The 57,671-nt window shown below is 51.7% G+C and carries 52 protein-coding genes, 9 pseudogenes and 2 CRISPR repeat arrays (1 of these 63 cut by a window edge); of the genes and pseudogenes, 23 read left to right on the top strand and 38 right to left on the bottom strand.

Annotated elements, in window-relative coordinates; translation table 11 throughout:
* The 6 genes from HQRW_RS06410 to HQRW_RS06385 form a co-directional block, all read right to left on the bottom strand.
* Positions 1-493, bottom strand: partial view of a metal ABC transporter substrate-binding protein gene (locus HQRW_RS06410; RefSeq protein WP_014555945.1) — the 5' portion only. 1,019 nt of this gene lie to the left of the window's left edge; 493 of the gene's 1,512 nt are visible here — the first part of the coding sequence; the start codon lies at positions 491-493; its stop codon lies beyond the left edge, outside the window.
* Between the two features lie 423 nt (positions 494-916).
* The gene (locus tag HQRW_RS16435) at positions 917-1,171 is read right to left on the bottom strand and encodes a hypothetical protein (protein WP_231852460.1); all 255 of its coding nucleotides are present in this window, start codon (positions 1,169-1,171) and stop codon (positions 917-919) included.
* A gap of 433 nt (positions 1,172-1,604) precedes the next feature.
* Positions 1,605-1,994 (bottom strand): iron-sulfur cluster assembly scaffold protein, encoded by a 390-nt coding sequence (locus tag HQRW_RS06400; RefSeq protein ID WP_014555942.1) that lies wholly within the window; start codon positions 1,992-1,994, stop codon positions 1,605-1,607.
* Positions 1,995-2,567, bottom strand: a complete 573-nt coding sequence (locus HQRW_RS06395; RefSeq protein ID WP_014555941.1) for a MogA/MoaB family molybdenum cofactor biosynthesis protein — start codon at positions 2,565-2,567, stop codon at positions 1,995-1,997. It abuts the gene before it with no gap.
* Positions 2,564-3,856 (bottom strand): GTP-binding protein, encoded by a 1,293-nt coding sequence (locus HQRW_RS06390; protein ID WP_014555940.1) that lies wholly within the window; start codon positions 3,854-3,856, stop codon positions 2,564-2,566. The genes HQRW_RS06395 and HQRW_RS06390 overlap by 4 nt, the downstream gene beginning before the upstream one ends.
* Positions 3,856-5,073: a GTP-binding protein gene (locus HQRW_RS06385; RefSeq protein ID WP_014555939.1), complete on the bottom strand. Its 1,218-nt coding sequence runs from the start codon at positions 5,071-5,073 to the stop codon at positions 3,856-3,858. Before HQRW_RS06385 ends, HQRW_RS06390 begins: the two co-directional genes overlap by 1 nt.
* Positions 5,074-5,171: 98 nt before the next feature.
* Here HQRW_RS06385 and HQRW_RS06380 point away from each other — a divergent pair, with 98 nt between their 5' ends.
* Positions 5,172-5,603, top strand: coding sequence for a CopG family ribbon-helix-helix protein (locus HQRW_RS06380; RefSeq protein WP_014555938.1), 432 nt, complete (start codon positions 5,172-5,174; stop codon positions 5,601-5,603).
* Between the two features lie 503 nt (positions 5,604-6,106).
* On the opposite strand, the pseudogene HQRW_RS14980 reads toward HQRW_RS06380, so the two are convergent.
* The 4 genes and pseudogenes from HQRW_RS14980 to HQRW_RS06365 all read right to left on the bottom strand — a co-directional run.
* A pseudogene (locus tag HQRW_RS14980) lies at positions 6,107-6,361 on the bottom strand (CopG family ribbon-helix-helix protein); the annotation flags it as partial.
* Between the two features lie 24 nt (positions 6,362-6,385).
* A pseudogene (locus HQRW_RS16225) lies at positions 6,386-6,634 on the bottom strand (type II toxin-antitoxin system PemK/MazF family toxin); the annotation flags it as partial.
* Entirely contained in the window at positions 6,631-7,002 is a 372-nt protein-coding gene (locus HQRW_RS06370; RefSeq protein ID WP_049892272.1) for a MarR family transcriptional regulator, read from the bottom strand. The gene HQRW_RS06370 and the pseudogene HQRW_RS16225, both read right to left, overlap by 4 nt.
* A 332-nt stretch (positions 7,003-7,334) precedes the next feature.
* A pseudogene (locus HQRW_RS06365) lies at positions 7,335-7,559 on the bottom strand (transposase); the annotation flags it as partial.
* A gap of 98 nt (positions 7,560-7,657) precedes the next feature.
* Between HQRW_RS06365 and HQRW_RS06360 the strand changes: the two are divergent.
* Both HQRW_RS06360 and HQRW_RS06355 read left to right on the top strand, forming a co-directional pair.
* Entirely contained in the window at positions 7,658-7,900 is a 243-nt protein-coding gene (locus HQRW_RS06360; protein ID WP_014555935.1) for a hypothetical protein, read from the top strand.
* Positions 7,897-8,250 carry a type II toxin-antitoxin system PemK/MazF family toxin gene (locus HQRW_RS06355; RefSeq protein WP_014555934.1) on the top strand — a complete coding sequence of 118 codons (354 nt, stop codon included), beginning with the start codon at positions 7,897-7,899 and terminating at the stop codon, positions 8,248-8,250. The genes HQRW_RS06360 and HQRW_RS06355 overlap by 4 nt, the downstream gene beginning before the upstream one ends.
* Before the next feature lie 314 nt (positions 8,251-8,564).
* Here the strand turns inward: HQRW_RS06355 and HQRW_RS16005 are convergent, their stop codons facing one another.
* Entirely contained in the window at positions 8,565-8,744 is a 180-nt protein-coding gene (locus HQRW_RS16005) for a hypothetical protein (protein WP_049891778.1), read from the bottom strand.
* Between the two features lie 89 nt (positions 8,745-8,833).
* Between HQRW_RS16005 and HQRW_RS06345 the strand changes: the two genes are divergently transcribed.
* Positions 8,834-10,228 carry a protein adenylyltransferase SelO gene (locus HQRW_RS06345; RefSeq protein ID WP_014555933.1) on the top strand — a complete coding sequence of 465 codons (1,395 nt, stop codon included), beginning with the start codon at positions 8,834-8,836 and terminating at the stop codon, positions 10,226-10,228.
* 412 nt (positions 10,229-10,640) lie between these two features.
* Here the strand turns inward: HQRW_RS06345 and HQRW_RS06340 are convergent, their stop codons facing one another.
* From HQRW_RS06340 to HQRW_RS06310, 7 genes are all read right to left on the bottom strand, one after another.
* Positions 10,641-11,030 carry a CopG family ribbon-helix-helix protein gene (locus tag HQRW_RS06340; RefSeq protein ID WP_014555932.1) on the bottom strand — a complete coding sequence of 130 codons (390 nt, stop codon included), beginning with the start codon at positions 11,028-11,030 and terminating at the stop codon, positions 10,641-10,643.
* A 203-nt stretch (positions 11,031-11,233) separates the two neighbouring features.
* Entirely contained in the window at positions 11,234-12,037 is an 804-nt protein-coding gene (locus HQRW_RS06335; RefSeq protein ID WP_077260065.1) for an ATP-binding cassette domain-containing protein, read from the bottom strand.
* 68 nt (positions 12,038-12,105) lie between these two features.
* The gene (gene cbiQ, locus HQRW_RS06330; RefSeq protein WP_014555930.1) at positions 12,106-12,918 is read right to left on the bottom strand and encodes a cobalt ECF transporter T component CbiQ; all 813 of its coding nucleotides are present in this window, start codon (positions 12,916-12,918) and stop codon (positions 12,106-12,108) included.
* A gap of 2 nt (positions 12,919-12,920) precedes the next feature.
* Complete coding sequence (locus tag HQRW_RS06325; protein ID WP_014555929.1) at positions 12,921-13,244, bottom strand: hypothetical protein; 324 nt, start codon at positions 13,242-13,244, stop codon at positions 12,921-12,923.
* Complete coding sequence (locus tag HQRW_RS06320; protein WP_014555928.1) at positions 13,244-13,924, bottom strand: energy-coupling factor ABC transporter permease; 681 nt, start codon at positions 13,922-13,924, stop codon at positions 13,244-13,246. The genes HQRW_RS06325 and HQRW_RS06320 overlap by 1 nt, the downstream gene beginning before the upstream one ends.
* Before the next feature lie 137 nt (positions 13,925-14,061).
* Positions 14,062-14,472, bottom strand: coding sequence for a nickel-responsive regulator (locus tag HQRW_RS06315; RefSeq protein WP_049891776.1), 411 nt, complete (start codon positions 14,470-14,472; stop codon positions 14,062-14,064).
* Positions 14,473-15,237: 765 nt separating this feature from the next.
* Positions 15,238-16,221 (bottom strand): hypothetical protein, encoded by a 984-nt coding sequence (locus HQRW_RS06310; RefSeq protein ID WP_014555926.1) that lies wholly within the window; start codon positions 16,219-16,221, stop codon positions 15,238-15,240.
* A 530-nt stretch (positions 16,222-16,751) separates the two neighbouring features.
* On the opposite strand from HQRW_RS06310, the gene HQRW_RS06305 reads away from it, so the two are divergent.
* The 3 genes from HQRW_RS06305 to HQRW_RS06295 all read left to right on the top strand — a co-directional run bounded on the left by HQRW_RS06305 (position 16,752) and on the right by HQRW_RS06295 (position 19,945).
* The gene (locus HQRW_RS06305; RefSeq protein WP_014555925.1) at positions 16,752-17,123 is read left to right on the top strand and encodes a hypothetical protein; all 372 of its coding nucleotides are present in this window, start codon (positions 16,752-16,754) and stop codon (positions 17,121-17,123) included.
* A gap of 64 nt (positions 17,124-17,187) precedes the next feature.
* On the top strand, positions 17,188-18,597 hold the full coding sequence (locus HQRW_RS06300; RefSeq protein WP_014555924.1) for a DEAD/DEAH box helicase family protein: 1,410 nt from the start codon (positions 17,188-17,190) through the stop codon (positions 18,595-18,597).
* Positions 18,584-19,945 carry a DUF790 family protein gene (locus HQRW_RS06295; protein WP_014555923.1) on the top strand — a complete coding sequence of 454 codons (1,362 nt, stop codon included), beginning with the start codon at positions 18,584-18,586 and terminating at the stop codon, positions 19,943-19,945. The genes HQRW_RS06300 and HQRW_RS06295 overlap by 14 nt, the downstream gene beginning before the upstream one ends.
* 80 nt (positions 19,946-20,025) lie before the next feature.
* On the opposite strand, the pseudogene HQRW_RS06290 reads toward HQRW_RS06295, so the two are convergent.
* Positions 20,026-20,661 (bottom strand): annotated as a pseudogene (locus HQRW_RS06290) (helix-turn-helix domain-containing protein); the annotation flags it as partial.
* A gap of 466 nt (positions 20,662-21,127) precedes the next feature.
* Between HQRW_RS06290 and HQRW_RS06285 the strand changes: the two are divergent.
* From HQRW_RS06285 to HQRW_RS06230, 12 genes and pseudogenes are all read left to right on the top strand, one after another.
* Positions 21,128-21,493 (top strand): annotated as a pseudogene (locus HQRW_RS06285) (DNA-binding protein); the annotation flags it as partial.
* 57 nt (positions 21,494-21,550) lie between these two features.
* Positions 21,551-21,811 carry a hypothetical protein gene (locus tag HQRW_RS06280; protein WP_014555922.1) on the top strand — a complete coding sequence of 87 codons (261 nt, stop codon included), beginning with the start codon at positions 21,551-21,553 and terminating at the stop codon, positions 21,809-21,811.
* 148 nt (positions 21,812-21,959) lie between these two features.
* Positions 21,960-23,657 carry a DUF262 domain-containing protein gene (locus HQRW_RS06275; protein WP_014555921.1) on the top strand — a complete coding sequence of 566 codons (1,698 nt, stop codon included), beginning with the start codon at positions 21,960-21,962 and terminating at the stop codon, positions 23,655-23,657.
* A gap of 220 nt (positions 23,658-23,877) precedes the next feature.
* Positions 23,878-24,273, top strand: coding sequence for a DUF6166 domain-containing protein (locus tag HQRW_RS06270; protein WP_014555920.1), 396 nt, complete (start codon positions 23,878-23,880; stop codon positions 24,271-24,273).
* Positions 24,274-24,338: 65 nt separating this feature from the next.
* Entirely contained in the window at positions 24,339-24,650 is a 312-nt protein-coding gene (locus HQRW_RS16430) for a toxin-antitoxin system TumE family protein (RefSeq protein ID WP_049892271.1), read from the top strand.
* Positions 24,651-24,684: 34 nt separating this feature from the next.
* Positions 24,685-25,104, top strand: a complete 420-nt coding sequence (locus HQRW_RS06260) for an HVO_A0114 family putative DNA-binding protein (protein WP_014555918.1) — start codon at positions 24,685-24,687, stop codon at positions 25,102-25,104.
* Positions 25,105-25,166: 62 nt separating this feature from the next.
* Positions 25,167-25,445, top strand: coding sequence for a DUF7389 domain-containing protein (locus HQRW_RS06255; protein WP_014555917.1), 279 nt, complete (start codon positions 25,167-25,169; stop codon positions 25,443-25,445).
* A 49-nt stretch (positions 25,446-25,494) separates the two neighbouring features.
* Positions 25,495-25,716, top strand: a complete 222-nt coding sequence (locus tag HQRW_RS06250) for a hypothetical protein (RefSeq protein ID WP_011571422.1) — start codon at positions 25,495-25,497, stop codon at positions 25,714-25,716.
* Positions 25,717-25,847: 131 nt separating this feature from the next.
* The gene (locus HQRW_RS06245; protein WP_014555916.1) at positions 25,848-26,297 is read left to right on the top strand and encodes a hypothetical protein; all 450 of its coding nucleotides are present in this window, start codon (positions 25,848-25,850) and stop codon (positions 26,295-26,297) included.
* Positions 26,298-26,385: 88 nt separating this feature from the next.
* Positions 26,386-27,063, top strand: a complete 678-nt coding sequence (locus tag HQRW_RS06240) for a winged helix-turn-helix domain-containing protein (protein WP_231852458.1) — start codon at positions 26,386-26,388, stop codon at positions 27,061-27,063.
* Positions 27,063-27,536 (top strand): hypothetical protein, encoded by a 474-nt coding sequence (locus tag HQRW_RS06235; RefSeq protein WP_231852457.1) that lies wholly within the window; start codon positions 27,063-27,065, stop codon positions 27,534-27,536. Before HQRW_RS06240 ends, HQRW_RS06235 begins: the two co-directional genes overlap by 1 nt.
* 304 nt (positions 27,537-27,840) lie before the next feature.
* Positions 27,841-28,386, top strand: a complete 546-nt coding sequence (locus HQRW_RS06230; RefSeq protein ID WP_231852481.1) for a DUF7437 domain-containing protein — start codon at positions 27,841-27,843, stop codon at positions 28,384-28,386.
* 11 nt (positions 28,387-28,397) lie between these two features.
* Here the strand turns inward: HQRW_RS06230 and HQRW_RS14970 are convergent.
* From HQRW_RS14970 to HQRW_RS06215, 4 genes and pseudogenes are all read right to left on the bottom strand, one after another.
* Positions 28,398-28,657 (bottom strand): annotated as a pseudogene (locus tag HQRW_RS14970) (transposase); the annotation flags it as partial.
* Between the two features lie 191 nt (positions 28,658-28,848).
* The gene (locus HQRW_RS16220; RefSeq protein WP_197535327.1) at positions 28,849-29,055 is read right to left on the bottom strand and encodes a hypothetical protein; all 207 of its coding nucleotides are present in this window, start codon (positions 29,053-29,055) and stop codon (positions 28,849-28,851) included.
* A 359-nt stretch (positions 29,056-29,414) separates the two neighbouring features.
* A complete protein-coding gene (locus tag HQRW_RS06220; protein ID WP_014555912.1) occupies positions 29,415-31,535 on the bottom strand; it encodes a DUF262 domain-containing protein in 2,121 nt (706 codons plus the stop codon).
* Positions 31,536-31,686: 151 nt separating this feature from the next.
* Positions 31,687-31,938: an AbrB/MazE/SpoVT family DNA-binding domain-containing protein gene (locus tag HQRW_RS06215; protein WP_014555911.1), complete on the bottom strand. Its 252-nt coding sequence runs from the start codon at positions 31,936-31,938 to the stop codon at positions 31,687-31,689.
* On the opposite strand from HQRW_RS06215, the gene HQRW_RS16695 reads away from it, so the two are divergent.
* Positions 31,850-32,371, top strand: coding sequence for a lamin tail domain-containing protein (locus tag HQRW_RS16695; RefSeq protein ID WP_338042661.1), 522 nt, complete (start codon positions 31,850-31,852; stop codon positions 32,369-32,371). The genes HQRW_RS06215 and HQRW_RS16695 overlap by 89 nt on opposite strands.
* A 46-nt stretch (positions 32,372-32,417) precedes the next feature.
* On the opposite strand, the gene HQRW_RS06210 is transcribed toward HQRW_RS16695, so the two are convergent.
* The 10 genes and pseudogenes from HQRW_RS06210 to cas6 form a co-directional block, all read right to left on the bottom strand.
* Positions 32,418-33,254 carry a hypothetical protein gene (locus HQRW_RS06210; protein ID WP_014555910.1) on the bottom strand — a complete coding sequence of 279 codons (837 nt, stop codon included), beginning with the start codon at positions 33,252-33,254 and terminating at the stop codon, positions 32,418-32,420.
* 113 nt (positions 33,255-33,367) lie between these two features.
* On the bottom strand, positions 33,368-33,568 hold the full coding sequence (locus tag HQRW_RS06205) for a hypothetical protein (protein ID WP_014555233.1): 201 nt from the start codon (positions 33,566-33,568) through the stop codon (positions 33,368-33,370).
* Positions 33,569-34,156: 588 nt separating this feature from the next.
* A CRISPR array of direct repeats spans positions 34,157-35,573; the repeat unit is 30 nt; unit sequence ACTTCAACCCATCAAGGGTTCATCTGAAAC.
* Between the two features lie 104 nt (positions 35,574-35,677).
* Entirely contained in the window at positions 35,678-35,938 is a 261-nt protein-coding gene (gene cas2, locus HQRW_RS06200; protein WP_014555909.1) for a CRISPR-associated endonuclease Cas2, read from the bottom strand.
* A 1-nt stretch (position 35,939) separates the two neighbouring features.
* Positions 35,940-36,935, bottom strand: a complete 996-nt coding sequence (gene cas1b / locus HQRW_RS06195; RefSeq protein WP_014555908.1) for a type I-B CRISPR-associated endonuclease Cas1b — start codon at positions 36,933-36,935, stop codon at positions 35,940-35,942.
* Between the two features lie 2 nt (positions 36,936-36,937).
* The gene (cas4, locus tag HQRW_RS06190; protein WP_014555907.1) at positions 36,938-37,486 is read right to left on the bottom strand and encodes a CRISPR-associated protein Cas4; all 549 of its coding nucleotides are present in this window, start codon (positions 37,484-37,486) and stop codon (positions 36,938-36,940) included.
* Entirely contained in the window at positions 37,483-40,203 is a 2,721-nt protein-coding gene (locus HQRW_RS06185; protein ID WP_014555906.1) for a CRISPR-associated endonuclease Cas3'', read from the bottom strand. Before HQRW_RS06185 ends, cas4 begins: the two co-directional genes overlap by 4 nt.
* Positions 40,200-41,030 carry a type I-B CRISPR-associated protein Cas5b gene (gene cas5b, locus HQRW_RS06180; RefSeq protein ID WP_014555905.1) on the bottom strand — a complete coding sequence of 277 codons (831 nt, stop codon included), beginning with the start codon at positions 41,028-41,030 and terminating at the stop codon, positions 40,200-40,202. Before cas5b ends, HQRW_RS06185 begins: the two co-directional genes overlap by 4 nt.
* A 14-nt stretch (positions 41,031-41,044) precedes the next feature.
* Complete coding sequence (gene cas7b, locus HQRW_RS06175; RefSeq protein WP_014555904.1) at positions 41,045-42,067, bottom strand: type I-B CRISPR-associated protein Cas7/Csh2; 1,023 nt, start codon at positions 42,065-42,067, stop codon at positions 41,045-41,047.
* Positions 42,060-44,105, bottom strand: coding sequence for a TM1802 family CRISPR-associated protein (locus HQRW_RS06170; RefSeq protein ID WP_014555903.1), 2,046 nt, complete (start codon positions 44,103-44,105; stop codon positions 42,060-42,062). Before HQRW_RS06170 ends, cas7b begins: the two co-directional genes overlap by 8 nt.
* Positions 44,105-44,868, bottom strand: a pseudogene (cas6, locus tag HQRW_RS06165) (CRISPR-associated endoribonuclease Cas6). Before cas6 ends, HQRW_RS06170 begins: the two are co-directional and overlap by 1 nt.
* Positions 44,869-45,362: 494 nt before the next feature.
* Here cas6 and HQRW_RS06160 point away from each other — a divergent pair.
* From HQRW_RS06160 to HQRW_RS06155, 3 genes and pseudogenes are all read left to right on the top strand, one after another.
* Positions 45,363-45,878 (top strand): annotated as a pseudogene (locus HQRW_RS06160) (hypothetical protein); the annotation flags it as partial.
* A 294-nt stretch (positions 45,879-46,172) separates the two neighbouring features.
* Positions 46,173-46,340, top strand: a pseudogene (locus HQRW_RS15465) (IS4 family transposase); the annotation flags it as partial.
* Positions 46,341-46,476: 136 nt separating this feature from the next.
* A CRISPR array of direct repeats spans positions 46,477-47,818; the repeat unit is 30 nt; unit sequence ACTTCAACCCAACAAGGGTTCATCTGAAAC.
* Positions 47,819-48,296: 478 nt separating this feature from the next.
* A complete protein-coding gene (locus tag HQRW_RS06155; RefSeq protein ID WP_014555901.1) occupies positions 48,297-49,166 on the top strand; it encodes a metallophosphoesterase in 870 nt (289 codons plus the stop codon).
* A gap of 181 nt (positions 49,167-49,347) precedes the next feature.
* Here the strand turns inward: HQRW_RS06155 and HQRW_RS06150 are convergent, their stop codons facing one another.
* The 5 genes from HQRW_RS06150 to HQRW_RS06130 form a co-directional block, all read right to left on the bottom strand.
* Positions 49,348-52,239 (bottom strand): UvrD-helicase domain-containing protein, encoded by a 2,892-nt coding sequence (locus HQRW_RS06150; protein ID WP_014555900.1) that lies wholly within the window; start codon positions 52,237-52,239, stop codon positions 49,348-49,350.
* Positions 52,236-54,824, bottom strand: a complete 2,589-nt coding sequence (locus tag HQRW_RS06145; protein WP_014555899.1) for a PD-(D/E)XK nuclease family protein — start codon at positions 54,822-54,824, stop codon at positions 52,236-52,238. Before HQRW_RS06145 ends, HQRW_RS06150 begins: the two co-directional genes overlap by 4 nt.
* Positions 54,825-54,991: 167 nt before the next feature.
* Complete coding sequence (locus HQRW_RS16000; protein WP_162470313.1) at positions 54,992-55,129, bottom strand: hypothetical protein; 138 nt, start codon at positions 55,127-55,129, stop codon at positions 54,992-54,994.
* A gap of 1,237 nt (positions 55,130-56,366) precedes the next feature.
* On the bottom strand, positions 56,367-56,762 hold the full coding sequence (locus tag HQRW_RS06135; protein WP_014555898.1) for a type II toxin-antitoxin system VapC family toxin: 396 nt from the start codon (positions 56,760-56,762) through the stop codon (positions 56,367-56,369).
* On the bottom strand, positions 56,759-56,959 hold the full coding sequence (locus HQRW_RS06130) for a DUF7557 family protein (protein WP_014555897.1): 201 nt from the start codon (positions 56,957-56,959) through the stop codon (positions 56,759-56,761). Before HQRW_RS06130 ends, HQRW_RS06135 begins: the two co-directional genes overlap by 4 nt.
* Positions 56,960-57,671 lie beyond the last annotated feature (712 nt).

Below are 57,671 nucleotides of genomic sequence, written 5' to 3'. Positions count from 1 at the left end.
CACCGTGATTGTGCTCTTCTTCACCGTCGTGGCCTTCCTCATGTTCGCCTTCGTGACCGTTATCGTGGTTATGTCCGGCTTCAATGAGGTCGATACCAGCACCGGCAGTGACGATATCGACGTCGGCGTCGTCGCCACGGAGACTCGTCACGAGGTCGTCAGCCCACGGCTGGAATCCCTCCATCCCGTAGAGGAAGAGATCCGATTCGAGGATCGTTCCCTGTATTTTGGAGCCAGGCTCCCACCCGTGGCCGTGTTGACCGATCGGGACGAGCGTCTCTGCGGTCGCAATGTCGCCTGCAACCTGGCTGGCCAAGTCTCCGAATACGAAGAACGAAGACTGGGCTTCCGACCTAGCGTTCTCTGCCGCTGTTGAGCCATCATTCTCCGTCGCGCCGGAGTCACTGTTGCTTGACGTACAACCCGCGAGCGTGCTGATCGTTGCCGTTCCAAGTCCAGCTGCGATGAGTTTTCTTCTGGTATATCGAGGCATCTATTGATAAGATTAATAGCTCGAATAATAAATATTGTGATTCTATACATTAAAATTAATAAAATTATCTGAAGTTCACGTTTAGTAACCGATGTCATGGTAACTAATGCGAGTCATAGAATTGCTAATTATTGCTATCTCGAAATCCGTATTACCTAAGCCTGAAAATGGTGCTAACAGGCTTTTCATGCTTGTAGCCTGAATTAATGAATGCAATGTGCCATTGCTTCAACGATTTGACCGAGATGAGTGATGAAGAGCGCACGGAAATCCTCAGAGAACACTCGACAAAGGAACTCCGCGCAGAATACTCCACGGAAGAGCTAGAAACGCTTGGTGTCACCGTCTGAGACTAGTTCATCTTAGTATTAACCGGACGACCGACAATGTCCGCCGTCACTCAGACCCAATCGCCTCCCGTTTCTATGCGTACGCGGGCGTACAGTAGTCTCGACCAGTTACTTTACTGGAATCAATCGTGACGGTCATCTCTTCGGTATCGATGAGCGGTTGCTGACCGAACGTCACCTCGTACCCTGTCCCAGTCTTTTCGTATGTCGTCGGTGCGTCAGTCATCTTGAACAGGATAAATCGATTCGAACTGATCAGTGCTTTTCCGTCGGTCGTCTTACGCAGCGTCAGTTCTGCACCGGTGTCAATACTGACTTCGAGAATCAAAGCGAACGCCGTTACACTGCTTACGCCGGGAGGGACTTTGATGTCGACGGTTGGATGTGCTTGCGAAGCGTCTGACGCAAGTGTCTGAGCATCAAGTAGACACAGAGATCGCCGAGCGTGACAACGCTGCGTCGACCTCTCGCGTTTTTGATGTGACTTCCGCGACTGCCGTCTTCTATAGATAGCAAGGCGAGTGCCTCAGCTCTTTGATATGCCCTGAGGTACTTTACGCTGCCTGCAGTTCCTTGGGACCGGTTGGCATCGGGAGGTCGTGGTCACTCAGTTTCGATCTAGAAACGTACTCGGCTGCGACGTGCCGTGCCAGTTATGTTGATGAATAAAGGATGTCGACCGAATTGACTCGTCGCCTACCACGCATCGTAAGCAGGTCGGTTGCATCTGGTTCTAGCCCGATTCCGTAGAGTCTCATCGGTTACGCGCCCTCCTCATGGCTCTCGATACCGTCCTGAACCACTTTCTCCGCGAGCACAGCACACGGGACGCGCATCGGCGTCAGCTCGATTCCCAAGAGATCGAGGGCGTCCTCACGATTGAGGTCACGAACCTCTGAGAGCGTCATTCCTGGGAGTTCTTCGGCGAGCAGGCTCGCGCTTGCGATGCTGATTGCACAGCCCTCTCCAGTAAACGTGACCTCTTCAATCGTTTCACCGTCCTCGGCGAGTCTGAGATCGAACGTGAGTTCGTCGCCACAGGAAGCGTTCTCGCCAGTGTGCGAGACGGTAGCTGGCGAGAGGCGTCCCCACCTTCGAGGATTGCGGTAGTGATCCAGGATTACCTCCTGATACATTTTCGAACCCTGCATTTACGCCACCTCGTGTCGACTTGCGAGCCCGGCGAGATGCGGAGCTTCCTCGGCGATAATCTCCGCCGTAGCGAGCTCAACGGCATTCACACTTCCCGGTAGGACGAACACCGGAACATCGCGGGCGATACCCGCTGTCGCACGGGTGGAGACGATACGCGTCCGTACCTCCTCCCACGAGAGCCACCTGAACGCCTCGCCGAAGCCCGGCAGTTCGCGGTCGAAGAGCTCGCTCACCGCGTCCGGAGTGACGTCGTCGACGGTGACGCCCGTCCCGCCCGTGGTGACGACGAGGTCGACGTCCGGTCGATCCAGGCACTCGCTCACTGTGGTCTTGATCCGGACGTAGTCGTCCGGAACCATCCGACGTGACGTAACGACGTGACCCGCTTCGACGAGGATACTCGCAATGGCGTCACCACTGGGATCGGGTGGCGTCGTTTCGACGCCATCTCCGCGGGACGAGGACACGGTTACGATGGCCACGCCCAGCGGGTCGATACAGTCGTGGTCGTCGGCATCCGTCGTCCGTCGGTCCGCTACTGGAGGAAGTTCGCGGTCATTCTGGATCACGATCGGTCACCTACCACGAGGCGTTGTTCCATCGGGGACTGCGACCACTCCATCGTCCCCGGGAACGGATTCTCGAACGCTTCCCAGTTCTCGTCCATCCCTGTCTCCGAAATGAGGCAGTCGTCGAGCGTATCCATGATGCTGGATTCGTCCATCCCGGCCCCGATGAAGACGAGTTTCACTTCGCGGTCACCCCACCGTTCGTCCCAGTGGAGGTCCGACCGCGATTCGCGGTAGGACTCACGCTGGAACTCGGGGAGTGTGACTGCCCACCGCCCGTTGACCTCGATGTGGGTCTGTGTTCCCGCCTGACTCAGGTCGAGGGCGTAGCGCTCGCGACCAGCGACCCACAGGTGGCCCTTGGCTCTGACGATGGACTCAGGGAACGAACGGAGCCACTCGCTGAAGCGTTCGGGATGGAACGGCCGGTGGCGCTCGTAGACGAACGAGTCAACACCGAACTCCTCTGGTGGGTGACGATGGTCGTGCGCCTTGTCGTGGCTGTGGTCGTCTGCCTCCGGCTGGCTCTCGTGGTGCTCGTCTGAATCGACGTCTGTGCCGTCGCCGTGATCGGGCGAGAGTGCCTGTTTCCACCGGGCGGAATTACTCGCCTCGTCTTGATCGAACCGACCCGTTCCGAGAACTCGTTCCGGGTCGACGGTGCTTTCGGTCGTTTGGACGAAGTCGACCCCGGGATGGAGTGTTCGGACGACGCGTTCGACCGCTTCGCGCTCTGTCTCGGAAACGAGATCACACTTATTGAGGATGAGTACGTCGCAGAACTCGACTTGCTCGGCGAGGAGGTCCGACAGCGGTCGGGCGTCGTCGTCTGTCGATTTGAGTGGGCGGCCATCGACGAACGCCTGATGGAACTGTGCGGCATCGACCACCGTGACGGTCGTATCGAGATTGTACAGTGCCGACGCACGTGCGGGCGAGACGAACCGCTGGGCGATGGGGACGGGATCACTGATACCCGAGGCTTCGATGACCAGATAGTCGAATTCCGCTTCGAACGCGAGGCGTTTCAATTCCCGATCGAGTTCGTTCTGCAGCCCACAGCAGATACAGCCGTTCGACAGCTCCGTGACACCGCCGTCTTCCATCGAGAGTTCGGAGCCGTTCTCGATAAGATTGGCATCGACGTTTACTTCGCCGACATCGTTGACCAGGACGGCGATATCGTACGCCTCGCCGCCGACGGTAAGAAGATGATTGAGCAGGGTCGTCTTTCCGGCGCCGAGTCCCCCACTGAGGATCGTGACCGGTGGTTGCTCGTCGATGGTCATCAGTCGTCGGCCAGTGCGAGTTCACGCTGCTCGTCGGCAGTGAACGGGTCCGGATACGCGTTCCAGTCCTCGACCATCTCTGCGTCCGAGAGGACACACTCTTCCAGTTGCTCGATTAGTGCCTCCTGATCGAATTCGCGGCCGATGAACACGAGCTGGATCCCGCGGTCGCCCCACTGGTCGTCCCAATCCTCTTTGATCTCAGGGCGGGTAGCGAAGTAGCGCTCCTGTTGGGCCTTCGGGAGCGTGGCGATCCACGTCCCTTTCGGACCGGCCCGAACCGACTGCCCTGCTTTATCGAGCCCCATCGCGATGTCTTCGCGACCGGCGGACCAGAAAAAACCCTTTGCGCGAACAATACCATCGGGAAGGTCGGCAAAGAGACGAGCAATCCGCTCGGGATGGAACGGTCGGTCAGCGTCGAAACTAAAGGACGTGACGCCGTGTTCATCGGCGGCTGACTCGTGGTGATGTCCGTGCTGGAGTTCACGCTTCCACCCGGCAGACTGACTCGCGCGATCGAAATCGAACCGGCCCGTGTTCAGGATCTTCTCGGGATCGACGGCGCCGTGTTCGGTCCGAATAATGTTCGCTCGCGGTTGGAGCGCTCGTAGTACCGCCTCCATCTCGTCGATCTCATCGTCGGGGACGAGATCGCACTTGTTCAACAGGAGGACATCGCAGAACTCGATCTGATCTATCAGCGCCTCCTCGGGGACCCGGTTACCCTGTGGATCAATGGAGTCGTCAGTGAGAGCTTGACCGGAATCAAACCCTTTCCAGAAGCTGTGCGCGTCAACGACGCTGACCATCGTGTCGAGGTCGTAGACTCCCGTGGGATCGAACTCTGCGTCTTCGAACCCACGAACAAACGTCTGTGCAACTGGAATCGGTTCACTGATTCCGGACGACTCCACGAGAAGATACTCAAAGTCCCGCTCGTCGGCTAATCGACCCACCTCATCAAGCATATCTCCACGGAGACGGCAGCAGATACAGCCGTTCGACATTTCGATGATTTCGTCGTCGTTCTGGGTGAGATCCGACTCGCGTTCAACGAGGTCAGCGTCGACATTTACCTCACCCATATCGTTGACTAAGACAGCAGCGTTCAGTTTCTGCTCGCTACTGAGAATGTGGTTGAGCGTCGTCGTCTTGCCGGCACCAAGGCTTCCACTGAGGATCGTTACTGGGATCGAATCGCTATTAAATGGCATACGTTATTTATGAATTTACTCTATTAAAATACTAATTATTACGGTACGACTGCTATATTCATAACAGATACTAATAACTCAGAATAAAATTTTATCATATGAGCGTTGTTAGCATATCGATGCCCGAGGCGTTACTCGAACGCATCGACGAGTTCGCCGACGAACACGGGTACAGTGGCCGAAGCGAGGTCGTCCGCGAAGGCACACGGACGCTGCTTGAAGAGTTTCAGGGGCGAACCATCGACGGACAGAAGCATATGTGTACAGTCACGGTGGTCTTCGAGTACTGTCAACCTGCCGTCCAGCAGCGTCTCACGGGAGTACGCCACGAATACGATGCTATCGTCTCCGCGACTACTCATACACACGTCCAAGACCAGTACTGTATGGAGTTGTACGTCCTAGAGGGGACCACGGAGGCCCTATCCGGCTTCGTCAACACCGTCCGGGCCGTGCCGGATATCCGGGCAGTAGATTACTCGATTGCGCCAATTAGTGACGGTCAGTGCCAGCTATCTCATTCGGAATAGTAGCTACAGAATCACATCTTCAAACGGTTATTGTTGCTCGTCGCCGGTTAGTACGGCCTCGAAGCACTGTGGGCAGAGACCGACGAATCCTGGAGGGCATTGCACCTCCCGGTACGGATCTCCACACTCCTCACAAACATAGCCGTCCCGTCTGAAACCCGGTTCTGTTCACTCATATCCTAGCCATTCGGCAGACAACTCAACGAGATTTACGTCACGGGATGGTAGTCTCCGCCACCGTGTTGCAACACTTGTTATAGCGAGAGCGACTGGCTTCGTACACCAGAACAGACCAATACTGGCAGGCCATACAATGTGATTTGATCGGATCAACGACTCACCGTGTGTGAGGCAATGTAATAAATATATCTATTATATTAATACTGAATATTATTTAAAATATAAATTTTAATAGACTGGCGCAGGAGGGAATATTGGTTCTCTTGGAGGATACAAGGCATTATTTTCGAACCTGATAACTGAATTAAGATGCGAGCAGTTCGCTACGTTTGAGCGAGGAGCATCAGTTTGACTCGACTCACCGCATCGAAATCGCGCGAGCGATAGATGAGGTCCCGGACACGCGGTGCCAGTCCACTGCAGAAGAGCGTCTCAAGACACCACTCTCCCTCGTGAATGTGATTTGTGGTCGTGATAACGTCCTGAAACTGATGTTGTACGTCGTGAATATCTTTGATAACCGCTTCGTGTTCGTAATCGAAACCGATGATAACGACGACGTCGCCTTCGATATCCTCGTAGTCAATGGATTGGACGCCCTACGGGATGATCCGACTCCCGTCCGGTGTCCCGCCACGAAGCCAGCTCTCCTCGGGAATATCGATGAGTCCATCCATCCATGATTTCGACGTCAGCGTGAGCGCGATATACTGCTCACCGTGGAACGGACGACCTTCGTGGTTCGAAAGAATGAGCCAAAGCCAAGGTCGAACATCCTCGTCACTTTTGAACGGGTCATCGCCGTAGACGACATCGCCACGGTCAAAAATCGGTGTCTCTTCGTCCGTCACTGTTCATCCTCGACGCTCGGGTGGGGTTCCTGCGGTGCGTGCTCGCGCCACGCCTCCTTATCCTCTGTACCGAGTTTGTCGTTAAACAATGCGGTCGCCCGCTCGTACCCGCTGTATCCTTCGAGGCGCTCGGTGTCGTCAGTCACGACCCAGTACGTCGCCTTGTGTTCGACCAGATCGCGGTTCTTCAACCGTGAGAGCGCAGTACTCACCGCCCCCTCGTTAATGCCGATCTGAGAGGCAATTTCGCGCGTCTTGAACGCACGATCGTCGTTAGCGGCGAGAAATCCGAGGACCTGATCAGGGACCGAAAGCTCCGTGAGCTCGTCCTCGGTCGTGTTCTCGAAGGTGTCTCGGTCGATGGACATCGTTGAAACGAGGTACGCCATCTGCTGTAAAGAGTGTTAGATATGAAATCTACGAAATCGCTGAAGGTGAATCACTGTCCATCGCGAAGAAGTTCGAGAACTGTATGCATTGAGACGACCAGTCTCAACTACTGTTTCTATGTGAAAGTTGAGACTACAGAGGGTTTAGCGGTCTGTGATGCGTGAATTTGACCGATTCGGTCAGCGGGTACTGCCCCAGATGGTCCTCCAAACGGCTATTCTTGTCACACGCTCAACTATATGGACAAATTTTTGAGACTTCCAGCAGCGTAGCCACTCAGACGGCACGCTAACCCGAACAGAGCACCTCACTACCCGATTCCTGTCTCCTTCTTCAGCAGCGTCAGCGTGTTATCCGCTGTAATCAGCGGCGAATGTTCATACTCACCGGTCAACTCAATCTGTACCAGCAGATCGACTGCTCGCCAGATTGAGTACAGGAGACACGCGAACACGAAGTAGAAGAACCGTCGCCCGAAATTTTTCGACGTGGTCGCGGCCATGATCCGCTTAATCGATCGATAGCTCACCCTGACGACCCCGTTGGTGTCATCAGGCAGTGATCTGGGTGCCTGTAAAAAATGGGTAATAGTGGGTAAGACTGATATAGACGTGGGCAATAGTGGGTTACGAGATGAAAGTTGACGCCGACAAACTCCAGACGAACGAGACCGACGACCGGGGGCGGGTGTACCTCGGGACTGAGTACGCGAACAAGCGCGTCACAGTGGCTGTCGTCGAGGTTGAGTCCGAGACTCCCGACGAGGCGGAACTAGCCGCTGCGTATCGTGAGGCATCGGAAAGCGCCAGTGATCTTGCCGACGAGTGGGATGGGGTTTCGGACGAGGCGTGGTCGGGGTCGGGACTTGATGAATGAGCGACGACACCAAGATTCGGCGCGGTGATGTCGTTATCATTCAACTCGATCCTGCCGAGGGGCACGAAATGCAGAAAACACGGCCTGCGGTAGTGGTCCAGAACGATGTCGGGAACAAGAACTCTAAGATCACAATCGTTGCACCTGCGACGGGAACGTACCGAAGCTATCCCTTTGAGGTACTCGTGGAAGCGTCGGACTCACCGTTCGAGAAAGACTTCTCTGTGCGGCTTGATCAAATTCGAGTCGTGTCTGTTGAGAAGCAAATCCATTCGGTGGCTGGCAGTCTCGCCGACTCGACAGTGGGCGAGATCGACGACGCGCTCAAACTGAGTCTCGGACTCGACTGATTGAGGGATCCTTTGTGAAGAAATCAGTGTCAGATCTGTATGCATTGAGAAGCCCAGTCTCAACGACTGTTTCTATATGAAAATTGAGATTACACCGAGTTTAGCGGGTCTGTGATGCATGGTTTCGACCGAATCGACAAACAGAATCTGCTTCAGATCGCTTTCTGAACGGCCATTCGTGTTCCCCAAACAACCAATACAGGAGATTTCCGAGACTCCAGATAGTGTCGCCACTCAGGTGCTAGGCTATTACGGAAAGAGAATTCCGGTACTATCCGATCCCTGTCTCCTTCTTCACCAGTGTTAGCGTGTTATCAGCCGTCACGATCGGCGAGTGTTCGTACTCGCCGGTCAACTGTACCTGCACGATTGACATCCTCTCCGCCCTGAAGGGCGAAGATTCCATTGAACGGTATATCAACTCGTGATTCGGTGTTGAAATTCGCAGGAGTTGAAAGAGCCCGTTTGCTGAATACGAAGTATGTACGTAGCACACGCCGATTTGAACCTCACTAATCGATCGATTCTTAATATCTTCAAAGTTAAGATTATTAAAGCAAGTAACATAATACGATATAATTAAATGGTCTTTTCGTTCAACACCACTTACGAAGATTTAGATTCGGATCTGTATTGCAAAGTAGCCCCAAAAGATATTGATAATCCCGAAATTTTGGTTATTAATGACGGGCTCTGTGCTGATATTGGATTGGATACATCGGAACTTAATGCTACCATTCTAGCGGGTCAGGATCTCACAGAAGAATCAATCGCCCAGGCATATGCAGGCCACCAGTATGGAAGTTTTACTCTCTTGGGCGACGGGAGAGCGATGATACTCGGCGAACATGTCCACGAAGATAACAGATACGATATTCAACTGAAAGGATCTGGTCGAACGCCGTACTCCGGGAGAGGTGATGGCAACGCAACGGTCAGTTCAATGCTCAGAGAATATCTGTACTCATATGCGATGCAGAATCTAAACATCAAAACATCAAGAAGTTTGGCGGTCATCGAAACCGAGGAAACAGTTGAACGACGACGGACAGAACCTGGAGCCATCCTTGTTCGAGTGATGAACAGTCATATTCGATACGGGACTTTCCAGTATGTCGCAGCTCAGATATCCAATGAACTACCACGATTCACCGACTATGTTATTGACCGGCATTATCCGGAATTAAACGCAAAAGATCGGACATATCTAGAATTCTTCGATGCAGTCATGCAGTCATCGATTGAGATGGTCATTGACTGGCTACGTATCGGATTTATTCATGGCGTCATGAACACGGACAATATGAGTATCGATGGCGAAACATTTGATTACGGACCCTGCGCATTCATGAATTATTATGATGAGGAGGCGGTTTTCAGCTCAATCGATAAACACGGGCGATATGCGTTCGGAAACCAGCGACCGATCCTGCGGTGGAATCTCGAACGATTCGCAGAGTCACTCCAACCGTTGTGTGCCCAGTCAGCGCTCACGTATGACGAACTCGAAGGCAAACTAGACGAGTTTGAGGATCGATTTGATGCGCAATACTACACGATGATGCGGAGGAAACTGGGGATTAACTCAGATGGCGAGGAAGAACTCGTCGATGAATTCGTGGAGTGGCTTCGCAAATCGAGCGCAGACTATACCAATACGTTCCTCGAATTAGAGATGCCCGGTACGTTTGATGACCCAGCGTTTGCAAGTACGGAATTCGAACGGCTCAGGAATAAACTGACTGCTGTCGGTCTAGATGCGGAGTTGATGCAAGAAGCCAATCCGCGATATATCCTCCGCAACTACCTGGCTGAAGAAGCACTGGATGAGTATATCGAAACTGGGGACCTATCCAAATTCAAGAGATTATTGACCGTGCTAAAAGACCCCTATACATCGACGGATCTGGGTTCACGATTCCAACAACCACCGTCACGAGAGTTCGATACAGAGTATGTAACATACTGTAATACTTGAGCCGATATTATCATTATAAATATAGGTATGAATTTGAATTATCGTAAGCGGCTCCATCTTCTCGGTACTATCGCACACTGTCAGTATAGTGCTCCTGAAAGCTTATTGAGGAATTCAATTCAAAATCTTGTCATAGAGTAGCCGTTGATACTGTTGTGTAGGACCGATGGTTCAAAATATTTCACGAAGCACTAAGACTGACACATCCGTAGCTCTGCAAGAAATATGAGTTTCCTCGCAGATTGAAGTAGTCTTCACTGCTCAGGCTGAGATGCCATCATCGGGCAAACTGCTGGGAACTGACGACTAAGGGAATACCGTTCGCAAATGCGGGACACGCGCCCTACACTCAGTATGCTCATTGAAAAATTTCCTCAAGTGAGGATCTCAGCAAAGTTATTCATAAGTCTACTCAGTGTTCAGCGAGGAGCATCAGCTTGACCTGACTCACCGCATCGAAATCGCGCAAGCGATAGGTGAGTTCCCGGGCACGCGGTGCCGGTCCGCTGCAGAACAGCGTCTCGAGACACCACTCACCTTCATGAATATGGTTCGTGGTCGTGATGACGTCTTGAAACTGGTGTTGCACGTCGTGAATCTCCTCAATAACCGCTTCGTGTTCATAATCGAAAGCGATGATAACGACGACATCACCTTCGATATCCTCCAATCTGGTGTGTGCCTCGATATACTCCTGCATCGCTTCGCGGACGCCACGCGAACGTGAATCTAATTCCTCTGCCTGCCATGTCTCATCGAATTCGGAAAGAAGGGTGTCGGGGATATTAAAGCTCGTACGCATTATATGTTAAATTGTATTTATACTTATGATTCATTGGTAATTAAGTCTATTAGATTATGATAATTGTCGATGGTCGGGTGAGTCATTTTTCGGGTGTTCGAACACACCATATTATAATATCAACGATTGCTCACGCGTACTGCAAAGCAATGGTCTTGATCCGCCGAGGAAGTGGCGCAAGATATTAACAGAGTTAGAGTTATTCAGTCGTGTCTACGCCCACTTGGAGAGGGTATCTGCGTGGTTTCCGGGTTGTCAGCTTCTGTGAGGAGCGCCACTAGATCCGCTTCCGTCACTGGCTGTTCGGTCGTTCCCAGCCCCGCATCCCGAGCCACGCGAACAGCACTGGGCGGATGAAGGTTTGCTTCCGCCAATAGCGCGTCGTCGTAGAACACCTCCCGGGGCGTTCCGCTTCCAACGATATTGCCGTCGACCATCGCACAGACTCGGTCTGCGACTTCAGCGGCAAATTCGAGGTCATGCGTCGACAGAACGACGCTAATACCATCCTCGTGAATCTGCTCGATTCGCTTGGCGACCAGTTGGGAGCGCTCGGGGTCGAGCCCTGCAAGTGGTTCGTCCAACACGATCACACTCGGTTCGAGGACGAGCACACCGGCGAGACCGACGAGGCGTTTCTCGCCACCGCTCAGATAGTGAGGAATCCGGTCTTCGAGGTGACCCGCGTCAACAGTCGCAAGCGCCTCACGAGCACGCTCTCTCGCTTCGTCACCGGGCACGCCGTAGTTCTGGAGACCGAACATTACGTCATCGAGGACTGTTGGCGCAACGAGCTGGGTATCGGCGTCCTGGAAGACGAAGCCGACTTCGCTCCGTGCATGTGTCTTATTATCTTCGGTGATCAGCGTGCCGCCAATGACAAGTTCGCCGTCGTCGGGAACAAGCGTCGCGTTCAGGTGTTCGAGGAGTGTCGACTTCCCAGCACCGTTACCGCCGACGAGTGCGACGACTTCCTCAGGGTACACCGAGAATTCGACATCGTGCATGCCGACCGTCCCGTCGGGGTAAGTGTGAGCCTCACACTGAAGATTGACGAGCGGTGAATGGTCTCGGCTCACAGTCTCACCCCGTAGACCGCGACCACAGCGTAGCCGACGACAGCAGCGTACGAACCCACCATCATGAATAGTTCGTGGATTGGTGGTCGCGAGACGTCACCGTACAGCGTGATATCGCCATTGTAGCCACGGGCTTCCATCGACTTGACGAGGCGTTCGGACTGCTCTATCGCCGACAGCATCGTCATCCCGAGGATTCTGGCATACAGCCGTTTGTTCGACCAAAACTCTGAGAAGTTCGCACTCCGAGAGAGCGCGGCTTTTGCTAAATCTTCGAGCGTCTCGATCATGACAAACGTGAACCGATAGGTAAGCAGCGCGATCTGGTCGATCGGTCGTGGGAGTAACCGCCCAAGCATGTACGCGACGTCGGTATATTTGGTCGTCATCGACGCCGTCAAGACAAATGTGACGACTGTGAGTGACCGGCAGGTGAGCTCCGAAAAGAGCACGAGCCCTGCCCACGTGACAGAAAGTTCACCGAGCGGTGTCAAGAGCGCGCCACCGATTGGCGTCCCTGGTTCGAGGAACGCCAGCGGTCCGGCAACCGAGACGATGAACAGCATCGGGAGCGTGTACCAGCCAGCGAGTCGTCGATATGGCAGTCCTGCGAGTCCATAGATCACCAGTATGGCTCCGTATAGTCCGGCCAAGAGTGCAAGGCGGTCGAACACCGTGACGGCGAGGACGAGTGCACCGACGACGCCAACCTTCGTCCATGGATTGACGCGGTGTAACGGTCCGTCTCGTCGTTCGGCGAACGCCGTGATGAGTCGCGGATCGGGAACGTGGTTCGAGAGCGTCGTCATAATTATGAAACTGGAGGTTCTCTGTCATTAAAGCCGCCGTAGCGGTCGACATAGATGTACAGCCCGATACCGAGGGTAACCAGTACAAGGACGATCGCAGCAAATTCGATCATCATTCCGCCCTTCCGAATGGGTCCGGCGACAACGATACCACGGCCGAAGTCGACAAGCGAACCGCCGCTTTCCTGCACACCACGCTGGAGGGCTTTCGCAGAGCGTTTGGCGTACGGCAAGGCACCGCCGGTTGCGGTGAAGCCCCAATACCCAGCGGCGAGAAAAGCAGCGAACAGTCCGAGGAGACCGCCATACTGCTTCCAGCGCTGCATCAGGCCGTCACCCCGGTCGGTTCCTCCTGTGTGTCACGGTCGGCAAGGTCAACGAGGTCGGGACGGACGGAGGCGAGGAACTGGATGATGAATCCAGTCAGGATACCCTCGATGACTGCGACGCCGAGATTGAGTCCGACAAGCCCAGCGACCGCAATCGTGAGGTCACCGCGTGGCAGTGCGCTCCCGTTCACGCCGCTTATTATAATGATCGCTCCCATTAGGAACGCTCCTGCCGAAAGACCGAGCGTTGCGGCACTAGCGCTGGCGGGGAAGACATCCCAGTCCATCCTCATCAGGGTCTTGAACGCGTAGTAAGCGACGATAGCTTCGCTCGCGTTGACGAGTGTATTCGCCCCGAGGAGACCGACTGCACCGTGACCAAGCGCTGCCGAGAAGATGTTCACCACCAGCGCAATCAACGCACCAAGCAGCGGTCCGGCGATAATGCCGACGAGACCGGTGAGGTTCATGTGGATACCCCCCCAAACGGGGATATTCAACTGGAAAACCGCGAAACTCGCCGCCGCGCCGATTCCGGCGAGTGCGATCTGGTGTGTTTTGATACTGCCCTTCCGGATCCGGTAGACTATAGCACTGATCAGTACCACGCCGATCGTCGTCCACAGAATAAGTGCCCATACCGGGAACGTTCCTTCTCCAAGGTGAATGTGTGCCATCTATATTTGACAAATTTGTCTCTAATTATAATAAAGTTGCTGTATCAAATTAAGTAAGATAATAATCTTGGTATAGAATATTGCTGATTCTTGATAGAGAAAGTAGTCAACTTCCGTCGACGCGGGTGATTTCGGACCTATTCATCGCTGGTTTCGGCATTCATCGCATCGACAGGGACAACTGTGTATTCGACCGAGACTGACTCGTCTGCTCCTCGAACGGTCCCGATAAAACGCAGGACGTCATTATGTGCGGCTTCGATGACGAACGTCTCGACACAGCCGGCGTTGCCTTCGAGACAGTTGTGAGAGTTCGACCGAACTAACGCTTCGAATTCGTGGCGGATATCCATCATCCGGCGTTCGATCTCCGGTTCGTCGTATCCAAAAGCAGCCGTAACTGTCGCCAATACCCGCCGATCCTCGTCGTCTGTTTCTTGATACTCTTCAAGTAGCGACTGGCACGCTTCGCGAATGACCTCACTTCGTCCGGTGTAACCATGTTCTTCCGCAAACGTATCGAGATCGTCCCGGAGTCGCTCCGTCATCGAAGAGCTCACAATGGGCATATATTAAAACCTGTTTCAAAGCTAATAGAGATAATGGTTATCATATTTTAAGTTAATAAACTTCCAGAGAGCGACTTTTAGAATATCATACTAGGTTCGCTGCTTGAGCGAAAACTATTCGATCAGGCGAGATTTTAATCGGGCTGAAGCGGTGAGTGAAGCGATATTCAGATCAATCGACGTGCTTCGACCGATTCTGACTAAAGCCATCGCTTTCGGCGACGGCTGACTCGACCGAATGAGATGAGTTCAACCGAACGAATCCAACGAATTATTCCAGTGACAGTGACTTCGACGTTCTGGATGTAATGACCGCGACGCGATTCGAAAATTAATTTTCAATTCTGGAGGTAAGTGGTCTCTATTCGTGATTCTCAGGGAGCGTGAGATGGTGAATGTGTGGTTTATATCTGAGTGGTGAGAATTGCTACATCAAGACTTCTTCCGGCTGACTTTGGAGCCCGGTAAGTCAGAAGAAGAAAATTCTTGCAGAGTGAGAAGAGTCCTCAAACGCTGTCAAATCACTGTGCACTTGGTGCACAGCTATCTTAGTCTGTTATTTTCTTGCTACGTCTTAGTTTTCAAAGGTTATCTAAGCCATTAAGCGTCAAGACTGTCTACCTGGATTGCGAATTCTACAACAGTACCTGTCTTGGCCTGTTGTACGCGCACAATTACGCCTATGCGATGCCGATCGTCAATCACGAGCCTCTCGAAATGTGACAGTATCTTCCTCAGCGCTGGCTACCCACCAGTTGAGCGAGTATGATAGGAGGTTCCGGAGTCAAAACTGGTGAGCTCGGTAATACGCTGCTCTAACTCTTCGATTTCGGCTTGGAGCTCGGTTGTGTCTTCGTCGGCACCAGCTAACTGGTCTTTGAGCCCTTGAAGACGAGTTTGTTTCATTTCTTCGTCGACATCTGCCTTCCGTACATACTCGCTCTCCTCGATATCGTACACATCGGATTCAGAGAGTGCTGTCACTTCCAATGCGTCATCAACTTTGCTTGCATCGATGCTCATGATACGCTCAGGGGCAATTCCTTGCGCCTCCAATCGCTCAAGAACCGTCTCATCATCTTTGAGTGTCCGATTTTTACGGGCAGTCCGTTGGACGGAGCCGTACTGTCCGCTGACAGGCTGATCGTGGTGGAGACGGTCGAGCAAGACGCCACGAACGTCTTGTCGAAGGTCGTTGGCGTTGCGCTGGACGTCTGACAGCAGCGTGTAGAGGTTCACAAGCGTCGGCATCTCCAGGTCGGTGAGTGACGTTACATCGTGCTGCTCGAGCGCGTCGATCAACAGAAGTGAGTCTGCGTACACCGAGATATCGGGCTCTTCTCGTGAGGTATCGTTGTGTTCGACCGTGTGTGCATCGACAAGTGGCGACGCTGTTGGCGTCTCGCTTTTGGAGAGCGTGCCGTCCCGGTCGTCGATCGTGAATCGCGGATGAAGACTCGCGACGGTTGCATACGGTTCAGCTCCAGGTGGGAGGCGATCGAGATCGAACGCTCCAGCCGCATCGTCAACGCGCTGGAACAACGTCTCGAATTGCTCTCGCTGGAGCGGCACAGTCTCACTGCCGGTCCGATACTCGATCAGCATTCGATGTTGCTGGACGTCGGTAATCTGAAACGGCTTCTGAGAAACCGGAGTAAGGAGTGTGGCGTCTGCTGGAAGTTCCTCCACGTTGTCGAGGAGATTGCTCCACGTCACTCGAAATGGCATACTGGTAATTCAATACTGCGAGACAAAAACATGCGGGCGTGCGCGATTGAGCTCACCATGATTAACCAACAGCTCACCATGATTAACCAACAGATAGCAACAGACGGACCAGTTTGTTGGTTAATGTGGGCTTTTTGCAGCTATACGGGTTATGCTGGAGTGACTGGCTTTTAGGGGCGCTGTGGTGTGTTCGGGTGTTACTTCCAGCCGGTTCCTCATGGAAAAGCTCAGGAGAAATGAAATTCCCTTGCTGATGTAGTGCGGTCTCAACAGGGAAGCCTCGGGGCTTGCCCCTGAGGTATGTCACAACAAACGTGGGCGTAATACTTGTAACGCTCTTATGAAGTACATTGTTGGTAAGAACTCTCCGGACTGAGTGAATTCGGGAAATCGATTCTTTCACCCTGTCTCACTCCTGTTCTGGTAAGTCCAGACACCGTGTGGAACTACAACAAGATCGCCCGACAGCTCGCCACCAACAATGGTCTACGCAAGAGCATATTTATAATGTGAAACGATGATGATAGCATATGAGCAATACATATTCGCTCAGCATCCGAGTCGAATCATACAATTTCAGCGGTGAGTTCTATCTTGTCGGCAATAGATACAGCACGGGTGAGGAAGTACTCAAACACGTCGCAACCGACCACATCTTGGCGATGAAGCAACGTCCCCACGTCGCCGAGTATCTTCTTGAAACCCTTCAAGCGGGGGAGGCTGTGAATAAATCCGCATACGAGCAGGCAGATCCCGATATCTCCTGTGGACTTCATTTCGATGTTGATCATCAGCAGTTTCGGTTCTGGGCTGGGGATGGGGATGGGGATGAGACCGTCGAGATCGGAAGTCAACCGAGCAAGAGTGAACTTCGCTCAATGGCTGATGACCTCTCGACGTAGTGCGTCCCTCATGAGGTGTTTGCTCCAGCACAGACAAGTATCCTACCCGCATAGACAGGGTTGAATGCGTCTCGCCTTTGATGACGGCACGCTTCTTCTTGAAGACGCCCCTGATACTGTGCCATATGCTGAGTGGGATGACCGTGTTGAAGAGTATCGGGCACGGGCACAACACTATCGCGATATCTGTGATTGGCTGGCTGACCCCGACGAACAAGCCACTCTCACCCAATCCACAGCGACCATAGCTGAGTTCGAAGATGATGCCCGTGCGTACTCCGAGTTTCACTTCACTCCCTCGGTTGCTATCGAACCGCGAGATTATCAGCAGGAGGCTCTTTCGGCGTGGCAGGACAACGACCGCCAGGGAAGCGTTGTTCTCCCGACTGGAAGCGGAAAGACGTTCCTTGCTGTCCAAGCGATTGCTGATGCAGGTGTGAGTACGCTGGTCGTCGTTCCGACGATCGACTTGATGAACCAATGGCACGCGACGCTCACTAACGCGTTCAGCGAGCAACTCCCTGATGGGGTCGGTGTTCTTGGTGGCGGAAGTCACAATATCACAAACATCACGGTTACGACCTATGACTCCGCCTACCGCTACATCAACGAATACGGCGACAAGTTTGGACTTCTTGTTGTCGACGAAGTACACCATCTGCCAGCTCCAACCTACCAGCAGATTCCTGAAATGACGATCTCCCCGTATCGACTCGGACTCACAGCCACCTATGAGCGTGCTGACGGCAAACACAAGACATTGAAGGAGCTTCTGGGCACGGTCGTCTACCGAGAGGAGGTTAACGAACTTGCTGGCGAGTACCTCAGCGAGTACGAAACCATCCATCTCGGGGTAGAGTTAACAGGAGACGAACGGGAACAATACGATGAAGAATACGGGATTTACCGTGACTATGTTGACAGCCACGATTTTGACCTCTGGAAAGAAAACGGGTATGCTGAGTTCCTCAAGCGGACTTCGTATGACCCACAGGGGAGACGGGCTCTCATCGCCAAGCAACGAGCGGAAACCATCGCTCGTACTGCTGAAAAGAAACTTGACACGCTCGATACCCTCCTGAAACGACATTATGACGACCGCACTATTATTTTCACCGCCAACAACGAGTTCGCATACGACATCTCTCAAGAGTTCGTCGTCCCGTGTATCACACACCAGACTGAGACTGACGAACGAACAGAAATTCTGGAGCGGTTTCGGACAGGGGAGTACTCGATGCTCGCTACCTCACAGGTGCTTGATGAGGGAATCGACGTGCCTGCGGCGAACGTTGGGATTATTCTCTCAGGGAGTGCGTCGAAACGCCAGTATGCACAACGATTAGGGCGAATTCTCCGTCCAACAGACGACCGACAACCCGCTCGTCTCTACGAGATCATCGCCGAAGACACAATGGAGACCTACGTTTCCGAACAACGTCGGCAGGGGGTGACTTCAGATGCTAACAGCTGACCTTGCACGCTCACGCACGGACGAGAATAGCATTACTCCGTTGCTCATCGATACTGACGAGCAACAGTATCGAGAGACAGCGGCGGAGCTCATCCAGATTTTTGAGGAGCATCTCGGCGAATCGAAAGGAGAGTTGGAAGACACAATTGACCAGCTCACGGTTTCGGATACCGACTACAAAATCGTCCAAGGGCTGGCGAAGCTACTGAAAGATGAATGTGAGTTTGAGACGGTTGCTCCAGTTGACTCACGGGAGATTCGACAGGAGCTTTTCGAAGTTGCGAACAGGAATCACCCGATTGTCCGTCAACCAACGTTGGGAGAGGATACCCAATCCGTGTGGATATACAGTACCGTTGCTGATCGACTGGGTATCTCGCTTGAAGAGTGCTATCGGGGGATGTATGCGGACTTGGAGGAGAACAAGCGACTCGTCCGCTTTGGACACCGTGTTTCCGATAAATACGAGGGGGCTGATGAGTCATCAACAACAACGCGACTCACGGGTGATAGTGAGGAGTCCTACGCTGAGGATACCATCACAGTTGACTGGCTTCTCACGCGATACAATCTGGCTCTGGCACAGGCGGAACTCTACGATGCAACCGAGATGCGGATACGGGTTTGGGACTCATTTGCGACTGTTTTTAGCTATGTCAAGCTATTCGGCTTGATGCACCGTATCTATCCAATCGATAGCGACGGTAATCGTGTCCCCAGTACAGACGTTGCTGACGGGTATGAGGCGATTCTAGACGGAGCAGCGTCTCTCTTCTCGAAATCACGGAAGTACGGGATACGGATGGCAAACTTCCTGCCTGCACTCCCGTTGTGTGATCGCTGGAAAATGGAGGCGGATATTCTCAACGATGAAAGCGGATCCGCAGGTCGGACACTCTCGTTTGAGCTTGACTCCTCCAGTGGATTGTCTTCGCACTACTCGGCTCAAGGCGAGTTCGACTCTGATGTCGAACGAACGCTTGCTCAGAAGTGGGAGCGAATGAATACGGACTGGAAACTCGTCCGAGAGGATGATGTGCTGGACTTGGGTGCGGAGGTAATGCTTCCCGATTTCGCTATCGAACACCCAGATGGACGGCGGGTAGTGTTCGAGATCGTCGGGTTCTGGACGCCCGAATATCTTGATAAGAAGCTGGCGAAAATACGAGACGCCGACCGTGATAATCTCATCGTCGCCGTATCTGAGCGATTGGATTGCTCGTCGGATGACTTTGAGGGGATGGATGACCGTGTGCTGTGGTTCAAATCAGGGATTCACGTCTATGATGTCGTGGAGTTGGCTGAGGAGTACGCTGTCGACGGACGCGCCCCTGATTACCGACACTGACCGGGGGCGCTTCGCCCCAGATATTCCCAGGTTGAGATGACTACCAGCCTTCGCCGGGCGGCGGATACTGCTCGACAGGCTCGCCTTTCTCTTTCACGACTTCCGGCTCTGTATCGCTGGAACTGGTCTGGGCCTGTCGGGATGAAGTGTTCGTTGTCGATCTCAGTCGGCATCTGTACAAGGAACTCGTCAAGCGATTCCCACAGAATCGAGTACGTGTCGGTCTGTGCTTCGACAGTCTGGCGGTGGACGTGATGGGCAAGCTCACGAGCGAATACGCTCAGCGGTTCGAAGCCATCGTTCAGTGTGTACGCCCCGTCGTCAGTTTGGTAGACGATTCCGCGATGCTGAAGCGGGGCTAGCGCACGGTGGACGGTACTTCGGTGGACGTCGGCGCGGCGTGCGAGTTTGGTCGGGGTCCGCGGGGTGTCGAGGTAGTAGCACACACGGAGGGCAGCCCCTGACAACAGCTCCGGCCAGTCGATGTGTGAATACTGTTGTGTGAGTTTCGTGAGTAACTCGAGGGCCTTTGCGTCCGACAGTCGAATCCGCTTTGTTTTCCCCTGTCGACGTGTCTCGACGAGGCCAGCCGTTTCGAGCCGCTCGACGAGTTCTGACGTGTAGCTGAGACTCCGATCGAGATTCGTTGCAAGGTCAGAGACCGTCTGCTCACCGTGGAGGGCTGTAAGGGCGCGAACCTCAGCTTCTGTGAGCATACTGTTGCATATTAGCGAACTAATGTATAAATCAATTCGGCATTTTGCAACACAGACCAGGCTCTGTCGAGGACGTAGGCACAACAGATAAAAGCCCTCGGTCGCTCGGCATCCCGCGACCACCGCTGCGCTCCTCGTGCCTGCAGTGCTTGCGGGGCCGGGGGACGACCGAGACGGCCTCGCCCTTTCTGAGTCCGCCAGGATGTCGGCTGGGTAACTGAGCGTCGAGAGTGGTTGAACGGTGTTTCTCTACGGCCCGCCCCGCTCGCCGCTGCCGCCCTCCGCGTCGCTCGCTCCAGGCGGGTCGGCGCGCGGTGCTGGTTGGGTGGCCTCCCCATGGGGCGCTCGCGAAGGCGCGAGCGAGAGCGCGCAAATGCTTCTGTCGGTCGATGTCGTCGAAGAACCGCGATGTAGGAGCACCGCGGTGTCGGGCGCGTGAGCGCCTTCGGAACTAGGTTGAGTTCCGATGCCAAATAAGAACGTCTTTGATAATGTAGTTTCGGTCGATGAACAGGCATTCGAAAAGGCGGACGAAGCGGCGGTCGACGAAGACGGCTTCGAGGTCGTCGATGAGACGCTGAAGTTCCAGGCGACGGTGCAGATGGAGGTGCAGGCGAAGGTCGATGCGAACCACCCAGACGGGATGGTCGATACCAGTGACGAGCGGATCTACGGTGCGACCCTCGAACAGGAAGAGCGCATTCGGGCGCGAGAGGCTGAGTTGGAGCGCATCAGTGCCCAGGCAGAGCTGGGGACGCAGGAAGGTCGGGAGAAGCGGACGCGAGACATCGCGGCGAAGCGGAGCGCTGAGCGGCGTGCTGAATTCCAGAAATCAGGTCGGCTCGAAGGAAGAAAATGAGGTTATGGTGTATCTCAACTCGTAACAAGAATGCCTCCACACGAAGAGCCAGAGGAGCCAGTTACATCAGCTCGAGAGAACCGATGCAGGGATAGTACCCCATTAGGGATCGGTATCGCACTCACAGGGACAGATCTTGTCCAACTTGGAATCGACCCGGTCGATACCGATGTCGTAGACGTGTATATCGAAGACGGAGAACTTCGATTGGTTCCAGGTGAAGGAGAACCAGTGATTTCGAAAAGTCCTCCCCCAGAAGGTGTGAAAAATGAGTGGTTGAGGAGAGAGTGATGTAGACGTCGGAAGTTCTGACAACATACCGTTGGGTGGTACTTAGTGAGAATAGTCATAGGGAGGGTCCCTGGAACGGTTATTCGGCCGCTGTTGGGCCATATTCCCCCTACGCTTATGACAATCGGTTTAGCATGTTGGGACAGTAATGGACGCTGAAGATCAATTTCTCCAAAGTGTGTTTGCAGGCGAGAAGCAATTCGTAATTCCAGTCTTCCAACGGAACTATTCGTGGGGGACCGATGAATTAGATGCTCTCTGGTCCGACGTGCAAAACCTCTTGGAGGCCGACTCGCTTTCTGAAGAACACTTCATTGGTACGTTCGTTGTAATGCCCGGGAATCATCGCCCGGGGACTGTGCCAGAATATCTCGTTATCGATGGACAGCAACGTCTCATCACTCTCACGCTCTTCCTCAGTGCTATCCGAGACTATGCGACCGAGGTAAACGATGAGCGACACAATAGCTTCGCTGAAGAAATTAACAAGAAGTATCTCATTGACGAATTCAAAGACGGGGTCGAGAAGTTCAAAGTTATCTCACGTGCCGAAGATCGGGACGCCCTCTTCACCATCGTGGAGCAGGAAAGCGTAGACGAGAACCTTGCGGAGACATCAATCTACCAGAGCTATGACTTCCTGTACAGCAAGATAGAGGAAGTGAATGGTGATGATGAGATTGAAACGCTTGATCGGCTCAAGCAAATCATCATCCAACAGCTTCCGTTGGTGATGATCACGACTTCTGAAGACGAGAATCCCTACGCTATCTTCGAGACTCTAAACGAGCGTGGGCTTCAGCTTGAAGAGTCTGATCTTATCCGGAACCATGTCTTTATGCAGCTCTCTCTGACCGAGCAAGATCGGTTCAACGATGAACACTGGATGCCGTTTGAGCAAAAGTTCGAAGAGACGGATGACTATTCGGGGGTCGATCTCACGGAGTTCTATCGTGACTATATGATGCGAACCGGTGAGTACGTCCAGAAAAACGAAATCTACCATCAGTTCAAGCGGCGGACGTCAGAGATGACACCCAGAGAACTCGTGGATGAACTCTCGTACTATGGTGACCTCTATCTCTGGATTCAGCGACCGGAAACGGCACCAAACGAAGAGCTTACCAACGCGCTGCGTCGCCTCCAATATCTCGAAATTGGAACGGCTCATCAGCTAGTGTTGAATCTGCTGTACAGATGGGATTCGGATAACCTCTCGATAGATGAACTTCTCGAGACTCTACACGGACTGGAAAGCTTCGTTCTTCGGCGGTTCATTTGCGGCCGAAGCACGCGGGGCTACTACCGAACCTTCCCGATTGCTGCACGGTCCATCGAAGACGACGACGTGAAAGGCTCGCTATTCGCCTATCTGAAAAGTCAAGGATGGCCAGATGACACAGAACTCCTTGACAACATCCTCCGATTTGATATGTACAACCGCGACAAAAAGAAAACGTGGCTCGTTCTTCGAACACTTGAGGAGCAGTTCGGACACAAAGAGCCGGTTCAGTATGATGAGCTCACGATTGAGCACGTCATGCCGCAGACGATCGACGACAACGAATGGGGCGACGAGTGGAAAGCGATGCTTGGCGATGAATGGGAACGTATCCACGACCAGTGGCTTCACGCCCTTGGCAATCTAACCCTCAGTGGCTACAATCCAGAGCTCTCGAATCGGCCATTTGACGAAAAGCGTGAACTCCTCATGGAAAGCCACGTCGAGCTGAACGGGTATTTTGAGGAGTGCGATAATTGGACGGAAAAGACGATTCGAGAACGGAATCAAGAACTTGCCGAACGACTCGCATCGATCTGGCGAGTCCCCCAGGTAGACGACTAGTCATAGCACTGACCATCCTCCCGTTTCTCCCGTGTGTCAGAGCACACAGCATCTGCGGAGTGAAATCGATTGTCTCCACCCATCTTAACCAACATGACTCGGTAATCACAGAATTTGTTGGTTAATAGTACATCTTCGTCGTCATTCTGCGAACATGGGGCAGTTTTTCGCCCCCTGAGGGGTGCGGGGGGTGCTCGAACGAGTACCTTCGATCAGACCAATGAGTAGAATTATCGACCCACAATCGCCCGAGCAGAGACGCCAAAGAACTGACCGCGATGTCGTCTACATCGGCTATCGACAACGAGGACGCGCTGTCGTGGAGAAACTACCTAATCATGAACAGCTCACGCCACACCGGAGTCTCAAGGTGGCGAACCACAGCCCCATAGGGTTCGAATGGGGATACGGTGGGAGTGGTCCAGCGCAGCTTGCACTCGCGCTCCTACTCAACTACACAGATGACGAAGAATTTGCGCTAACGCACTACACCCAGTTCAAGAACGAGGTCGTGAGTCAACTGGAGTGTGCCGGTCCCAACGACCGTTGGCGTCTCACCGGGGGTGAGATTGAGGCAGTGGTTGGAGCGGAAGCGGATGAGCTCATCGCCCCATAGCTGGATAGCGATATCCCGCAATTATCTGAGTAGCTGTTGGGAATATCCCCAACACACTTACAGTGTTGGGCGGCTACCCAACGGATGAGGGATGGGCTACGAACTCACGCACCGCTACACCCCACGTCGAAGCCGGACTCGTCGAGAACCTAGTCATCCGACGGACGACCGATACAGATGCCTACCCGTCCGGCTGGAAGTACACCCTTCATCTGGGAACGCTGCAAGACCTAACGCTCATCCGTTACGACAACGCCCACGAAGACACCAAAGGCCACGAACTCCACACCGCTTCCGGTGACGCAGACGTCGAGTTCTGGGCCAGTGCTGACGAATACTGGGACACCATTGGTGGCAACCCGCAACGTCCCTATTGACAGAAGGCAAAACACACATCCAACACACCCGAACATGACCACGCTTCACATCACCGTCGGCGACCGAGCACAGCTCCGAGAGGATACGCTCCAGTTCATTCAGAGTGCCGAGGCTGATGAACTGGGCAAAAGTGATGAGCGTGCAGTACTCCAGTTCGGGACCTATGACGATCTCGTCGACAGCCTCACCCCACTGCGCCTCAATCTCATTCAGGCGATCGCCAAAGAGCACCCATCAAGTATGCGCAAGGCTGCACGACTCGTCGACCGCGACGTCTCTGATGTCCATGCAGATCTGAAACAACTGGAGGTGCTGGGCATCCTCGAACTCAAAGAAGGAGGCCCTGGGGGAGCGATTCAACCAATTGTCCCCTTCGATAAAATTGAGATGCACATCGACTATCCTCTTCTCGACGACGTCGACGTAGACAGTACTCCCGCTAGCGCAGACTAACCACTTGTTTTTCACCCTCTGAAGGGATGCGAGAGCTGTCAAAGGGCTCTCGTGGAGAGCGAATGTCTGACTCAAAGCAACAACCAGGCCGAGTAGTTGAATCGTCGTCCAGTGAAGAGCGCACGAAACGAACCGAGTATGTCGAACGAAGCGATGTTGGAGTTTCACTCACTGTGAAGCTCAAACGAGGAACCGGCACCAGAGATCAGGACGAGGTGATCGCGAAAGCGAAAGGTAAGACGCTCGAAGACGCCCGCGAGGACATGGAGACGCTTCGGGGGTACATCCATGACCTCGCCGAAGATGCCCGCCAGATTCAACCGGGGGAAGACGACGAGTAGCGAGTAGGTGCGGTCTATTTCGCCTCTGTAAGGGCGGAGGCGATCATCAGTGAGCAACTTAGAAGAGCAAGAAAGAGATTCGAACGGACTGTCGCCAGCACAGCGACTCGAACCACCAAACTTGCGACTCATCAATGCGGGAATCGTGACTATTCACGATATGGAGACGCTGCGAGCGTGTGTCGCGTACGAAAACGCGAATCAGCAGCGTGTTCGAATTCTCCGCCGGCTCAAACAACAGGCCGACGAAATCCGTTCACAAGAAGGGTGAGTCCGAGGAAGAAGACAACCGCTGATAGCGGAGTTCGTATTGGTCTTACTTGGATTTAGTCGGAGAGTTTTTTCGCCCCCTGAAGGAGTGCGGGGGAATCGAACGTACCCCCCAACCCAGAGGTGAACCCGATGAAAGACATTAATGAGACGACAGCGTACCGAGTAACGATTACCCTTAATAGAGCCGAACTGCCCGTCGACGAACAAGCCCGCAACGCGCTTCTCACCGAGTTCCGTTCACGAATCGGCCATCTCGTCGATGGGCTTCATGGCATCGACGCTGATCAAGGTGATATCGACGTCGGTACAGGGTACCGCTATGCGCAAGTCCCAGCGACGTGCCCACGCTGTAGCGAGCGACTCGATCTCCAGAGTGTCCGCCTGGATACAGAGAACGGAGCCCTGGCTAACGCGGTGTGTTCGAGCGAGCAGTGTGACTGGAGTGGTGGTGCAGTCTATCGAATCATCGACCTCTTCGGCGGCTTTGGTAATCGGCCAGGAAAGGTGATGCGGCGGCCGATCAATTACCAGCATCCGCCGACCTCGGGCCCGGCGATATACGGAAATAATCTACGGTAATTAGTATCAAGACCATCGATATCAAAGTCCTAAAGCACATATATGCGGGTCAGAAAAATATATGTGTGTCTACGGCATGGTGTATTGTATGACTGGCGACCCATCCCCGGACGCCCCCGACGAATTCCCCTCTGAAGAGGAAATCCCGAACGAACCGGTGACCGTGGATGATATTGATCCATTCAGTGTTAATGACGATGACTTTGAGGACATCGATGACTTCGCCGCCGCAGAGTGGAAAGACCAGAGCACTGCAGACGAACGAATTCGCACGGTGATCAACAGAACGACGACTCCGAAATCGGCGTCCGACATCTCAGACACAGCTCTCGTCTCAGAAACAAAAGCCAGGACGACACTCAACAAGCTTGCAGAAGAAGGCATCGTTAGAAGTCATCAGACCGACTCTGGAAAGCTATACAGTCGAGATCCAGAGTGGCATCTTCTCAAACAGATCAGGAAACTCGCCACCAGCGAAACGCTTGTCAATCAAATTCAACGAATAAAACAGGAACTCACAGAGTACAAATCCAAATATGACGTGAATGACCCAGAGGAACTTCTGATTTCAGACAAGGAACTTGACCAGAATGAACTCGACGACATCTCTCACTGGCGGACAGCAAAACGAGAATTAAGCCACCTCAGAGCGGCATACCGCCTCAAAGAAGCAAAAGAGCAGGCGTCGATCGTAGATGAACCGGAAGATAGGCGTACAGATAATCAAACAACGACCCCCAGTAACAATCAGGCCCCACTCCAATAATGCGGATGGGGAACGGCTCTCCAATCGATTCAGCAGCGATTAATGAGAGCGTGAATCAGATGCACCAACAACTCGGGAGAGGAGTTGTCAAAGTGCGATTCCGATACCAGAAAGGGCAACCGTTCAAACCGCGTGACGGGAAAGACGTTAGAACAGCACGAGCCACTATTACGCCTGGAATCCACAAGCAGGCTGGGTATTTCGATATCCAGTGGTGGGAAAATGGAGACTACAAGTACCACTATCGGGAAGAAGGACTAGAATTTAGATTCGGACGCGAGGCAGCGAATAAGACCACCAAGAAACCAGTACGGCATTTTCACCCACCTAATAATCTCGACGCACACAAGCAATCCTGTATCGGGACTGAACAACCACCAAAACGCGTTACGATTGCTGTATTGAAGATGTGGTGGACAGCGGTCGAGAATAATGACGAGAGCTTGTTGAACGCGCAGAATAACTTGCCGTAGTCTCGAAAGCCTACGCCCTCTGTGGGAATCTATACATACGCACGCTCACCGAGTGGCTAATCCGTCAATAATGAAATGAAATCAATAGTAATCAAGTGCTGCATGGATCCTCTATCCTCTACATCTTGACATCTTGCATAGTGGTACTGTCAAATAATGAGTCTCTTCTCCGGTTTGATGAATAACAAACCCCTCAATCAACGGTTGGAAGCACCACTTAGCCCACGATACTACTTTATGTATTCCGCGGAAATTAAAATGGATTAACGAATCAGCTCTCTCGGGTTCGCACCCGTTGGACACGATGCTGGCAGTTTCTGACGTGATCCAAAACGAACGGTTCGCACGTCTGTACGCTCGGGTACTCGAAGTTAACACCCCTACTGTAGAGGAGCTCGCAAGCCGTTTTGCGAGTTCTCAAACCACGGTCTACGAGGATGTCAAGCATCTCGTGGAAATCGGTGTCCTCAAGCGCGTGACGGACTCTCAGCCGCACCGATATAGCGCTCGTCGGGTCGATCTGACCATACAGACCGGGGAAGAGACGTTTCAAATCACCCCGACCCTTCTCGTTGCCCTGGCTCAACGCGACTCAAACGACAATATCGAACTCTACGTCGAACGCCACGGAGTCAGCGGTCTGGCGACGACCATCGAATACGCTCGGGCCTACACGAAATCGGAGATGACTGCCCGGATCATGGCTCGCGAGCAGGAGATTCCCGTCCTCGAAGCCGAAACAATCCTCCAGGAACTTCAGGAAATCCTCCTTGATGTAGAGGACGAGATCTTGACGGAACTCGATATAGAGGCGTTAGACGCAGATGTCGACGAGCGAATCGGCGAGTAGTACCCGTCTTATTTGAGGCAGTTGCCGGGGTACAGGTCGGCTTCGTCGGTGTTGTACGCGACTGCCGCGAAGTTGCTGATGCCGAGATCGATACCCGCCGTTTCGTTGCCGGGTGCGGTGGGCGTCTCGACTTCGTCTTTGCAGACGAGATGCAGCTCCCACCGTTCATTCGACTTATCGTAGACCGCGCGAACTTGTTGTAGGTTCTCGACGGTGACGCCGGGGCGCGTCTCGTACTCAATAGGATGTACTCCAACGCTGTCGGAGGTTCCTCAACGGGGTAATCTCGGCTCTGTCTATCACTTTCACCGTGCTCCTCTGAACGATATAGATTCGGAGTATAATACTCAAATAGAAAGCTGACCTCTGTACTCACGACTCACAATCTATCTATAGTAATAGTGAGTGTGTTTAGCGGAGCCATAGACGCAGCTCAATTCGTAATCCGTTCACCCTCTCTTGCTACTCTTCTCGCATGTGCTCTAGGATTTGGAAGAAGCGGAACGCGGGTTTATCGAACCGCTTCTTCGTTTCTGATGCCCGGTCTCGGAGTTCATGCACTCGTTTAGAGTGCTCGCCGGTAATAATGAGTTCAATTGACTCCTTACAATCGCTCTCGAACTGCTGTGTCATATCTTCTAATCCTTCGGTCAGATGACCCTCAGACACATACGGCGACCAAAACTGAAACTTGGACTCCTAGTATCATCGAAAACGCCAGTAACTAAATCGTAGTCTTCCTCAAACTTGTGGAAGGTACGTTCGAGCGAATGCTGATAACTCGGATTTCCGTATTTGCTCCACCATCCTTCTTCATCTGGAGTGCCAGAATATAATTCTCCTCGAATATGCGTGACTACCTCGCAGGCATAGACCGTCTATTTTCCCGTTCGTTGATCTGACTCCGAGCACGTCGAACTCCATCTGTTTCCCCGCTTCTTTCGACCGCTGATTGTACGAGACGAGTTCGTAGCCATTGATGACCGGAAGATATGCCCCGACAATTAGCTCACCAATCTGCGTTTGCATCACGACTCATCACCGGAATCCACCAACCGTTCATGTAGCTCGTCGAGATAGCCCGAATCTGGATTCAATCGGTATTCGGTTCCCCCACCAGTCGTCCTGTAATTTATCAGATTCCATGTGAAGTTATTGGTGTATTTGCGGGTAAACCCAGAGAGGATACCAGACATTGCTTTACTCCCGCCTGAAGAAAGATCATATTCGTCCTTCATTCGCTGGCAGATTTCCTGATTCACGATCCAATCGTTCTCATCGAGCAGAATCCGTATGAACGCCTCCTGCCGGTTTGTTAGTCGTCTGAAAAAGTTGTTCGGCAAAGTCTCGTATTCGGGAGCGTCTGAATCATCGCTGCCCCCTGACCCCCCTGAACTGCGGTCAACTGATTCAGTGTCCCACTCATCGAGCGCAAAGTCGATGATTTTCTGCTCTCGCTCCTCAAGCTCTTCCCGGCTGAATTGCTCAAACGCTGCTAAGACCTGCTGGACTCGGAGTACCGATGACTTGTATTCTTTTTCTCTTCGCCCCTCGGCATTCTTTTTCTTCATGAATGGAAGATCGGAGAGAGACTTGTTCCAGTATGAGCTGGCGATGGTCAGATTACCCAGTCGATGAACTTGGTCTTCGAAGTCCTCACGAAGGCTTTCCGGTATGTGCTCCTCGGCGAGTCCCCGAGCAAGAATGTGCTCAACCTCGAAATCTGTCGAGAGGATTTGTTCGAGGTCTGGCTGAACCTCTTCGTGCATATCGATGCCTAGTCGCTCTCCGTAGTGGTACAGTAGATATCGGATATCTTGGCTCGACATTGAATCATAAAATTCAGGATCACGGAGGTCGCGCTCAAAGCGGTCATCGTCGGTGTAAATGCGAGTTATTGAGTCGAGACGATTGAGCACGTCCTCGAATAGATACGAGTCGTCTGCATGAATCGAATGAGCGAGGCGAACTAATTTGCCGAGACCTGTGTCTGACCGCCTGCCATCAGTTGCATAGACGCGAAAAATGAGCGTTTCGCACGCCTGAATAATCTCCGCCATCTTGTCGGGTTCATCGTCACCATATTCCATCTGTGCCGCCATCAGGACGGGGAGAGCGTTTGCAACTCTGCCGAGTGCTAGCAGGCGTCTTAGTGCAGACTCGACTTCATCAGGTCGTTGTGAAGGATTGAATAGCGCGGCGAACGCCGATGCTGCTTCACGAAGGTTCTGTGTGTACTCGTCAATTTTACCCTGAACGGTATCGTACTCTCCGTTTCGGTATTTCTCTCGAAGCCTGTCTTTGAGCGTATCGAGACTGCTGAAATACTCGTTAGAGTCGTACCCGTCGTAAATTCCCCAGTGAAACCGTTGAACGCTGTCTTCGTCGAAATCGCTCACTCGATCGTGCCCGTTAGAGAGGACGAACAACTCGTGGTAGATGCTCCCAAATCGTTGCTTTATTTTGGTTTCGAGCGCCCCACGATTGCTAGAGCGGTCGTCCATGTACATCAGGAAGCTCTTCGTTTTATCAAGCGAAGACAAGGGCTTCCCCCGGTCGTTCAGACTCTCGAAAATCGATGCCGCCTCGGATTCGTTGTCTATTTCTACGACGTTGACTTTGCAGTCATATCGCAGGCGTTCGGAGATTTCTCGAGCAGGCAGGTCTTCGAATTTTGACTCAAAATACTCCTTTGCGTATTCAAGATGCTCCTGTGACGGGGTTTTGCACTCCAAACCTGCACTACCGAACAGGCTATCTCGGAAGAATTCTTCGTCCTGATCCTGCGGCATCAGTCGGGGACGCTCGTCAACAGGGAAAATTAGGTTGTCCTCCGAGACAGTTTCGTTGACTACATCATCAAACTGCGTGGCGACATGAAGGAGAATGAGTGCGGTCGTCAATCGCTGCTGGCCGTCAACAACATCATACACGTCGAAGCGTCTTCCTCTATCTGTTTGGTACTGCTCGTCCTTCTTGTCGAGGATGATGTTCCCGAAGAAATGATTGGACTCCTCAGGTAGATATCGGAGGTCCTCAATGAGGTCTGCTAACTGCGGTTCCTCCCACGAGTAACTACGTTGGTATGATGGAATATCCAAGAGCCCATCGAGATACAGAGATGCGAGTGTTTCAGTACGAGTCTGCATACATCCCTCATCAAATGATTATCCGTTAATTCTTGCGACAACATCAGTTCGACAGCATAGCTACGGTCAACACACGGGACGTATCTATCCATGGGTCCAGGAACGTCCAGCTATAACTGTCTGTTGTGAGACACGAATGAGCAACGACGAGTCACAGTAGACCGAGTGGGAGACCGAGGTCGTGTGTTTCAGACCCTCCGCCCCCCATCGACACCGGCTCGAAGTCATCGAAGGCGCCGTATCGCTGCTTGACGACCTCGACCAAGAGGTTCCCTTCATCGTCGACGTCCCAGCGGAGCTTGTCGCCGGCCTTAATGTCGAGACGACGACGAAGATCCGCTGGGATCGTGACCATCCCCCGGTCGCTGACCTTGGTTTCCTTCGGGGCTTTTTCAGTTGCCATACGCAGGGATCAGGCTCTCCAACTATACATGTTACCCTACATGTGGGTCGTGAACGCATCGCCTGACCGATTCGTGTCTCGGTCGGCTCTGCAAGGTACGGCTCAATGGCGCTGTAGTCGCTCCACCCGCCTATCGACATCCTCGTTCGGACGTCTACCTGCCGCTCTACGAGATGAAAGGTGCCCCACGAGCGCCTCACGATTCGCGACCTCGCCCGCGTCTCAATCCCGACGCACGTACAGCATCGCGATCCGTTCGCGTTCGACCGAGCTCGCCGAGCCAGGTGACTCTGTGACACTATACACCGGCAGCGGTACAGATACCGATGACGAGCTCTACTGGGACGAGAACGGTGCTGTCTGGAACAATGGCGGCGATACTGTGACGCTCAAAGATCAAAACGGAGACACTGTCGATACGTACACGTACTAACTGAGCACTCTACCAAGACCACCAACGAGTGCTCACTGGTGTGGCTTTACCCAGCCGGTCGGTAGCTACAATAGATCCATACTCCGATTGAGACTAGGATCCCCCACAAGAATCCTGCCGCGTGACCGAAAACATTCGTCAACGCCCTACCTTCTACTATTGCTCCTGCTTCAGGGAACAGCTTCAAAGTCAAATATGCCAGTATGAAGCCCACCACTGCTACCCCGGCTATGCTTAGTCCAATCTTCCTCCGTTTCTCTCTCACAGGGATCTCGATACCACTTCGGATATACGGTAAGAGCACGAGATGACTTGCGAGAATGATAAGCCCCGTCACTACTGGCCGAAAGCCCCCCGAGTAACGTAAGTCAATCAGTTGCATCAACACTAGAAGCAGGATCAATCCGGTGGCATAGCCGATCTTACGGCTATGTCGCTTCCGTACGAATACGGAGAGAGAAACTAACAGAAAGCCCACAAACCCGCTAACGACGCCCGAAAAGCCGCGAGAAACTGGCTCAGCGCCAGGGTACAGTGTCGCAAATATGGCGTAGCTGGTGAGATTAACGAGAATAGGCAGCGTAAGTAGGTGAACTAAGAATGTGCGACGGAACCAAGACAGCTCGTCGATGGTAAGACAGAGGGCGTAGGTGTACGTCGCGGCCAGAGCATAGCCGATGAGATTATTATAGAGGTGAGAATCGGAAGTGTGGACATAGGCCGCTGTGAGCAGGGTATAGCCGTTGAATCGTGTGTGGTCGAAAGCGAGTGCTTGCTGAAGGGTATCGGGAGTGAAAAAGTAGATCGCAGCGAGAAAAGTAGGGATGACAGCAAGAAGAATATAGTCACTATTGAGAAACTCAGATTCAAGCGTATCAGACATATGACGAAGCTGTTCCGTTTCGAGTATTTAGAACCCGGCGGTGAGTTCTATCAGGTATCGTTAAGAAACAGATTCAAAATCGGTTGCAGTGACTGCAATAGGAAGAAAGTGAGTCAGAGCGTCCCCTTTCGACGACGAATGATCAACTCACGAACGCGTGCTTCGTGGTCAATGTCACTCTGGAAGTACGCGGTCAGAATCGCCTCAACAACCTCTGAACGGCTTGCTTGGAGATCGACGCACTGCTCGGTCAGATCGTCCAGTTCCTCAACGAGTTCATCCGAAATGGACACTCCAAATTCCGTGTTTGACATCGGTTAGACTTCTTGAGAAGCGGTTGCAGCTGCTGCAACGTAATATTACTGTCTCATCCGGCTGAAGAGATTCTTCGCGACACCACCATTTATATACTCGAAACGCGATAGGCTAAGAACACGGCAATGACTATTGATATATCCCGAGTTTTGTCTTTTGTGTATGTCGAGAAGAGGGGAGGGGATCCTGCATACAATGAAATACAGACATCTGTCTCAAAAGCTCTCTGACAGCCGATTTGTGTTTTTTGACTTTGGAAGATGTGCCCCAACGTATGGATGAGTGTCGGACGTGACGGAAAGCACATACTCACTCATGCTCATTGTGCCCGCGCAAAGTAGCGCGCATATCCGTGTAAATACAGCAGATACTTTTCTATCAGATAATCGCATGATTTGCGTTTCTTGTCTTATTCACTCGAATCAATACATCAGATTGAATACCCCGTTTTCGATTTGTGTTCCCAGAAATGATAATAAAAGTAGTAATTTAACCGAATAATCGGTTCCTGACTTGGTAGTATCTCTTCATGGGTTTGTGTGTATTGTATCAGAGAGAGCTGTGCTCGCGATCTCCAAGCAGAGCAGGATTCAACCCAACGAAGGTTCATCTGAAACACCTAACTGAGTTGCATCTCATCAAGGATATCCCGACTTCAACCCATCAAGGGTTCATCTGAAACTCCTACGACACCAGGATCCCTCCCTAAACGAAAATACTTCAACCCATCAAGGGTTCATCTGAAACTCTTCACGACGTGCTTGTAGAGACAAGTCCTGAACTTACTTCAACCCATCAAGGGTTCATCTGAAACCAGCGATTACGAGCGAGAGCGAGCGCAACTGCAGGATACTTCAACCCATCAAGGGTTCATCTGAAACAGGATAATGAGATCTGGGTTAACTGCGACGATGGAAAACTTCAACCCATCAAGGGTTCATCTGAAACGGTTAATGCCATGTCTATTAGTATCCTCCAATTGCCGACTTCAACCCATCAAGGGTTCATCTGAAACACACCACGCAAAACAGCCGAGAACGCAGCACAAGCCACTTCAACCCATCAAGGGTTCATCTGAAACCGGCGGTCTGTTTCTGACCGCATTTTGTGCCGAGTGTACTTCAACCCATCAAGGGTTCATCTGAAACCGGTCGTAATCTCGACATCGACGGACTCACTGCGTACTTCAACCCAACAAGGGTTCATCTGAAACGCGTTTATGCTCGCAATCGTCGCTGGCGTTATCGGGCAACTTCAACCCATCAAGGGTTCATCTGAAACCGCTGGCGACACGACGATCGCCCTCCCCGTCTGTAAGACTTCAACCCATCAAGGGTTCATCTGAAACTGGTTTCTCAATCAAAAACCGCGTTTCACCGGGCGGACTTCAACCCATCAAGGGTTCATCTGAAACCTACGCAGCGTCAGCGACGACGACAGACTACTGGAGACTTCAACCCATCAAGGGTTCATCTGAAACGATTACCGTCGAGAGCGTTACGACAAGGAACGCGAGACTTCAACCCATCAAGGGTTCATCTGAAACCAGCGCATTCGATGCGACAAACGGGTTCTGCAGATTACTTCAACCCATCAAGGGTTCATCTGAAACATGTTTGTCTTATGGGTCATCATCATATCTCAGGTCACTTCAACCCATCAAGGGTTCATCTGAAACGTCTGCACTCCCGTCATCGGCGGTGTGACTGCCTACTTCAACCCATCAAGGGTTCATCTGAAACTCTAGTTTTAAGATTCATTGGCTGTATCTAATTATTACTTCAACCCATCAAGGGTTCATCTGAAACACTCCCGTGGATAGCTCCGGCGATTGTGTTGGTGACTTCAACCCATCAAGGGTTCATCTGAAACGAGGCGGGCGCACTCCCCACCGCGACCACGTTTGTCACTTCAACCCATCAAGGGTTCATCTGAAACGAGTTCGGTGCATCACCAACGCGCACCTTCGAGCTTACTTCAACCCATCAAGGGTTCATCTGAAACCATGCCCAATATGCAGGACATAGATGTGCTTACAGCAGGTTACAATAAATATTTTCCGTCGACCTGCAATAGGGTGCTTTCCCCCAGGGGGTCGACGGAAACGACTACAGAAATCGTTGATCCTCAGTCGGATCTTCACCATAAACCGTCCGATTAAGCAGGGTATCCGAAGATAGCTCGTAAATAATGGTTGACTCTCCGGGCTTCAGCAGGTCATCAATTTCGTCTTCCAGCTTTGTGAGATCGCCTTCTGAGATCTCGCCTTCGAGCACCGAGTTCTGGACATGAGTCAGATAGCGTCGACCGAGTTTGAGAGCTTTCTGCGTCCGGTCAGCTTCCAGATCGTAGACCATTACAACGTACATTTTACCACCACCGCTGGAAGGGCTCGTACTCCTCACCGGTAAGCAAGTGTTTCTTGATTTTGTATGCCTCAATCCGGAGCAGGTACTGATAGCTGACTTTGCGATTCAGCGTCGGATGCTCGACAGTTCGTTCAAGCGCCTCCTCGAACTCCCTCGTGTACGTCTTCCGACCGGATTCGCTAAGTAAACACGAGCCGAGTTCAGTCTCGAAATCGTCGTCCGAAATCTGATTTCGGTTCACCAACCGGAACAGTATACGGTCGGCGAGAACAGGTTTGAACAGATCGGCGAGGTCAAGCGATAATGAGTACCGTCGTTCACCCGGTTCATGAAGATAGCTGATCGTCGGATCGAGTGCTGTGGCTCGGATTGCCGAAACGCAGTTGGCGTAGACCAGCGAGTTTCCAAACGAAATAAGGCTGTTAATTTCGTTTGGTGGTGGATTGTACTCGCGCTGCGTCAGCTCGAACTCGTTCGGGAGGATTTCGTTGAAGCTCCGGTAGTACGCCTTTCTCGCGGTGGCCTCGGTTCCTAGTAGTTCATCAACCGGTAACTCCCCGTCAACGCGGTCGGCTGCGGCTTCCAAGTCCTCAATAATAACGTCGAGGTCGTGATCACGGCCGTTGTAGTAGACCACATTCGTCCGCATATTGTGGATGCTGCCTCGAACAATCGCAGCGGCAAGCTGCCGTCTGTGCTGTCTATTCTCGTAGGCTCGAACCTGATTGACGACGGTCTTCCCAGAGGTCTGCCCGCGTTTCGGCATCACCGACCCCGAGTAGTAGTCTTCCCAACCGAAGACGTGCAGTGCGACTGTGCGGTCGTTGAGAAACGACATCAGCCGCGTGTTGAAATCGATCTGGCCGTGGAGGAAGAACGCCTCGGCGTTCTCGATTGGGATGTACTGCTTTTGCCCATCGCCATCGGGGACGAATCTGAGCGTGTCGTCGCTGCGTTCGAGTCGACCGTCCGAAAAAACGTGATAGTTGCGATCCATTATTAACACCAACAGAAATCGTGGTACGCACAGGAGTCACAGAACGGTTTCTCCTCGGCCGGTGGCGGCGAGGCCTGGCTGACGACCTCGTGAATCCCACGGATCGCGGTTTCGACCCTCTCCGCTCGCTCCGCCGTGAGTTCGACCGGCTCGCGCTTTCGCTCGCTGGGATGCGCCAAGACGCCATCCCGCTGGATGTCGGCGACACGGTCGAGATACCAGAGGTAGTACGACAGCTGCATTTTGGCGGGTTCAGTGAGCGTTGAGGAGGGTTTGACTTCGACAACGCGGCCGTCGTCCAGCAGGTCGAGTGAAATCATGCCGAGATGGAGGTTCTCTCGTTTGTCGCTGTAGGCTGTCTCATCGATGCGGGTGCCACGGACGACGGTCGCGTTCTCACGGTCGATTTCGAGGTTCCGGCTCTCGAACCAGAGTTCCCGTTTGCAGACGTAGTAGTACTGCACCATCACGCCTGTGACGCGGAACGGCTCGTTGACCGGCTCGCCGCGAGCGGTTGCGAGGAGGCAGTCGACTGGATCAGCGGCGGTCAAAAGAATCGATCCTCCAGACCGTATTCGCTCGGTTGCACGCCGAATTCTGGATCGAATATCGAATTCGATGCATGGAGAATCCGTTCCGGATCGTGCCGCTTCTCCTCTTCATTAAGTAACGGCTCGAGACTGAGGATACCGCTTGCAGCATCCGTATTCGCCTTCGGAACCGGAATCGAAACCCGAATCGATGCCAATTCGTCCCGTTTCGAGTCTACCTCATCGAACTTCCGTTCCCTCATGAGTGATTCAATTGCCATTGCGGAGTCGTGTTCCTCCGTAGTCCGACATACGTATACCTCAACTGACTGTCGCCGTTCGATGAGTGACGCTTCGCGTAGTGTCTTCCCATCTGCCTGCTCGAATGCAGTCACGAGATCATTACTCTCGGAGACACTGTGAACACGTTCTCCAACAGTATCGTGATAGCGCTCGATAGCATCCTTCGCCAGAACTTCGTCAGCAAACGCGGCTCCGTGCTCTTCCCGGGTAGTTTCGAGAACGGAGCGGGTATGCATTAGAAGATCCGTCTCACCTCGACTTCGGTTCGGTGCGTACACTGCGGTTGATGGAGGTGTATTGCATTCGCTAGGTGGTTCGAGCTGCCAGATCGTAGTAACACCGGTTTCCGGTGCGCGTTCGTATGAGCGGTTACACCGACCCGCCGCCTGTACTATCGAATCTAGGGGTGCGAAGTCACGGTAGACGGTGTCGAAGCTAATGTCGACCCCAGCCTCAACGAGTTGTGTTGAGATGAGTGCGAATCGAATATCGATCCCAGCGAGGTCGTTCGCAACAGCAAGGAGGAACTGCCTGTCGCACGGGCGCACACGCGCTGTCAGATGCAGATACGCTACGGTTTCTTTGGTTTGAAGCTCCTCGACAACAGCGCGAACGAGCCGACCGCGCTCAATACTCGGTCGTCGCTTGCCGCCGTACTCTTTTGTCGCTGACGGTCCAGCGATTTCGTCTTCATCAAGCTGTGATTCATACAATTTAGAGACAGCGACCGGATCAGGCTTGGATTCTGCGATACCATCTACAAATTCTTTAGTAAGCGTTCGAGTGCTTTCTATCGTGTTACAGATCGCTAACGTCGTGTTTTCGCTTCCGACAGTTTCTGCGAGTAGGTTTGCTGCATCCGGGTGGGATAATCGATCCTCGTTTTCGGTGACGAGTGCTGTCGGATGGAGTTGATACTGTACTCTTGATGGCGGCTCACCAGTGAAAGCGGATTGCTCGATCTCAAGCAGTTGTTCAGACGGAATGAGGTCGAATGAATCCTCAACGAGAGAGGGTTGTGTAGCGGTCATTAGCAACACCTGAGAATCGAACTGCTCAGTTAGCATATCAATGAGCTTCCGAACAATGGGCCACCAGTGCTGTGGGATCGCCTGTGGTTCATCGATAACAACAGTGCTACCCTGAAGCGCGGATAGCTTGAGCGACTGTCCGTTTCGCGGACCAGCGAGACTCTCGAACAACTGCACGAAGGTCGTTAGTGTCAGTCCGGTTCGCCAACTCTCTGCCAGTAACACCTCGTGTGATGCGTGTTCGTCCGTTTCGTCTTCCTCTCCGTTTTCGATATCCGTTCTTGTCTCTGCAAGGTGGTGATGAACCGTCAGCAGATTACCGGATGGAGCTGTCTCGAAAACTTCCTGTAGCGTTCCCGAAGTCTGGTCGATGATGGACGTAAACGGAAGTGCGTAGACGAGTCGCCCATCGTGGTCATCACAGAGTGTAAGGCCCGCGAGCAGCCCAGCGAACGTTTTTCCGTACCCTGTTGGGAGCGTTAACGTAGCGACCGATTGATTACTTTCGAGAAATTCCTGTGTCTGTGCCGGAATCTTGTCTTGAACCTTTGTTCTGACTTCGTTTAGCTGCATCTCAATATCGTTTTGCGTCTCTCCACCCAGCTCAGTTAGATGTGTTTCGAGTTTATCGAGTGATGGATACTCTCCCGATAATCGGTCGTCGTCGGAACCAATTCCCGCAGCATCCGTCTTATCAGCAAACGTCAACGCGCCAAACAGGAGCAAATGCGTCGTATATATTGACTCATTGAACTGGGAGTTTTCCACTTCTAGTTCGCCAGCGAACCCCCCTCTCTTACCCGCATCTTCGACGATGCCTGTGAGAATGGGTGAGTCGGAGGCGTCTCCGACCTTTTCCAGAAAATCGTCCCAAGCTCCTTCACCGACTGCTTTCCTGAACAGATCACGGGCGAACGTCTCGGCGTATTTGTCGATTATTTTGGCTTGCTCGATTGCCTGAATGGTTTGATTGCTCCCCATCGGATCAATTCGGGGGTCATCGAACGTTTTTCTGATATATTTCGCTGCATCCGGGACATCTCCGTGATGTTTGGCGACAGCGAGTAGCCCAGCTAACCGGGGCTCTGGCTCATATCCGTTCTGTTCGAGAAAGAAGTAGGCAACCAAACTACCCAGTCTTGCATGGTGTTTTGGAGAGTCGTAGGAGTCATCTCGGATGTACCGCTGAAATGCCGGTGTTGCTTTCGCAAAATCGTGAGCTAGACCGAGAAGTTGGACTATTTCGCTGAGTGAATCCTCAGTCTGTGACTGTGTGTTCTCAGATACAGCAGTAGCGGCGCGATTACTCACTCCCGTCAAGTGGTCCCAGAGTGATTTAGGGTCACGATTCGCCTCCGACGGATGGGAGAGGATTTCTTGGCCTGAGCCAAGCGTCCACGTCATCGGAACACCACAGTTCGGTTATCAACGCTTGCCGCTGCTGTATCTGAGACGGTGAGTGCGTCTCCATCCGGGCTATACGTATATGTCAGGTAACTCGTTGTTCGCCGTCCCGAGAACTCACCGGACGTTGTCGTCCGTTCCATGAATGCGGGTGAGCGTTCCGTTCCATAGTTGACGTTCGGTTCCGGTATCACGCCATCAGGGTCTGGAACTGCGGAATCGACAGCATGCGGCTCGGATTGTGCTACCGCTGTTACTTCGTATTCGCCGAGGTATTCGATATCAGCCAAGTATTCGGACAGGCCAAGCGACGGCGTGTAGTATGATTTGCCTTCCGAGAGGTACTCTCGAAGTTCGTCGTATCTTTCCTCGTCACCAAGCCAAAGATCGATTCTGTACTCGGGTTCAACGAGGACTTCGTAATTCGTTCGCTGCCTGTCCTCTGTTGGATCTGGATAGTAGACGCTGACCTTGCCCCGCGTATTGACTCCTTTTAGCCCTTCTTGTGAGGTGGTGAGGTTATTCACGGGGAGATTCATCGTTCGTAGTTCGCTCACCGGCTCAATAGACATCGCAGATGATTCAGGACCGAACAGGTCGTAATACTGGTTTCGCCCGATACCCAGAACGGCGGCCAAAAGACCAGCAACAGTTGTTCTGGGGATGATTCGGTAGGTGGTTTTCACTGTGTTCCCCTCAACCCGGCGGAAATGTCCCCACGGACCGGATAGCCGAAACGACAGGCACTGATCTGGAAGGGAATCGGGAGTCGCCTCAGTATCCTGGCTCGTACTCTCGTCGGCGTGGTCGTCCAGTTGTGATTGCATTGCTGTATGGTCCGCTAGTGTTCGTACACATCGATTTCGTGGACTGATTCAAATCGATCCTCAAGTGCACTAACGAATCCGTCTTCGAGTATCTCGCCATTAAGTGCTATGTCTAGCGCATCGTCAGAAACGACCTGCACAGTCTGTATGCGATCCTCATGTGATTTGAGACGGGAGACGAAGTCTGTTGCATCGACTGTTACGTCTTGGACAGTCCGGTAGGAGCGGGCATCTTCATCGTCTCCAACATGATCGAGTTCGTGCGTGAGACCACCGATATGGAAACTATCAGTATCGTACTCGATACGAACATAGAGCCGTGGCTCCTGTCCTACCTTGCTACGGGTAATGGTTTGGTTTTTGATAGCACGCCAGCAGGCCGAGTCTAGTTGTTCGATATCTCCCGCTTTGAGGTTCGTATCCTCCGCACCGTGTTCATCAACCAGTCCGTGGAATCCGATCAGACCGTATTTGATACGGTGGTCGTCCAAATCGAATCCACCCTGCTCCTTCTCGTCGTCGGTGCCAATAACACTTGTGAGGCTGTTGTACTCCTCATTCACCTCGACAGGATGGAGCGTCTTACCGGGTGAGAACTGGACGGGGCCGGTAAGATGATCAGGTAGGTGTTTTTCGAGAGCCTCGATAATTTCCCCAGCATCGGTTTTAATGCTGAACGTTGCACCGAACAATCGAGCGTCGATTGCGTTTTCGAGAAATCTGTCAAAGCCATCGAACTCCTCGTCTTCGATCTCCTCGACAGTTGTCACACCGAACGTTTCCTTAAGCAGATCCTCCCGCTTTTTAGCGTATTCACCGCGTTCGCTCGTAATGTAGACGCCCTCGCCGTCTGCCTCAAACTGGTCGCGGAGGTAACGTTTCAGGCGAACGTCGGTAACGATTGCTTCTTTGGTTACGGGATCGATTCGCGGTCTGTTCGCTCCACTGAGCGGATTGCCGTTGGGGTTCGCGTCAACGGCATCGTACAGGAAGACGATTTCTGAACGGTTCTCAACGATATCGGTGTTATCACTCATTTTTGTAATCTGAAGTGCTGGGGTCGTTTTTTCCGTAGGCGATACCCATTGCGTAGTGAAAACGAAGATCCTCAGTAGAGAGTGTTAGCTCATCCTGATCAGTTGATTCAAGTCCATCAGCGACAGCTTGCATCAACTCTCCATACATGGTTTGTTTATATCCTTCTTTTTCAGAGTAGATCACATTACTCTCTACGACTTCTGTTGCTATTCGTCGTATATTGTGTTTGGTCAGGTTTCCAATTGGATACTGACTAATCGCAGTTGTGCTTCTTCCGTCGTCGCTTTGATATCTGGAAATACGACCAATGAGCGCCCCGAGTGCAAATACTCCTTGCCTCGTTTCATCGCTCAATGCTGAGTGATCTTCGATGAACTGTTCGAACTGTTCTTGTCGATTATCGGCTGTCGCTTGTGATGTTTGATCGCTCATGTGTTGTGATTGTATTACGAGTCGCTCGTCATCTGCGGTGAGCAAGTCACACGCTCTGAGCGCGTTAAGTTGCACGTACTGCTGTGTGAGAGTCGCCATCGGGAAGGGATACTGGTCGTCTGGATCGAATTTATTGACCAGCTTTGCGACGTACTCTTCAAGTAACTCCTCAACGCGGAGCTGTTTTCCACTAGCAATCATCGCTGTCCCTCGGAATCGGAAATCATTACTGCTCGGGTCATCGGCGTCATCACCGAGACACGTTTCTCCAAGATACGCGACGCTAGAAACAACATTTGAGAGTGATTCTGCCTCCTCAATGCTGAGGAGAGAAAACTTCTCACGCTTTGGGAATATTTTTTCTTCGGTTACCCAGCGGCTATCAAGAACAGCAAGATGTTGTTGGGTAACATCTTCGATGATGTGGGTAGACGCTGTCGGAGTGGCTGCAAGAACACGCCATCGATCTTTTTGATATTTGTTAACGATAACAAGCGAGAATCGAATAGCATCCAGTTTGTCGGTAGCCTTGAGTCGACGATACTTGCTCCCGACAGGAGAATACTCGTCATCAGAGTTGACTTGTTCGCTCAGCAATTCATACAGGACTTTTGCACTATTTGCATCGATTTTGCCTGTCGGATATGGGAGATAGAATGCTGATGTTCCCGGTGCTGAGGTAGTACACGCATTAAGAAACGTATCTGCGTTCTGGGCCCGAACTGCTGCATCACGGCCAAGACCTTGCGTCTGCCACGACCGATCAGCATCGAAAGCAGGGAACTTCTCCATCTGTTTAGAGAGGTAATGCTTCATCGGATCGCCAACGATACCATATACAGTTTCGTCGGTGTCGAAAACGAAGCATGTTCCATCACCGGAGGCGTCATCAGCTCCCTGAGTATTCGTCCGAAATTTTCCCGTCTTGCGAGCCGCCATCGCTTCTTGAAGAACTTCGATTTCACCGGGATAGTGCCAAGTTTCGTTAGATTGGAACTGTGCTGTAGTGTTTACTCTATTGTCGTCGAACGCAATGGCGACTGTATGTAGAAGTTGACCTTCTTCTGAAATAAGCGATTCAACTTCTTCTCGGATTTTTTTCTCAGTCTCATCATCAGCTCCCAACTCCGCCAGTTTTTCAATAATCCAACCATCTTCGTGCTTTGATGCTGTCTCTTCGATTGCCTCCTGATTGGACCAGCTCGTCAAACGTTCCAAGGCGTGGTCGCCCTGTTTTTCAGGACCATTTGTTTGTCCTGACTGGTGAGTGATGCTATAGTCGTCCCCATTTCCGGCACTATATTTTGAATGGGCAACACGCAATACTAGATCCTCGGGGAACATTTCGAGGCTGACCGGCGGATCCACGAGTGTCGCTTTCTCTCCTCTGAGATCGACACGCACGACAACGAGTGTCTCGTTTCCGATCTGATCGGCAGCAGCGTCCGGAGTCAGATATGCGCCATACGGTCCAGTTAATCCTCGACCGAGCGTATACAGGGCTCCGTAGAGTACTTCGATGTCGCGCAACGATGCGACTGGACGACGTGGAATCGTTGATCTAATAGTTTCGTCGGCCACATCCTCAAGAGCTTCCGTGTCCATCAGTTTGCCTCCTTGAGATTCACGAACCCGAGCCCCAGGGAGTTCCGCTCTCCGAGTCCGCAATCCAGCGCGAGGTTCAGGTGTCGGCGGTGGTGGTCGTCCCGAACAGTATAACAGAACTCCCACTTGCTCAGGACGTAGGTCATCTCCTGACCCTCGGTGACGGTCACCGGAATGGCGAACGTCTTGATAAGTTCGTAACCATCAAACAGATCCCCGTTGACATCGCTTGGCCCCGGCAGGTGGTCGTGGGCGAAACGGTCGTGTTTCTGATCGAGGTTGTCCTCCAACTGCTTGCGGAGCGGTTTCATCGAGTATTCCGGTCGCCAGAAGACGGCGGTGTTGCCGCCGGGGTGGTCGATGCCGTACTCCTCGCATCGCCACGGCGGAATCCGAACTAGTAGGCCAGTTCCAGTTTCAATCGTCCCGCGAGTGCCGGGCTCGCCGACATCGGATTCGAGTGGACTCACGTCGTCGACGTGGAACGGCATCTCGCCGATGTTTAGCTCTGGTTCTTCGAGCAGGTCAGCAACGACGTTAGCCAGTAGCTCCTCGTCAGGCGAAGCAACCAAGAACTTTCGATTGTCGCCAGTCTTCATATCGTGTGGCGGGAACGGATTCGAATACGAGAACCCCGGGGCTCGCCGTCGTCGTGGCGGTCGTCGTACGGTGTGTCTTCGAGTGCGTTCCAGATCCGACCCCGGAGTTTGTGGTGGTAGTCGTTCTGATAGGCAGCATCGGTTCGGGCTGATAAATGGGCCATTACACGCACTCGGATGACTCACCTCGGTATTGGAGACTCATGCAACATATTATGTTACCGACTAGAATAAAAATACTACCAAAGGACAGTGAAACTAAAAGTGAAAGTAGAATATAGTATTCTTCTGAATGAAGATTTTAACGACTGGTGGCAGTTATTCTCATTGTTTCTTTTGAAAAATACAGGCATACAGAGCACCGGGGTAACTTCAATCTCACCAGATTTGATCTGAAATGATTTAATGGACTGCATTGGCGTTCCCGGCTATGTTAAGACCAGTACGATGACCGTTGGCTGGGCATATTGCTCTATTTGCATTGCCTTATGTTATTCATGAATACCGAATTAAACTCTGAATACAACAGTGTATTTGGGTATCATATATCTGTGGATCATCCGTCTTTGGTTAAGTGAGAAACCGCGTGATAGCAGCGGCTTATCGAGGCATCTTTCAGAAGGAATGAGGGAGTCCAGTCTGTGCACGAAAGAACCCGGAGGGCAAGCAACTTCGAGCTATTCTTGACGATCTCGACCGGAAGTACATCGATGTAGAAGTCGAAGTAGAGTTCAAACGAGGACTACATAATGGGACACAGTTGCTAGATAGGAAGCGATTTCGCGTCGTCGGCGTCCTCGTTGTGGACGCCGACGACTATCATCTGTGCATGACAAATCTGGCGATAAAAGAGTTCTTACCGGTAGATTTAGCGGAGATCTACCGCTGTCGGTGGGAAGTTGAATTGCTGTTCCAGGAGCTGATACTGTTGGCTATAGTCACGCGAAGGATTTTGGCACCTCGGGGTGCCGGAAATATCCACGTACTTATAGCCAATAGTATGAAGACGCGGTGCGAACTGGACGTATTCGATACGCGTGACGAACATGTGGTGAGGATCATATCGTACGCAGCGCTGCTGTCGCTGCTTGTAAGCCGGGGTCTGTTGGATCTCGTCACTGAGCAAGCGGATGATAAGCTTGTGTTTCTGATAGAGCGCTGTGCGGCGAGTTTTAATGACTTAGAGAACCTTTAAAAACTAAGACGTAGCAAGAAAATAACGGATTAAGATAGCTGTAAGCCAAGTGTACAGCGATTTGAAAGCATTTAAGAATTACTATCACTCTGTTAGAATCTTCTTCTTCTGACTTACCGGGCTTCAAAATCAGCCGGGAGAAATATTAATACAGCAATTTTCACCACTCACATATAAACGACAAATTCATGATCTCACGCTCCCCGGGAGTCACGGATAGAGACCGCTTACCTCCAGAATTGAGAATGAACTTTCAAATCGCGTCGCGGTCATTATCGGTTGCACGCCCAACTCATCCTCCACGAACTCGGTGAGCTCCTCGGATACTCATCACCGCCGCTGCTCGACCGGCTGATCGAAGACGCTCAGAAGATCCACAAGCAACGACCAATCTTACGAGAGACACTCGCTACCGCTACACAACCGAGGTGTGAGGCTTAACTAAAGACAGATGATCTGCGGATTAATAATGATCAAATCTCACGTAGTTGGTTGGAAACAACCTGAATTGGAGCTTTAGCCCGACAAAGCTCTATCTGAAATAGGGCCATCGACTCGCAGCCGATGATCGACCGACAGTTCAACCCGACAAGGGTTCATCTGAAAGTTTTGCGTTTTCGGTTGCGTCAGCATACGTGTGATACTTCAACCCAACAAGGGTTCATCTGAAACTCTCTTGCCGTTAGTTGTTGGGCCAACATCAACAACTTCAACCCAACAAGGGTTCATCTGAAACTCGATCGAGAAACCCTTTGCAGTAAATGCCTCAGTACTTCAACCCAACAAGGGTTCATCTGAAACCATCTTTGATGATCTATCCGACAATCAACCACCTAAAACTTCAACCCAACAAGGGTTCATCTGAAACCCTGTCCGTGGCTGGGACCGCTGCTGAAGCTGTTAACTTCAACCCAACAAGGGTTCATCTGAAACGCGATATGATAGACGCTTTTGATAATGACAACCCCGACTTCAACCCAACAAGGGTTCATCTGAAACTCGGCGAGTATGTTCGTGATGAACTAAGTGGTTATACTTCAACCCAACAAGGGTTCATCTGAAACTATTGATTATTCGTTTGATTCAAACGTTAATATCGACTTCAACCCAACAAGGGTTCATCTGAAACACGTCGGGACCGTTTTCGACGCCGGTCGTATGGCTTACTTCAACCCAACAAGGGTTCATCTGAAACTTGATAGTCCGATTAATTCAGACGTACTGAACACGACTTCAACCCAACAAGGGTTCATCTGAAACCAGATTAGTTATATTGTGGTCACACAACGACTTTCAACTTCAACCCAACAAGGGTTCATCTGAAACTCGTTGCTGATTGCGTCAACATCGTCTCGAGCGCGACTTCAACCCAACAAGGGTTCATCTGAAACGCCGACTGGCGAGCAGGGAGGCATCTTCCGATGACTACTTCAACCCAACAAGGGTTCATCTGAAACCAGCGCACAAAAACAGGCGACCGACATCTCAACGACTTCAACCCAACAAGGGTTCATCTGAAACGCGTTTATGCTCGCAATCGTCGCTGGCGTTATCGGGCAACTTCAACCCAACAAGGGTTCATCTGAAACCAAACCAACTCAAATCTTACAGTTATCTATGAAGGGACTTCAACCCAACAAGGGTTCATCTGAAACTCACCTGGCGACGACAATCCTGCCACCGGCACGGACACTTCAACCCAACAAGGGTTCATCTGAAACGAGCATAACTCTCTCGCGGAGGCTGATTTTCCTGCATACTTCAACCCAACAAGGGTTCATCTGAAACTCAAATGCTCTCCTGTTGGGTCGATTGTTACCCCTTACTTCAACCCAACAAGGGTTCATCTGAAACATTCTCAATACTGCCTCATCACGAAACTATCGCGTACTTCAACCCAACAAGGGTTCATCTGAAACCATGCCCAATATACAAGGCACAAATATAACCACGGCAAGTTAGAATAAATATTTTCCGTCGACCCCCAATAGGGTGTTTTCCCCTGGGGGGTCGACGGAAATAAAGACAAGATGAGGGATGATGAATCATGAGTGAGTAATCTTCTGTATCAGTGGTCTCCACACCCAGCCCAACTGATTACATACAGAGAATATTTCATCTCCAAAATCGCACATCGAGCAGCCGGAATCATGCACAATTCAGAACGACATCACTCTCTTCAGGATGATCATGGGGGACACCGCCCCGGTGGATATATCGATGGCTGCCTCGCAAAGCGGATCGTGAATAAAAAACCCGCAGAATAAACAAAGTCAGTCTAGGCGATATAGAGTAGATAATACACGGCACGTCACAGATTCAATATAATTGAGCAAATACATATCACCGAAACAGCAATATCAACACCGACAACACGACACTGGATAAATAATACATATGAGCTCTCACCCATCAAATGTTGACGCCGTGTCCGGAACACCACGAATCGTCCATATTAGCGATCTCCATGGATATCTGACGGATGCTCGGAGTGCCCTCACTGCAATTGGTGACTCCGATACCGACCAATATCCTCCACTCGTGAGGAGTGATGACGATGGGCGACTCCACTGGGCAGGAAACGAGTATATCCTCATTGTCAATGGCGACGTCGTGGATCGAGGACCGGCAAGTAAGGAGTGTATGGAACTCGTATGGCGACTGCAACGCGAGGCACCACCGGGTCGAGTTCGGTATCACCTCGGTAATCATGAATTAGCAATCTTACTCCCATCGTTCGTGCATTGGCCACAAGCTTACTCAACCACTCTTGATACCGATGAACAGCGGGCGTTCCTCACTCGTGTGGCTGAGGGAGATGTAACGGTGGCGTATGAAGGCTATGAGTACACATACAGCCACGCCGGTCGTAATGAAGCGTTCGAAGCCGCTGATGTCAACGCTCAAATTCAAGCTGCTGCGAGTGAACTCTTGACAGACGGGCTCACTCAAGCAATACAAAAGCGAATTGCGTCGAATTATGCCACAATCTGTCAACTCGGTCGCAACGGCGGTCGCGGAGCCGACGCCGGTCTTTGCTGGATGGACTTCACACATCTTGAGCCATCAGCCCCGCCACAGATCGTCGGTCATTCAAAACGAGTAAAACCGGTTCGAAAGGGCAACGTTGTCTGTGGAAACGTGATCCGTGCAAATAATGCCACTCCTGGCGGCGAAGGTGTCCTGATTGAGGAGCCAAACGGGAATGGGCTGACAGCGATTCGCCGTTCACCTGATGACGGAGTGCTCGTGACACATGATATATGACCTGTTTGTGACTCTCAGCGACAACCGTGTTCATCTGCGGTAGGTTCGAACCGAGACGCGTTCCTATCGCTCGAATGAATCACTATATCTGCTCTTTTTTGATTTATAAGGATTATGAGTTATGGATCGCCAGACTGAACCGATGCAATTTATGTTTGGGTTACTTCAAATCGCGTTAGGATCACTCTTTCTCCTGGACGTCGGAAACTAATTTGGCTAATGTCGACAGTGAGAGTGGTTCGATATCAACGCATCTTCTTTCATATGTATAGAAAATTTGGGTGGTTACCTCTCTATCGGGGAACCATTCGTTGAGGACGTGATAGTATACGCTCAGTTGCTTTTGATACTCATCCTCAGCGTGCTGCCCGAGGTCGGTCTTGAAGTCAATGATCTCAACGGTGTTGTGACGAATGTGAACGAGATCAACAATCCCGGAGATATTGATCTGCTTGCCGTCAACAGTGAGTGGCAGATATACATCCTCCTCAACTCGTAATTTCCCATCGAGGGAGTCTACGAACGACTGGATATGACGCTCGTCGTCATTCGATGGGTCGACATCTCCTTCGAGTATGTACCGCTCAGCGAACTCGTGAGTCTGCGTTCCGAAGGTCATCCCCCTCCCTTTCCCATTCACATTCACATTCATGTTCCCATTCCCATTTGCATTGTCGACATCCTCAAACACATCATCGTTCATGAGTGTGTGCGGCGAGTGATCGACTGGTCCCTCCGGCGTTGGCACAGAAATCTGTAAGTGCGTTTGTTCCGTCTCGCTGATCCTGTCTTCGTGAACATCTGGCTCCAGTTCTTCAAGATTGACCGGGAGCTCCTCGATAAAGCTGTTCGGGGTCTCACCCGCAGTAAACACGAGATGGGTCTCAGCCCGCGTCATCGCGACGTAGAGCAACCGTCGCTCCTCGTCATATCCGCGCGGCAGGCACTTTCTGAGGATATCAGTACGCCAGTTATCATGAATATGAGGATACCCGTTGTCATCGTAGACTTTCCGCTGGCGCAACCCGATTGGATCATCGAATATGATTGCATTATTATTACCACTTGACGGTGGGAAGCGACGAGCGTTCATATTCGCGAGCACTACGATAGAATGTTCAAGTCCTTTGACCGCATGGATAGTCTGTACTGTCACCGAGTTCATGCCAGCGCTCGCGTGAACTTCGTGGACGCTTCCGTCCTCTATACCGCGCTCAATAAACCGAATAAGGTCGCCTCGCGTCGATATCGTCTCGCTGTGGACAGACTGAATCGTCGTCAGCAGCACATCGGCGTATGCTCCATCGTAGTCGTATTGGGAGAAAACGCACTGGGCAACTCCACCAACGGTCTCCAGTGATTGAAGATCCGATTCAAACGTCTGCATGCTATCTGGGTACTCCTTGGTATCAAGGACGTGTTTTATCTCGTCGAGCGTGTAGCCAGCTTCCTCAAGCACGACCGCCCATCCTCGCTTAGAGTCTGATTCTAGAATTCGTAGCCACGCCAGGAGGAGTTTCGCTGGGTCAGAACGGAATAACTCGATGCCGCCCTCATAGGTCATCGGTAACCCATACTCCTCAGCGACAGAGAGGAGTTCCCGACCAAAGTCACGCGTTCGGGTGAGTACTGCGATATCGCCGTATTCTGGAAGGCGAAGTTCACCATCTTCTTCGACCTGATATGCTTCATTCCCGACGATATCCTGTATCTTGGTCAGGAGGGTCTGGTGTTCATCCTCGTGTTGGATCGCCTCGATGTGAGAATTCTCATGCGAGGCGTTCGATGAGAGTGATGTGATACGGTCTTGAACGACTGCCTCGTTGACGTCGTCGTTACTCGCGGCGGGCGTTACGAGACTGTGCTCAGAGAAGTCGAGGATTGCCTGTGTTGATCGGTAATTCTCGACGAGCTTGATTTCGGTGATTGAACCGGTCGCCCACGACACTCGCTTGTGATCTTCATTAAGTTCATTGACGAATCGATCCAGTCGAGACTCAAACTCCGTGATGTTCTCAACGGCAGCGTACTGGAACGAATAGATGCTTTGCTTCCAGTCTCCAACGACACAGATGTTGTTCGTATCCGCAAGCAGAAGTGAAAGCTTGAATTGTATCTCGCTGGAGTCCTGGAACTCGTCGATCATCACATACTCGAACGCAACTTCGTCGCGGAGTTGATGATTATCACAGAGCAGAACGAACGCGAACAGTTGGAGAAACCCGAAGTTGAGGTAGTTCCGACTGAGAGCGAACTCTAGGTATTCATGATACACGTCGTGGACGAAGTTTTTGAGATCCTCCCGTTGTTCGTCAAACACTATTTCTGCGACTTCAGGGGGAACTTGCTTTTCGCCCCATCCGCCGCGAATCTCCTCCTTATCAGGTGCATCGGAGACATAGCACTTGTCATCGCCATATCTCCCAAGTTTTGAGCGAAGCGTCGACTGTTTGCTCCCGTTGTTTCGGGGCTGATTCAATTCATCGAAAACTTCCTCGAAGACCTCAAAGTCGCCGTCCAAATATCGTTCGCCGTTCCGGTACCAACCATCAACTGTCGGAAAGACTCCTTTCGCCGCAAGTTGATTGAGTAACCCAAGGAGTTCGACTGGTTCTTCAACAGCGCGGAAGAAGTCGCTGTGCTCCGGGTGGTCATCATTAAATCGACGGATGAACTCACGGAATTGCGCCTTCTCGACATTCTCGTCTTCAATGACACGCGTGGATCCAGTGATACGGTCATCGATACCAAGGAGCGTCGGTGTCTTGAAGCCGTGTTCCATAAGAATATCGCGACAGAGGCTGTGGAACGTCTGAATCGGCGCGTCAGAGAGTTCACGCATCCCGTAATCGCAGTGGGTGACAATTCGATCCTTCATTTCCGTTGCGGCGTTGGTTGTGAACGTCACGAGGAGAACGTCCTCAGGTTCTACATTATCCCTATCGACAATTTCAGCGTAGCGGCGGGTGACCGTGAACGTCTTTCCGGTTCCGGCGCCGGCGTCGACAACGTGGATGCCCTGCTTGCTGTTGATAAGCTTTTGTTGCCGATCGTTTGGATTGAAGTCAGTCATCGAGACTCACCCTCCAGAATACAGTCTCGATTGTCCACGTACCGATAGTTCGGATCACCACCAAGTCCCTGAACCGGAAAGCGCTCGTCACCGGCACGGCGAGTATTCAATTCTGACATGCGTTCTCTTACGAACTCCTCGAATCTGTCGAGATCGTCAGCGAAATAATTCTGGTTTCGAATCCGGAGTAAGTATCTCAGCGCCTGCTTACAGCCATTTTTGACGTACTTGTAGTCCCCAACATTAGCAATCAGTCGGTCAGTGAGTGTCTGACCGAAATCTGATTCGATGAGCTCATCGCTGTCTCGGGTGTCCGGAAACTCGTACGCATCCAATAGAACTCGGTAGACCTCATACGTCGATTTGGAGAAAGTCTTGTTACAGTCGTTTGCAGCGTCCTCCTGCAGTTCGGTAAAGACAGTTGATCGTGTGATGTATTCCTCGTAAGTGACTGGATAGTATGTCACCGTAGTGAGACAATCCTCCAGGGAACCGTCCCCTGTCACCACATCGTCGAGCGTCTCAAGAAAGTGGAAAAACGTGAATTGTAGTTCTTCATCCGGGTGCTCACTTCGCTGGTGAGCGAGATAAAGCAACGCCTGAAAATTCGGTTTGTCGCTTGGTGGATCAAGCGCCGAGTGCTTGACAACAGAGTAAGCGGACTTCTTAGATCCACTCTTGTAGTCAAGAAGTCGTGTGGGGTTGTGAACAAGATCGATCTTTCCCTTCAATCCGAGATTGGTGTTTGCAAACCAGCGTTCGGTGTGCGATGCATCGATGGGACGATCATAGTACTCAGCGAAGAAATTCTCTCCCCGACCACTGTCTGATGTAACGAATCCGTCGCCCTGCGGCGGGTTTCCATCGAGGAATTCGACGATGGTCTGGAGACCAACGCGGTATGTAGTGTGACATACCTCCGTATCGACGCCCCGGAGGAACGGATCAACCTCATTGAGAATGATGGTCGCAACCTCATCAAGCGTGTCGGTCGTGATTACGTCCGGGTGGGAGACATAGAATTCTGCAAAGTCATGAAACAGATTCCCCTCCCTGAAGTGTTTTTTATCTGGGTTGTCGAGAATCCGACTGAAGAAGTAATCACGGGGTGAATTGACATAGGTATTCAGGCTTGACTGACTGAGTGCACTGACTTCCTCAGGAGAGACATCGAGTGGTTCTTTTTCAAATCCGCTTTGTGTTTCTCGAAATGATCGTGAATGCTGCAGTGAGTCCAGATCGCTAAATTTGTCAAAATCCTTATCAAACAGTTCTTCGAAGTACAGACATGGAGTGACTGGCGTCCCACCGGAGGTATCCTGCACGAGATAGTACTGGTCAACACCGTTCTGAAGAAGTCGTTGGAACTGTCGAATGTTCCGTTCAAACTCCTGATCTTCGTCCACCCACGGTCGGCGAGGCGAGGAGTGCGTCCAGCCTTCATCGATGGCAAGGTAAAAAACTACAGCGCGGTCGACATGAGCAGCCGATTTCGCATCTGCTAATAGGACGCCGTCATTTTCGCGGTCGACAGGAACTTCATACGACTGTAAATAGAACTCGAGACGGTCAATTGCTGGTTTGGTGATAGCATCATCGAGAATGCCGAGTGTCTCAAGTTCGTTTCTGAAGGTATCGATAGTGCTGTCCGTGACTGCCTCATATGCATTGATAGCCTCCTCAAACGTGCTGGAACGAACTTCATCGCGGAACTCAAGAAGCCAGTCTACTTCTTGGCGGTCAAGATCGTAGAGACGCTTCTCATCGTGCTCGATATCGATGAACATTCCGAGTTGGGTGAGTAGAGGTCGAACGTCATTCACCTGCGTATCTCTCCCAGCATGGGCACTTCGGAGAAGCTGCAGAAATGCACGGTGGCGGGTATTGTCGGTGAACCCGGGACCACCGTAATATGGGATATCCGCTGCTTCGAGTGCCGACTCAATGAGCGAGGAATACTGGCTGGCAGCGTCAAGGACAACAGCTACGTCGTCAGCGTTCTCCGTCGTAACCGTATCAAGGACAGCATCGACGATCGCGGTCGGTGAATCGAGAACGCGGAAGGGGGGATGATCGAACGGTTCTCGGGTAAACGGATTGATAATATCGTAGTCTGGTGGAAGGATTGAGCGCTCAAGTTCGGTGAACTGCTTGAATCCAACGACAGCAACCGAGGTGTCTGATTCGATACGATACTCAGTGAGGCGTTTGGACGTTGTATCCATCTCAGTGATGCAGTCAACGGCGGTGTGTGTGGCAGTCGTCGCAAACTGCTCATAATTAAGAACAGCGTCAGCTGCTCCCTGGTACTCCCAGCACTGGAGAATATTCCCAACCGCATACGACGTCTCCTTCCAGTTGAGATCAGTTGTCTGGATTATTTCGAGGAATGCAAGTCGATCCTCGGCTTGCTCCCGACGTCGGGCAGCCAGGCGTCGTGGTGTGATTGCAAAGGGTCCAAAATGTGGTTGATCAAGACGCCGATTCAGGGCACTTGCCATTGGCGCATCCGGCACGAGCACAAGGTCGAAATCCTTGCATTCCTCGTAGAGAAAATCGATCGACTTCGCTCGTGTAATTGACACAGACTAATGAATTCAGGTTGACTGTAAATATGTGTCGCTAAGCGAACATTAGTTCTTTCAGACGAACTTCTATTCGTTGAGCAAGTCCTCACTGATTTCAAATATTCGTTTTGCGGGTTTTCACCAGGACTTCTATGCGGTCAAGATGCTCGTTTTGTTATTCCATCTTATTCATAACACAGTCGGTCGACTTTGATGCCGAGTTTCCGCTCGATGACGGTGAGAACGCGGCGGTCACGCTCGGGAATAATTTCGATGCTGCGCTCTTTCTCTGTGACGAGTTCACCCAACTTGGCTCGATCCACGCCTCACTCGTATATATGCTTGTACTATCTCACATAATCAAGAGTGAGATGCGAGCGAAGGCGTCCGGATGTCGAAATGTGATACCGACAGAGGTTATGAGCCAACCGATGTACGTGCGATATTTTTGACTTTGCAGAACTACGTCCGACCGGCGAAGCATCCCATATCCTGGACACGATGCTAGACGACGAGTGTGAGAGTGACCTCCTGACGACAGTATCAGTGACAGCGACTAGAACTGTGACTGTGACTGTGACTGTAGTGCGTCCTCGATAGTAGTCACGTGAGATGTGTGAGTAGATATGATTTATTAACCAAGTCCAACCGCTACATATGATTTCACCGTTGAACGAGGCGACTGAGAGTATAATGAGAATATAATGAGAATATAATGAGAGTACAGCTGTTATCATATTCTGGTGATATAATTACAAATCCGAGAATTACTACGAACTAAGAAATATGACTATAATACTATATAATCCTTTAGACGTTTTTACATATCTATTGTAAGACTTATATAAATATCTAAATTTTATCAACAGAATCGTCACAGTAATTCATATGAACCATATATATGAAAGCAAGTCTATCTGATTTTTTAAATTCTATTCTGCCATGCGCTCGTTTAGCTTGGTAGTCCAGATAAGAACGGTCAGTGACTGATTCAACCCGATTGAAGATATTCTCATGATTATCAATATCTGAGACGCATCATGAGCGCGGTGACTCATGAATCGATCAGTGCGTTTATGAAAGATGCAACGCTGATATCCCCTCCTCAGGGCAGGGAAGACCTCAACAACTATACAGATAAAGGATACTCCGGTCAACATCATCTAAATCACGCCCCATAGTCAAAACACGGCGTAGCAACCACTAACAACCTTCCATACTGTTAATTAGGAATTTGACAGGATCGTGAATCACACGCAATCTTCAGTGAGTGACTGTTTCAGACGGTGGTATGTTTGAAACTCCTCAACTGATGACATGTTTTTGAAGCCATGCTGAATACAGAGCGCGTATCTTCAACAACGGTTCGATCCCGCCACTGAGATTTCTAGCAGAGAGTAGGTGGTATCAGGGTCAATCTTGAGGACTACGGTAATTGTCGAGAGATACTATACAAGATTCAGCCTCTAAGTTCAGCACGCACTTTCTGACAATAGTTGGGACGGTTGGGTACGGCCGTGTATCATGACACTTCCAGGCACTATCCAGGTATCCAGGGGACTAATACGGTCCAAATCTCCGGATAGAGAGGAGTTCACGGAGGCCTTCTGTATCGAAGTCAGCGTTGGAGACGACCAGTTCCTTCCCTTCAGATCGAGCCGTAGCTGCAATCATGAGGTCACGTGGCGACATAGGGTTGCCAGAGTCGAGAAGGCGGTCCTGCATCCGGGCAGCTTCAAACGCGATTTCTTCGGAGAAGTCAAGAGCAGTGACTCGCCCGAAGTTCTCACGCGCCCCGATGAGATCTGTCTCACCCGCTGAAAACACCTCACCAGCGAGAACTTCATAGATACAGATGCTGGAGGTGACCAAAACCGGTTGTTCATCGACGAAATCGACGACATCTTCGACACCGTCGAGGTAATCGATGATAACCGACGAATCGAGAACGGTCACTGCTGGAAGCTCTCTCGGGAACGGTTGATTGCTTCACGCGCCTTTTCGGCTTTGTCAGTTCCTTTCCATGCACCAGCCTTCATTCCCGAACCCTCGTTCGCCAATCGGTCGAGGAACTCGTCCCAACTTTCGTCTTCACGCTTCAACCGCGCCAGCTTCTCCTTCGTCTCGTCAGAAACGCGGATTGATGTGCTCATATGCATACATTGCGTATGCAAACAGAAGTAGTTTGAGGAACCTGTCCCTGTTGGATTACTACAGTGACTTTCGGGGTTGAGGTTGCTGCATACACCCTCTATGTCTCGCATACCGGTCCTATCACTTCTGGAGGATTTCACAAAGCTACTTTTTTCTCAGAAACGCCATAGTAGCTTCACAGTCATGATCAGAATCATGATCACGAGTATTCATACTGTTATTTCTCTCTCGTGTTTTGTTTCAGTGACATAGCATCGAATCTTGTTCCGCAATTCGACCCTTTCGTCACTCATTTTGATTGTATTACCCGTGAATCATTGGTCCTCACGTTCGATTCGGTCAAGTATAGCGTGAGCGGCTGTGACCTCTGAAACAACTGTTGGGTCACTCACATCGTCGGTCTTGATGTTCGATTCCACCGATTCAATGTGCGCTCGGAGCTCGTCTCTTATGTTATCCTTCGGATATACAGTTGAGACGTCAATCGCCCCAGTCCGACAAGTGTGGCAGGAGACTCCTCAGAATAGTTCTCGGTCAGACGACTCGCAGAGCTCACTGTTGGAGGTGTGTTCATGACTACATGATTTGTCTCTCACCCAGCATGTAAGCGACTATTCTGTTGAACCGAGGTAGCCATGATCTCAATATGGAATCAGACTCAGGGTGCATGAGTTATTTATCCTCAGTTTCTGATTGGTCTGTGACTTCTGT

This window comes from Haloquadratum walsbyi C23 (genome assembly GCF_000237865.1).
In the GTDB taxonomy this organism is placed as follows: domain Archaea; phylum Halobacteriota; class Halobacteria; order Halobacteriales; family Haloferacaceae; genus Haloquadratum; species Haloquadratum walsbyi.
Note: the sequence above shows the minus strand (reverse complement) of the source record. Positions and strands in the feature narration are given on the sequence as shown.

What these genes read in the sequence shown, in the direction of transcription:
- HQRW_RS06400 (WP_014555942.1), bottom strand. Translation starts at nt 1,994, where the DNA reads ATGCAGGGTTCGAAAATGTATCAGGAGGTAATCCTGGATCACTACCGC.
- HQRW_RS06390 (WP_014555940.1), bottom strand. Translation starts at nt 3,856, where the DNA reads ATGACCATCGACGAGCAACCACCGGTCACGATCCTCAGTGGGGGACTC.
- HQRW_RS06385 (WP_014555939.1), bottom strand. Translation starts at nt 5,073, where the DNA reads ATGCCATTTAATAGCGATTCGATCCCAGTAACGATCCTCAGTGGAAGC.
- HQRW_RS06380 (WP_014555938.1), top strand. Translation starts at nt 5,172, where the DNA reads ATGAGCGTTGTTAGCATATCGATGCCCGAGGCGTTACTCGAACGCATC.
- HQRW_RS06370 (WP_049892272.1), bottom strand. Translation starts at nt 7,002, where the DNA reads ATGTCCATCGACCGAGACACCTTCGAGAACACGACCGAGGACGAGCTC.
- HQRW_RS06360 (WP_014555935.1), top strand. Translation starts at nt 7,658, where the DNA reads ATGAAAGTTGACGCCGACAAACTCCAGACGAACGAGACCGACGACCGG.
- HQRW_RS06355 (WP_014555934.1), top strand. Translation starts at nt 7,897, where the DNA reads ATGAGCGACGACACCAAGATTCGGCGCGGTGATGTCGTTATCATTCAA.
- HQRW_RS06345 (WP_014555933.1), top strand. Translation starts at nt 8,834, where the DNA reads ATGGTCTTTTCGTTCAACACCACTTACGAAGATTTAGATTCGGATCTG.
- HQRW_RS06340 (WP_014555932.1), bottom strand. Translation starts at nt 11,030, where the DNA reads ATGCGTACGAGCTTTAATATCCCCGACACCCTTCTTTCCGAATTCGAT.
- HQRW_RS06335 (WP_077260065.1), bottom strand. Translation starts at nt 12,037, where the DNA reads ATGCACGATGTCGAATTCTCGGTGTACCCTGAGGAAGTCGTCGCACTC.
- cbiQ (WP_014555930.1), bottom strand. Translation starts at nt 12,918, where the DNA reads ATGACGACGCTCTCGAACCACGTTCCCGATCCGCGACTCATCACGGCG.
- HQRW_RS06325 (WP_014555929.1), bottom strand. Translation starts at nt 13,244, where the DNA reads ATGCAGCGCTGGAAGCAGTATGGCGGTCTCCTCGGACTGTTCGCTGCT.
- HQRW_RS06320 (WP_014555928.1), bottom strand. Translation starts at nt 13,924, where the DNA reads ATGGCACACATTCACCTTGGAGAAGGAACGTTCCCGGTATGGGCACTT.
- HQRW_RS06315 (WP_049891776.1), bottom strand. Translation starts at nt 14,472, where the DNA reads ATGACGGAGCGACTCCGGGACGATCTCGATACGTTTGCGGAAGAACAT.
- HQRW_RS06310 (WP_014555926.1), bottom strand. Translation starts at nt 16,221, where the DNA reads ATGCCATTTCGAGTGACGTGGAGCAATCTCCTCGACAACGTGGAGGAA.
- HQRW_RS06305 (WP_014555925.1), top strand. Translation starts at nt 16,752, where the DNA reads ATGAGCAATACATATTCGCTCAGCATCCGAGTCGAATCATACAATTTC.
- HQRW_RS06300 (WP_014555924.1), top strand. Translation starts at nt 17,188, where the DNA reads ATGCGTCTCGCCTTTGATGACGGCACGCTTCTTCTTGAAGACGCCCCT.
- HQRW_RS06295 (WP_014555923.1), top strand. Translation starts at nt 18,584, where the DNA reads ATGCTAACAGCTGACCTTGCACGCTCACGCACGGACGAGAATAGCATT.
- HQRW_RS06280 (WP_014555922.1), top strand. Translation starts at nt 21,551, where the DNA reads ATGCCTCCACACGAAGAGCCAGAGGAGCCAGTTACATCAGCTCGAGAG.
- HQRW_RS06275 (WP_014555921.1), top strand. Translation starts at nt 21,960, where the DNA reads ATGGACGCTGAAGATCAATTTCTCCAAAGTGTGTTTGCAGGCGAGAAG.
- HQRW_RS06270 (WP_014555920.1), top strand. Translation starts at nt 23,878, where the DNA reads ATGAGTAGAATTATCGACCCACAATCGCCCGAGCAGAGACGCCAAAGA.
- HQRW_RS06260 (WP_014555918.1), top strand. Translation starts at nt 24,685, where the DNA reads ATGACCACGCTTCACATCACCGTCGGCGACCGAGCACAGCTCCGAGAG.
- HQRW_RS06255 (WP_014555917.1), top strand. Translation starts at nt 25,167, where the DNA reads ATGTCTGACTCAAAGCAACAACCAGGCCGAGTAGTTGAATCGTCGTCC.
- HQRW_RS06245 (WP_014555916.1), top strand. Translation starts at nt 25,848, where the DNA reads ATGAAAGACATTAATGAGACGACAGCGTACCGAGTAACGATTACCCTT.
- HQRW_RS06240 (WP_231852458.1), top strand. Translation starts at nt 26,386, where the DNA reads ATGACTGGCGACCCATCCCCGGACGCCCCCGACGAATTCCCCTCTGAA.
- HQRW_RS06235 (WP_231852457.1), top strand. Translation starts at nt 27,063, where the DNA reads ATGCGGATGGGGAACGGCTCTCCAATCGATTCAGCAGCGATTAATGAG.
- HQRW_RS06230 (WP_231852481.1), top strand. Translation starts at nt 27,841, where the DNA reads ATGCTGGCAGTTTCTGACGTGATCCAAAACGAACGGTTCGCACGTCTG.
- HQRW_RS06220 (WP_014555912.1), bottom strand. Translation starts at nt 31,535, where the DNA reads ATGCAGACTCGTACTGAAACACTCGCATCTCTGTATCTCGATGGGCTC.
- HQRW_RS16695 (WP_338042661.1), top strand. Translation starts at nt 31,850, where the DNA reads ATGTCGAGACGACGACGAAGATCCGCTGGGATCGTGACCATCCCCCGG.
- HQRW_RS06215 (WP_014555911.1), bottom strand. Translation starts at nt 31,938, where the DNA reads ATGGCAACTGAAAAAGCCCCGAAGGAAACCAAGGTCAGCGACCGGGGG.
- HQRW_RS06210 (WP_014555910.1), bottom strand. Translation starts at nt 33,254, where the DNA reads ATGTCTGATACGCTTGAATCTGAGTTTCTCAATAGTGACTATATTCTT.
- HQRW_RS06205 (WP_014555233.1), bottom strand. Translation starts at nt 33,568, where the DNA reads ATGTCAAACACGGAATTTGGAGTGTCCATTTCGGATGAACTCGTTGAG.
- cas2 (WP_014555909.1), bottom strand. Translation starts at nt 35,938, where the DNA reads ATGTACGTTGTAATGGTCTACGATCTGGAAGCTGACCGGACGCAGAAA.
- cas1b (WP_014555908.1), bottom strand. Translation starts at nt 36,935, where the DNA reads ATGGATCGCAACTATCACGTTTTTTCGGACGGTCGACTCGAACGCAGC.
- HQRW_RS06185 (WP_014555906.1), bottom strand. Translation starts at nt 40,203, where the DNA reads ATGACGTGGACGCTTGGCTCAGGCCAAGAAATCCTCTCCCATCCGTCG.
- cas5b (WP_014555905.1), bottom strand. Translation starts at nt 41,030, where the DNA reads ATGCAATCACAACTGGACGACCACGCCGACGAGAGTACGAGCCAGGAT.
- cas7b (WP_014555904.1), bottom strand. Translation starts at nt 42,067, where the DNA reads ATGAGTGATAACACCGATATCGTTGAGAACCGTTCAGAAATCGTCTTC.
- HQRW_RS06170 (WP_014555903.1), bottom strand. Translation starts at nt 44,105, where the DNA reads ATGGACACGGAAGCTCTTGAGGATGTGGCCGACGAAACTATTAGATCA.
- HQRW_RS06155 (WP_014555901.1), top strand. Translation starts at nt 48,297, where the DNA reads ATGAGCTCTCACCCATCAAATGTTGACGCCGTGTCCGGAACACCACGA.
- HQRW_RS06150 (WP_014555900.1), bottom strand. Translation starts at nt 52,239, where the DNA reads ATGACTGACTTCAATCCAAACGATCGGCAACAAAAGCTTATCAACAGC.
- HQRW_RS06130 (WP_014555897.1), bottom strand. Translation starts at nt 56,959, where the DNA reads ATGAGCACATCAATCCGCGTTTCTGACGAGACGAAGGAGAAGCTGGCG.